Annotated in this window: 43 protein-coding genes, 1 tRNA gene and 1 pseudogene; 41 read left to right on the forward strand and 4 right to left on the reverse strand. The window is 44.5% G+C overall.

Annotated features, from left to right (window positions below):
• The first annotated feature begins 357 nt into the window (after positions 1 to 357).
• From G5B12_RS12130 to G5B12_RS12200, 16 genes and pseudogenes are all read left to right on the forward strand, one after another.
• Entirely contained in the window at positions 358 to 945 is a 588-nt protein-coding gene (locus G5B12_RS12130) for a hypothetical protein (protein WP_174088381.1), read from the forward strand.
• A gap of 9 nt (positions 946 to 954) precedes the next feature.
• On the forward strand, positions 955 to 1,662 hold the full coding sequence (locus tag G5B12_RS12135) for a LysM peptidoglycan-binding domain-containing protein (protein ID WP_174088383.1): 708 nt from the start codon (positions 955 to 957) through the stop codon (positions 1,660 to 1,662).
• On the forward strand, positions 1,659 to 3,557 hold the full coding sequence (locus G5B12_RS12140) for a CHAP domain-containing protein (protein ID WP_174088385.1): 1,899 nt from the start codon (positions 1,659 to 1,661) through the stop codon (positions 3,555 to 3,557). Before G5B12_RS12135 ends, G5B12_RS12140 begins: the two co-directional genes overlap by 4 nt.
• Positions 3,554 to 3,820, forward strand: a complete 267-nt coding sequence (locus tag G5B12_RS12145; protein ID WP_174088387.1) for a hypothetical protein — start codon at positions 3,554 to 3,556, stop codon at positions 3,818 to 3,820. Before G5B12_RS12140 ends, G5B12_RS12145 begins: the two co-directional genes overlap by 4 nt.
• Positions 3,817 to 4,221, forward strand: a complete 405-nt coding sequence (locus G5B12_RS12150; protein WP_129975719.1) for a DUF2634 domain-containing protein — start codon at positions 3,817 to 3,819, stop codon at positions 4,219 to 4,221. The genes G5B12_RS12145 and G5B12_RS12150 overlap by 4 nt, the downstream gene beginning before the upstream one ends.
• The gene (locus tag G5B12_RS12155; protein ID WP_174088389.1) at positions 4,214 to 5,284 is read left to right on the forward strand and encodes a baseplate J/gp47 family protein; all 1,071 of its coding nucleotides are present in this window, start codon (positions 4,214 to 4,216) and stop codon (positions 5,282 to 5,284) included. Before G5B12_RS12150 ends, G5B12_RS12155 begins: the two co-directional genes overlap by 8 nt.
• Positions 5,269 to 5,802 carry a putative phage tail protein gene (locus G5B12_RS12160; RefSeq protein ID WP_174088391.1) on the forward strand — a complete coding sequence of 178 codons (534 nt, stop codon included), beginning with the start codon at positions 5,269 to 5,271 and terminating at the stop codon, positions 5,800 to 5,802. Before G5B12_RS12155 ends, G5B12_RS12160 begins: the two co-directional genes overlap by 16 nt.
• Positions 5,799 to 8,300 carry an SGNH/GDSL hydrolase family protein gene (locus G5B12_RS18080; RefSeq protein WP_174088393.1) on the forward strand — a complete coding sequence of 834 codons (2,502 nt, stop codon included), beginning with the start codon at positions 5,799 to 5,801 and terminating at the stop codon, positions 8,298 to 8,300. Before G5B12_RS12160 ends, G5B12_RS18080 begins: the two co-directional genes overlap by 4 nt.
• A 110-nt stretch (positions 8,301 to 8,410) precedes the next feature.
• Positions 8,411 to 8,992, forward strand: a complete 582-nt coding sequence (locus G5B12_RS12170) for a TRADD-N-associated membrane domain-containing protein (protein WP_174088395.1) — start codon at positions 8,411 to 8,413, stop codon at positions 8,990 to 8,992.
• 195 nt (positions 8,993 to 9,187) lie between these two features.
• Positions 9,188 to 9,370: a hypothetical protein gene (locus G5B12_RS12175; protein WP_174088397.1), complete on the forward strand. Its 183-nt coding sequence runs from the start codon at positions 9,188 to 9,190 to the stop codon at positions 9,368 to 9,370.
• Positions 9,371 to 9,527: 157 nt separating this feature from the next.
• Positions 9,528 to 10,001, forward strand: a complete 474-nt coding sequence (locus G5B12_RS12180; protein ID WP_174088399.1) for a phage holin family protein — start codon at positions 9,528 to 9,530, stop codon at positions 9,999 to 10,001.
• Positions 10,002 to 10,042: 41 nt separating this feature from the next.
• Positions 10,043 to 10,534 (forward strand): annotated as a pseudogene (locus tag G5B12_RS18355) (glucosaminidase domain-containing protein); the annotation flags it as partial.
• Between the two features lie 30 nt (positions 10,535 to 10,564).
• Positions 10,565 to 11,458, forward strand: coding sequence for a peptidoglycan recognition protein family protein (locus tag G5B12_RS18360; protein ID WP_244096091.1), 894 nt, complete (start codon positions 10,565 to 10,567; stop codon positions 11,456 to 11,458).
• Positions 11,459 to 11,860: 402 nt separating this feature from the next.
• Entirely contained in the window at positions 11,861 to 11,983 is a 123-nt protein-coding gene (locus G5B12_RS17825; RefSeq protein WP_255493945.1) for a hypothetical protein, read from the forward strand.
• Between the two features lie 236 nt (positions 11,984 to 12,219).
• Complete coding sequence (locus G5B12_RS12195) at positions 12,220 to 12,513, forward strand: phage holin family protein (RefSeq protein WP_118062634.1); 294 nt, start codon at positions 12,220 to 12,222, stop codon at positions 12,511 to 12,513.
• Positions 12,514 to 12,554: 41 nt separating this feature from the next.
• Complete coding sequence (locus G5B12_RS12200) at positions 12,555 to 13,319, forward strand: peptidoglycan recognition protein family protein (protein ID WP_174088401.1); 765 nt, start codon at positions 12,555 to 12,557, stop codon at positions 13,317 to 13,319.
• A 174-nt stretch (positions 13,320 to 13,493) separates the two neighbouring features.
• Here G5B12_RS12200 and G5B12_RS12205 read toward each other — a convergent pair whose 3' ends face one another.
• Positions 13,494 to 14,777 (reverse strand): O-acetylhomoserine aminocarboxypropyltransferase/cysteine synthase family protein, encoded by a 1,284-nt coding sequence (locus tag G5B12_RS12205; RefSeq protein ID WP_021976272.1) that lies wholly within the window; start codon positions 14,775 to 14,777, stop codon positions 13,494 to 13,496.
• 525 nt (positions 14,778 to 15,302) lie between these two features.
• Between G5B12_RS12205 and G5B12_RS12210 the strand changes: the two genes are divergently transcribed.
• The 11 genes from G5B12_RS12210 to G5B12_RS12260 all read left to right on the forward strand — a co-directional run bounded on the left by G5B12_RS12210 (position 15,303) and on the right by G5B12_RS12260 (position 28,638).
• The gene (locus G5B12_RS12210; RefSeq protein WP_174088403.1) at positions 15,303 to 16,307 is read left to right on the forward strand and encodes a Gfo/Idh/MocA family protein; all 1,005 of its coding nucleotides are present in this window, start codon (positions 15,303 to 15,305) and stop codon (positions 16,305 to 16,307) included.
• A gap of 384 nt (positions 16,308 to 16,691) precedes the next feature.
• Entirely contained in the window at positions 16,692 to 17,525 is an 834-nt protein-coding gene (locus tag G5B12_RS12215) for a sugar phosphate isomerase/epimerase family protein (RefSeq protein ID WP_174088405.1), read from the forward strand.
• A gap of 45 nt (positions 17,526 to 17,570) precedes the next feature.
• Positions 17,571 to 19,676 carry a cytidylate kinase family protein gene (locus G5B12_RS12220; protein WP_174088407.1) on the forward strand — a complete coding sequence of 702 codons (2,106 nt, stop codon included), beginning with the start codon at positions 17,571 to 17,573 and terminating at the stop codon, positions 19,674 to 19,676.
• Positions 19,673 to 20,590 (forward strand): sugar phosphate isomerase/epimerase family protein, encoded by a 918-nt coding sequence (locus G5B12_RS12225; protein WP_118062629.1) that lies wholly within the window; start codon positions 19,673 to 19,675, stop codon positions 20,588 to 20,590. The genes G5B12_RS12220 and G5B12_RS12225 overlap by 4 nt, the downstream gene beginning before the upstream one ends.
• Positions 20,591 to 21,192: 602 nt before the next feature.
• Positions 21,193 to 22,092, forward strand: a complete 900-nt coding sequence (locus G5B12_RS12230) for a DUF3737 family protein (RefSeq protein WP_174088409.1) — start codon at positions 21,193 to 21,195, stop codon at positions 22,090 to 22,092.
• Between the two features lie 31 nt (positions 22,093 to 22,123).
• Positions 22,124 to 23,299 carry a MalY/PatB family protein gene (locus tag G5B12_RS12235; protein WP_118062627.1) on the forward strand — a complete coding sequence of 392 codons (1,176 nt, stop codon included), beginning with the start codon at positions 22,124 to 22,126 and terminating at the stop codon, positions 23,297 to 23,299.
• Between the two features lie 629 nt (positions 23,300 to 23,928).
• Entirely contained in the window at positions 23,929 to 24,834 is a 906-nt protein-coding gene (gene nadA / locus G5B12_RS12240; RefSeq protein ID WP_021976265.1) for a quinolinate synthase NadA, read from the forward strand.
• Between the two features lie 19 nt (positions 24,835 to 24,853).
• Positions 24,854 to 26,122: an FAD-binding protein gene (locus G5B12_RS12245; RefSeq protein ID WP_174088410.1), complete on the forward strand. Its 1,269-nt coding sequence runs from the start codon at positions 24,854 to 24,856 to the stop codon at positions 26,120 to 26,122.
• A 102-nt stretch (positions 26,123 to 26,224) separates the two neighbouring features.
• A complete protein-coding gene (nadC, locus tag G5B12_RS12250) occupies positions 26,225 to 27,079 on the forward strand; it encodes a carboxylating nicotinate-nucleotide diphosphorylase (RefSeq protein WP_021976263.1) in 855 nt (284 codons plus the stop codon).
• Between the two features lie 194 nt (positions 27,080 to 27,273).
• Positions 27,274 to 27,786 (forward strand): transcription repressor NadR, encoded by a 513-nt coding sequence (locus G5B12_RS12255; RefSeq protein WP_118062624.1) that lies wholly within the window; start codon positions 27,274 to 27,276, stop codon positions 27,784 to 27,786.
• Positions 27,787 to 27,987: 201 nt separating this feature from the next.
• The gene (locus G5B12_RS12260) at positions 27,988 to 28,638 is read left to right on the forward strand and encodes a trimeric intracellular cation channel family protein (RefSeq protein WP_174088412.1); all 651 of its coding nucleotides are present in this window, start codon (positions 27,988 to 27,990) and stop codon (positions 28,636 to 28,638) included.
• A gap of 117 nt (positions 28,639 to 28,755) precedes the next feature.
• Here G5B12_RS12260 and G5B12_RS12265 read toward each other — a convergent pair whose 3' ends face one another.
• Together G5B12_RS12265 and G5B12_RS12270 are read right to left on the reverse strand one after the other, a co-directional pair.
• Positions 28,756 to 30,480 (reverse strand): ammonium transporter, encoded by a 1,725-nt coding sequence (locus tag G5B12_RS12265; protein WP_174088413.1) that lies wholly within the window; start codon positions 30,478 to 30,480, stop codon positions 28,756 to 28,758.
• Positions 30,481 to 30,779: 299 nt separating this feature from the next.
• A complete protein-coding gene (locus G5B12_RS12270) occupies positions 30,780 to 32,882 on the reverse strand; it encodes a glutamine synthetase III family protein (protein WP_174088414.1) in 2,103 nt (700 codons plus the stop codon).
• Positions 32,883 to 33,257: 375 nt separating this feature from the next.
• Between G5B12_RS12270 and purF the strand changes: the two genes are divergently transcribed.
• The 14 genes from purF (at position 33,258) to G5B12_RS12340 (ending at position 52,084) form a co-directional block, all read left to right on the forward strand.
• Positions 33,258 to 34,652 carry an amidophosphoribosyltransferase gene (gene purF, locus G5B12_RS12275; protein ID WP_174088415.1) on the forward strand — a complete coding sequence of 465 codons (1,395 nt, stop codon included), beginning with the start codon at positions 33,258 to 33,260 and terminating at the stop codon, positions 34,650 to 34,652.
• Positions 34,653 to 34,934: 282 nt separating this feature from the next.
• A complete protein-coding gene (locus G5B12_RS12280) occupies positions 34,935 to 35,159 on the forward strand; it encodes an HPr family phosphocarrier protein (RefSeq protein WP_021977864.1) in 225 nt (74 codons plus the stop codon).
• Positions 35,160 to 35,508: 349 nt separating this feature from the next.
• Positions 35,509 to 37,137, forward strand: a complete 1,629-nt coding sequence (locus G5B12_RS12285; protein ID WP_021977863.1) for a CTP synthase — start codon at positions 35,509 to 35,511, stop codon at positions 37,135 to 37,137.
• On the forward strand, positions 37,134 to 41,687 hold the full coding sequence (gene gltB / locus G5B12_RS12290) for a glutamate synthase large subunit (RefSeq protein WP_174088416.1): 4,554 nt from the start codon (positions 37,134 to 37,136) through the stop codon (positions 41,685 to 41,687). Before G5B12_RS12285 ends, gltB begins: the two co-directional genes overlap by 4 nt.
• A 13-nt stretch (positions 41,688 to 41,700) precedes the next feature.
• Positions 41,701 to 43,188 (forward strand): glutamate synthase subunit beta, encoded by a 1,488-nt coding sequence (locus tag G5B12_RS12295; protein ID WP_118062617.1) that lies wholly within the window; start codon positions 41,701 to 41,703, stop codon positions 43,186 to 43,188.
• Positions 43,189 to 43,388: 200 nt separating this feature from the next.
• Positions 43,389 to 44,711: a type I glutamate--ammonia ligase gene (gene glnA / locus G5B12_RS12300; protein ID WP_118062616.1), complete on the forward strand. Its 1,323-nt coding sequence runs from the start codon at positions 43,389 to 43,391 to the stop codon at positions 44,709 to 44,711.
• Between the two features lie 38 nt (positions 44,712 to 44,749).
• Positions 44,750 to 45,304 (forward strand): ANTAR domain-containing response regulator, encoded by a 555-nt coding sequence (locus G5B12_RS12305; RefSeq protein ID WP_021977859.1) that lies wholly within the window; start codon positions 44,750 to 44,752, stop codon positions 45,302 to 45,304.
• A 155-nt stretch (positions 45,305 to 45,459) separates the two neighbouring features.
• Positions 45,460 to 46,791: an aspartate--tRNA(Asn) ligase gene (gene aspS, locus G5B12_RS12310; protein WP_021977858.1), complete on the forward strand. Its 1,332-nt coding sequence runs from the start codon at positions 45,460 to 45,462 to the stop codon at positions 46,789 to 46,791.
• A 14-nt stretch (positions 46,792 to 46,805) separates the two neighbouring features.
• A complete protein-coding gene (gene gatC, locus G5B12_RS12315; protein WP_021977857.1) occupies positions 46,806 to 47,099 on the forward strand; it encodes an Asp-tRNA(Asn)/Glu-tRNA(Gln) amidotransferase subunit GatC in 294 nt (97 codons plus the stop codon).
• Positions 47,100 to 47,114: 15 nt separating this feature from the next.
• On the forward strand, positions 47,115 to 48,587 hold the full coding sequence (gene gatA / locus G5B12_RS12320; RefSeq protein ID WP_174088417.1) for an Asp-tRNA(Asn)/Glu-tRNA(Gln) amidotransferase subunit GatA: 1,473 nt from the start codon (positions 47,115 to 47,117) through the stop codon (positions 48,585 to 48,587).
• Positions 48,584 to 50,023 (forward strand): Asp-tRNA(Asn)/Glu-tRNA(Gln) amidotransferase subunit GatB, encoded by a 1,440-nt coding sequence (gene gatB, locus G5B12_RS12325; RefSeq protein WP_174088418.1) that lies wholly within the window; start codon positions 48,584 to 48,586, stop codon positions 50,021 to 50,023. The genes gatA and gatB overlap by 4 nt, the downstream gene beginning before the upstream one ends.
• A gap of 7 nt (positions 50,024 to 50,030) precedes the next feature.
• Positions 50,031 to 51,254: an LL-diaminopimelate aminotransferase gene (locus tag G5B12_RS12330; protein WP_174088419.1), complete on the forward strand. Its 1,224-nt coding sequence runs from the start codon at positions 50,031 to 50,033 to the stop codon at positions 51,252 to 51,254.
• Positions 51,255 to 51,465: 211 nt separating this feature from the next.
• Positions 51,466 to 51,792: a cupin domain-containing protein gene (locus tag G5B12_RS12335; RefSeq protein WP_021977941.1), complete on the forward strand. Its 327-nt coding sequence runs from the start codon at positions 51,466 to 51,468 to the stop codon at positions 51,790 to 51,792.
• 207 nt (positions 51,793 to 51,999) lie between these two features.
• Positions 52,000 to 52,084: transfer RNA gene (locus tag G5B12_RS12340), tRNA-Leu, on the forward strand.
• A gap of 137 nt (positions 52,085 to 52,221) precedes the next feature.
• Here G5B12_RS12340 and G5B12_RS12345 read toward each other — a convergent pair.
• Entirely contained in the window at positions 52,222 to 56,190 is a 3,969-nt protein-coding gene (locus tag G5B12_RS12345; protein WP_174088420.1) for a fibronectin type III domain-containing protein, read from the reverse strand.
• Between the last annotated feature and the right edge of the window lie 270 nt (positions 56,191 to 56,460).

A 56,460-nucleotide genomic window follows, 5' to 3' on the forward strand; every position in this document is an offset into this window, starting at 1 on the left:
TAATAATTCCTGCATAAATAACACCCCTTTTTCTTTTATTTTACTAGAAAAGGGGTGTGTTCACAATTTATTTACTCATGCGTTTGTCGTGCTGGTGGATTTAAGGTTCTTGGTGCAGTTATGACCGGGCCAGCAGGAATTGCCATAGTAGCGATAGCTGCTGGAGCACTCCTGATTTATAAAAACTGGGACAAAATAAGTCCGCTGTTGGGAAAAACAGCCGCACGGTTTGAATCGTTCTGGAATACCGTACAGCCACAGCTTCAGCCGTTTTTAGGACTGTGTACAGAAATAGGCTCTTATCTGAAGAGTGGATTTATAAAAGCTGTACAATTTGTATTCTCAGAAGGATCGGATGTGATTGTAATATTCTTTGAAGGTGCAAGCCAGTATATAGACGGTTTTCTTGGCGTTCTTGAGGGAGTCACAACATTTATGAATGGAGTGTTCACTGGAAACTGGGAAAAAGCATGGAAAGGCTTACGAGATATTGTTTCCAATTCTTTTGGAATGCTGGAAGCTTTTGTAAAAACCCCGATGAATGCAGTCATTTCCATTGTAAATGGTGCGATCAGCAGGATTAATTCCATTCACTTCACGGTTCCGGATTGGGTACTTGGAATTGGTGGTAAAAGCTGGAAAGGGCTTAACATTCCGCAGATTCCAACTCTGTCAAAAGGAACCGATAACTGGCAGGGCGGCATTGTACAGATCAGTGAGAAAGGTGGAGAGATCGTTGACCTGCCAAGAGGTACAAGGGTATATCCACATGATGAATCTGTCCGAATGGCACGTTCCGAGAACAAAGGTACAGTAATTACCATAGCGAAACTGGCAGACAGCATTATTGTTCGTGAAGAAGCAGATATTGACCGGATCGCGGAGAGAATTGTGCAGAAAGTAAAGGAAACCAATGATAATCTTCCGCAGACAGCGGTAGCATAGTAGGCGTAAATGAGTAGTAAGATGGAAATATGGCTGAAATGCGGAAAAGATTCCATACAGCTTCCGATACTACCAGCATCCTATAACGTTACAAGGGATGCCGGACATGAAACCGTGAACGTCCAGAACCTTGGAGATGCCACGATCCTTGGAAAAAGAGGGCTCAGTTCCATAGAACTGGAGTCCTTTTTTCCAAATAAGGATTATTCATTTGCAGCATATAAGAAAAAGCAGAGTCCATGGGAATATGTGAAGAAAATACTTTCCTGGCAAGAAAAAACGCTCCGTCTGGTTGTTACCAAAACAAAGATCAATATGCAGGTGGTGATCAGCTCCTTCTCATACGGGGAGGAAGATGGAACTGGAGATATCAAATATAAGCTGTCTTTGATGGAATACCGGGCACCTAAGTACACAAAACCAAAAAAGAAAAAGACATCAAAGACTGCAGCTTCCACAACAAAAAAGAATATAAAACAGGGAACGAAACGGGAAAACTCCAAAACGAAAGCAAAGGTGCATATTGTTTTCGGAAATGACACCTTATGGAGTATTTCCAAGAAATATTATGGAACCGGATCATATGCGAACAAGATCTACGAAGCAAACAAGACCATTATTGAGCGGACTGCAGTAAAACATGGATTCCGCAGCAGTGCCAATAAGGGTGTAAACGGATGGTGGATCTTTGACGGAGAAAGGCTTGTGATACCATGAAACTAAAGTGGAAAGAGAATGATATAACCAAATACGTCACAAGCGTTACCTGGTCCGGAAGTGCACGACAGGCAGCCCGGACCGTTGCGTTTTCTGTAGCATACAGTCCGAATGATAAAAGTGTAGAGACACTGGACATCAAGCTTGGAGATAAGATCGTATTTTATCCGGATAGCAATCAGAAAGTGCATTTTGTCGGGGCAGTTACGGAAAGAAACAGGAGTTCAGATGCCGGGGAGCTGCAGTATACGGCAAAGGATCATATGATCCATCTGCTAAGATCCAACGGGACATACCGGTTCCGGAACAAAACGCCGGAAAAGATTACGGAAATGGTATGTAAGGATATCGGTATAAATGTCAGAAACCTTGCAAAGACTGGACTGGTGTTAAATAAGATGTTTTTCCAGGAAAGGCCATATTATGAAATTATTATGGCTGCATACACAAAAGTGCACAGGAAGAATAAAAAGCCGTACATTGCCCAGATGAACGGGGATACCCTGGAAGTGATCGAAAAGGGGAAGACGATCCCGGGATTTCACATTAAGCAGGGTGAACGGATCCTTGAATCGTCTTACAGCGAGAATACAGATGATATGGTAAACCGGGTATATGTATATAATTCCTCAAATAAGAAGATCGGGATCCTTACCAACACACGCTGGGCGAACATGTATGGAATATTCCAGAGCGCGATCACTGTGGATTCCGGTAATGGCAAGCAGGAAGCAATGAACGAGCTGAAAGGAATCAGTAAAAATGCAAGCCTGACATCAACAGGGGATTACCGTTGTGTTTCCGGCCTTGGGGTGATCATAGAAGATTCCAGGACAGGGTTAAAAGGGAGATTCTGGATTGAGAGTGATTCCCATGAATGGAAAAATGGCTCCTATACAATGAAGCTTGATCTGGAATTTAAGAATATCATGGACACACAGGAAGAGGATGAAGAAGAGACATCCTCAAGCTCGTCAGGTTCATCGGAGAGTTCTGCATTGGAAGATGTTCTGAACCAGGCAAGATCCTGGATCGGGATTGGAGAAAATCCACCTGGAAGCAATCATAACGAGATTACGGTTTTGTATGGAATGGATGCTGCCTGGTGCTGTATGTTTATCTGGGCCTGCTTCAAGAAGAGCGGCCATGCGGATCTGTTTATGGGTGGCGCAAAAGAAGCCTATTGCTTTAATGTCCGGGATTATTACCAGGCCCGTGGAAAGTGGGGCAGCACCCCAAAAAAAGGAGCTCTGGTAATCTATGGCGGACAGGGACATATCGGAATTGTTGAAAGCGTTAATAGTGATGGTGGATACACGAGCATTGAAGGCAATTATGGCGATGATGTGAAAAGAAGAGATTCCCATCAGAATGTCCTTGGATTCTGTTACATAGATTATCCGGTTACAAAATCGGCCGAAGGAAGCGATGAGGTGATAAGCGGAACAACCGTAGCGGTTCCGGGATCTGTAGCACAGACAGGGATCATAAAAGACTACACAAACTATTCCTATTTCTTTGGAAGATGGAAAAAGTACAGCACCCAGAAGACAATCGCAGATTTGTGGGGAAATAATGGGAAGCCAGGGAAGAACGGCATTGCAACCATCAATGGTTATTATCTGATAGCCCTCCGTCCGGTATTTGGTTCTGCAGGTGATGTTGTAAGCGTGGTTCTGGAAGATGGAGCACGTTTCAACGCGATCATAGCAGATGAAAAAGGTGATGATGCCGGGAACCAGTGGGGCCATGTGTATTCTGGTGCTGTGTCGATCGTGGAGTTTGAAAGCCTGGGAAATTCCGAGACAAATAATGGAGCGCAGCTTAATATCGGGCAATGGGTCGGAAAGAAAGTGACGGCGATCATTAACGGAGGGAGGTACAGCGGACTATGACTCCATATGAAGAACTGATTGAGCAGATGAGAAAGGCAGGACGTTTTTACAATCCTCAGGTGCCGGAGCTGGGGATAATGGGCCATGACGGGAGAGTAAAAATAGGATCTGGAATAATAAATAAAAGTGACTATTCAGTAAGCAGCAACCTGGCTGTTGAAGACGGGATCAATCATCTGGAAGAAGGGGATAAAGTCTTGTTGATGAAGATGAAGGATACTGAGGAATTTGTATTGATTGCAAAGGTGGTGGACCCGGTATGATGTTTCCATTTGCAGATACGGAATCCGATGATATTACGGAAGAGGAATACGTTCCGAAAGAATATGGAATTGATTTCAAAACAGGACAGCTGTCCGGGAAGATTGTGGAGGGCGTGGATGCCCTGATGGTATGGTGCTGGATCGCATTACATACGCCAAGGTACAGATATTATATCTATTCAGATGAATATGGACAGGAGTTTGAGGACCTGATCGGAAAACAGTATTCTGAAGGATATACGAATTCAGAGCTGGAAAGAATGACGGAGGAGTGTTTATGTGTAAATCCATATATAGAAGGGATCACAGATTTTGAATGTGTGAAAAAAGATGAAAAGATCATGCTGTCATTCAAACTTATAACAACACTGGGAGAACAGGAGGCGGAGATTTATGTTTGAGGATATGACATTTGAAAATATCATGGAAGCCATGATGAAGGAGATGCCGGACGATATCGATACATCAGAGGGAAGTCTTCTGTATAATGCCTGTGCAAAACAGGCGGTCCAGCTGGAAGAGACATATATGTTTATGTCCGGGATAGAAAAGAATATGTTTGCAGATACGGCGGATCTGGAACACCTTATCCGGATTGGAAATGACATCGGATGTTTCATAAATGAAGCTACCTATGCAGAATTTGAAGCACAGTTCAATTGTGCAGTTCCGGCCGGCAGCAGGTGGAATTGCGATGAGTACAACTATACAGTGTTCAATGTGATTGATGAAAACAAGCATATATACAGGCTCGGATGTGATACATCTGGAAGTGGCCCGAATACCCTTTTATCTGATCTGGACCCGATAACTTTTGTGGAAGGGTTTGAGTGGGGAAAGATACTGAAATGCAGGCTGCAGGGAAAAGACCAGGAGGATACCGAACTGTATCGGTCAAGAGTGCTGAACAGCTACAATTATCGAGGTTTTGCCGGGAACAGGGAGTATTACAAAGGTAGGATCAATGAAATGCCTGGTGTAAAGGCCTGTAAGTTGGAAAGAGTTTCAAAACCAGATGATCAGATCAAGGTAATGATTGCAGGAGATTCTTTCCGGACTCCTGATGAGGACGTTGTGAAAGAGGTGCAGAATACCGTTGATCCGGTGGTGACAAGCGGAGAAGGCGATGGAATTGCTCCAATCGGACACAGGGTAAAAGTGGTTGGTGCAGAGGAAGAGACCGTAAATATCAATACAGAAATTACATTTGAATCCGGATACGCCTATGAAGACATTAAGGAATATATCAATCAGGCCGTTGAAGAGTATTTCCTTGAAGTAAGGGAAAAATGGGAGAAGAATGATAATCTGGTTGTAAGGATTCTGCAGGTTGAGAGAGCAATCGTGGATGTGACAGGGGTAGAGGATGTTGCAGGAACAACCCTGAACGGAGCAGCCAAAAACTATACAGTTGGGAAAAACAAGCTTCCTGTGAAGGGGGAACTGACATGCACGTCAAAGTAAACTATCCGGATGCCGTGATGCAGATCAGGGAAATCAAGTGTTCTGTTAAAGCTGGGGATATTATTGGAGAAAAACTGGAGAATCATATCCAGGAACTGGATGATAATATCACGGTAAAAGAATCCAGGAAAAGTGGAATTGAAAGAAGAGAGCGGATATTAAATATCCAGCCTTCAAGCAGCAGTGATTTGGAAACACGAAAAATTGCCGTGATTGCAAGATGGTGTATCTCGACTATGTATACGGAAAGGATTCTTCAGAAAAGACTGCAGAGTATGCTTGGGGATGGATACAACCTGGAAGTGAACATACAGCAGAAAACAGTATCCGTTACTTTGCAGTTGAAACACTATAAAAACAGAAAAATAATCTGGGAAATGCTGGAGGGAATCGTACCACTGGACCAGATTATAGACGTTATCATTATTTATAACACATACCGTGCATATAAGCCTTTTACCTATAAAAAACTTAAGGCAAAAACATACGATCAGCTTCGAACGGAGGTAATACAGTGAAAAAAACAGAGAATTATGCAATGCCTTATCCGGAACAGGATGATTATTTCAATGTTGAAGATTTTCAGAATATGATGGTTTCTGTTGACAATCTCATGAAGAAATTATCAGATTCCGGAGCTCAGATAAGTAGCGATGCTGAACATTTATATAATCAGACAAAAGCTCAGATGGACAATATCCAGAAAAGAATGAATGCTTTTACGGCATTAAGAGATGGTTCAACAACCGGAGATGCAGAGCTGAAGGATATACGTGTTGCCTATGATGGAAAAGAATATGGAAACGCCGGAGAAGCGGTAAGGGAACAGGCTTCGGATATACATAAAGCTCTCTTTGGTGCAGGTGCTTCCATCTGGTCAAAGGCGAAATCAGAATCCACGAAATATGTTGCGGAAACCAAAGGAATTTGTATTTTAAATGAACGCTTTACGGCAGCAGGCGTGGTTGCCAAAATAAGCAGAGGTGCTTTTGCACAGAATGAAAGTACATTAAATTTGGACAGAGAATGTTCGGCTTATATTGTAGAATTTGAAAAAAATCCAGGAACCGTATACATGCCCAGTGCTGAAACCATAAAAATAGTAAGCACAACGAAAATAATATTTGAAGCAAACGGCAACGCACGCTGCTGGATCCCCGTAGAAAAAGGCCAATACTTTGCCGTAGACAGCACCGCCACTGCATACACAAGCGAAAGCAACCATGTGCCCTACATGCTCTACGATCAGACGAACAAAACCCTGGAATGCCGGGGCTTTGGCTCTGCCGGAAGCATAGAACCCGTAGATCCATATTCCCTCGCCCTGGAATATAAACTCGAATACGACATGGACGACACAGGTTTGGTGAAGCAGATTGATGCGAATAGGGAGGCTGCTGATTCGCTAAAGGAAGATTTAGCTGATATAGCAACATTTGTAAAACTTATTGATTTGGTAAAAGATAAGCCATTTGGATATTGCAATGGTGTTGATGATAAATCTTTTGTCGGTAATACCTTGAGCGGAACATTTGCAAGCGGAAATTTCGTGGAAATCGGAGCAGTATCAGACACCTATCTCAAAGCAGGAAAAAAATACAGAGTTGCATACAAAACGATAAGTGGTAGTGGATGCGTAATCAGAACAATGTCAGATTATAGCTTTAAAAAACTTATAATAACTGTTGGTGGAGCATATCCTTTAGATGGGTTTGTAGATGTCGACATAACAACGGATTCTAATATCTGTATCTCTAATGGAAATGGCGTTATTAACTGTGAATTGTATGTATACGATATTACAGACATATCAGAAGATGAACTGTCACTAATTGATTGGGAAAATCCAATACATAATATTTCTGTTGGCATTGTTTCAAATGCTATTGAAGCTGAACACTCAAAAACATCAGATAAGGCACTTGTTGCTGACAGAGTTTTGAGTGTTGATGTAAATGGACTAGTAAACTATTCAAGCAGAAATCTTTTAGACGTAAACAACTGTTCTGTCGGTCTGCTTTCGAGAGGAATTGTTGGCGAAAATAATGGTTATATAACTTCTAATTTTATGCCGGTTAATGACTTTGTTGCGTATTGTAATGAGGGTAAAACAGATATCCCAATTAACGCAATAGCGTTCTATACGGATGCAAAAGAAAATTCTTATATTCCCGATTCTCAGATTACAGTATGGAGTGGTGCTCCTAGTGGATATGCAAAATCAGATATGCCAGATGATGCTAAATACTTTAGAGTATCAGTTTATAAGGACTATATTACAGGTTCGGCTTACAAATATCAGATGTTTGAAAAAGGTACTGCTAAAACACATTGGCAAGCCTATTTCAATTCTTATAAATCGTCTGAAAATCAAGTTTTATTTGATAAGGTAATTGATACTCTCGGTGATAGCATAACAGAACAAAGAACGTGGCAAGGCTATGTGGCTGATGCTTTACATACTGGGGTAATCTATAATCATGGTATAGGTGGAACACGAATTAGCGGAAATGATAGTAATGCAATGTGGCAAGACTCTCGTATTAATGCTCTTAATGACGATATAGATTGTCTTTTGATTATGGGCGGTACTAATGACGGAGCACAAGGCGTTACTATTGGAGATATGAGTAGAGATAATGTGAATACCGATACTTTTGTAGGTGCTTACAATGTACTATTGAGTAAGGTATTCTACAAATACTATCGTCTTGGGAGCGGATACAGCGGTATCACACAGACATCAGAAGTAAATCCGATTCAGATTATGATTGCAACACCTATCTACTGCAACGATTCTAACTACGGTAATATGGATGAGATTGCTGAAGCGGTTCGTGGCGTTGCAAATCTATGGAGTATTCCTGTTGCAGATCAACACGCAAAAAGTGGTATTAATTCTGCGACATCATCTATTTATCTCTCTGATAATGTCCATCCTAATGATGAAGGCGGGAAAAAGGTTGCAAATGTATGGGTTAATGCGTTGAAATCAAATGCGGAATTAATTAACTAAAGAGGGGGCGCTAGTTGATTCAAAAACAAAACGGTAAACTATTGTCTTATAAAACTATTGGAAATTGATTCTTCTGGTTGTATAATATACATGAAAGAAGGGAAGGCTTAATGGATACATTTGAAATATTTGGTGCTATAACTACATTGACAGCTTCAGTTATATCAGCTGTGGTAGCATTTATAACAAAAAAAGCTTATGATAAAGCTGATGAAGAAAAAGAATATGTAGAAATCAAGAAAGCAATTGATGGAATTGAAATTAAATATGCAGATAATGATAATGTTCTTGAGCTTATGTTGAGGAATGTGAAGGAATTAAAAGAATACTATGTGATAAGTAAAGATCAGGCCAGGAAGTCTTTTTCGGCAGCACTTTTGATTTGCTTCTTAGGCTTCTTTATATATATGTTTGGCATAGCAGCGGTAGTTTTCTTCAAAAGGAATATTTCAGTAATATCCGTTATTGGAGGAACTGTTGTGGAAATAATTGCAGGATTATTTTTCTGGTTGTATAAAGAAGCCATAAATCAACTCAGTATTTATCACCAAAGATTGGGTTCAACGGAAAAATATTTAACAGTAATACAGATTATTAAAGAAATGCCAGAAGATAAAAAAACGGAGTCATTTCAGAATTTGATTGACGCAATTTTAAATGATAATCGAGAGATTATTTCTCATGAAAAATAAAATATCGGTAATGTTGGTAGAATATACTGACGTTACCGATGTTTTTTTGGTACAAAGGACATAAGGGGACGAGGAGGGCTTTGGTTAAGCAAAAGTTGAAATATGTTCTGCAGATCTATTGATTTCTTGAAAATAGAGAGATAAAATGAAACCAAATACAAGGAATGGCAGCAGTAAGAAAGGAAGGTTACGTTAATGACAAAACAGGAAATGTTAAAGGAAATGGACGAGAAGCACTGGGGACATGATTTGGATGAAAACTCTTCCTATGAAGATGTGAAAGAAGAGTATGAAGAAATGATAGAAGAAATTTCGGATGATTCAGACATGTTTCCGAACGTAAGAGATTATGATGCTGAAGATGAGGATGGAATCTGATTATAAAACACCACATGTGAAATATGTAATTTAGAGAGCTGAAAAGCTCTCTTTTTTAGAAGGAGAAGAATATGGAAATTAGAGCAGAGCCGAAAGGCTCTTATTTTTATACTTATTAAAATTGCGCCGGCGCAACACCGGAGAAAGGAAAAAAACAATGAAAGAAAACTATATTAAAGTATTTTTTACAGCAATTTTTGCACTGATCAGCTCCATCCTTGGCGTACTGACAGTGCCAGTTCTCCTGATGGTGGCCTGCAACGTCCTTGACTATGCCACCGGCCTTATGGCATCCACATACAGATCTGAGGACATCAACTCATATAAAAGTATCCGTGGAATTATGAAAAAGGTGTGTATGTGGCTTTTGGTAATCGTGGGAGCGATCATTGACCAGCTTCTTTTATATGCGACCCAGACTGCAGGTATCACATTACCATTTACATTCCTGGTAGCCTGTATTGTAGCAATCTGGATTATCTGCAACGAGATCATCAGCATTCTGGAGAATATCAAAGATATGGGAGTAACAATCCCGGCATTCCTGATTCCACTTGTAACACATGTAAAATCTCAGGTGGAAGATAAAGTAAATATCGATACAGAAAAAGAGGATTCAGAGGGCGAGTGATCGTCCTCTTTTCTTATCAGTAAAGGAGAAACAACATGCTAAAAATCATGGATAAATCCCAAGCAAGCATTGAACAGATGAGAACCTATATTAAGAAGGTTAATCCACAGGTACCGGATTCCGTAGTAAAAATGATTCCTTTATATATCACTGAAGGAACAGCCGAAGGAGTCCGCGGTGATATAGCTTTTGCCCAGTCCTGCTTGGAAACCGGAGACTTCACCTTTTCTAATTCTGCGGTGACACTCAATCAGAACAATTTTTGTGGCCTGGGTGTAACCAAAACGGGCATGAAAGGCAGTAGCTTCAAGACACCAGCGGAAGGCATTCGGGCACAGATCCAGCATCTGCAGGCTTATGCCTCTACAGACAAGCTGCAGAATCGTTGTGTAGATCCGCGTTACACATATGTCAACAGGGGCTGTGCAGAATATGTCGAGCATCTCGGCACGCATGAAAACCCGAAGGGCCAGGGCTGGGCATCCGGACAGAACTACGGCCAGAAGATCATCAACATTTTGAACAGCATATTATCAATTAAGACAGAGAAGGAGAATGATACTATGAATATCAATACAAGCTTTATCAGTAATAACAACAGCTATGCAGGTCAGACACCGGTGTATATTGTTATTCACAACACAGATAACTATGCACAGGGAGCAAATGCAAAAGCACACGCAAAAGCCCAGCACGATGGAAATTTTAAAGGCTATTCCGCTCATGTATTCGTTGATGATACAGAAGCATACCAGGCACTTCCGTATGATCGTGGTGCTTGGCATGTAGGAGTCAACTATGGCGGCCGCCTGTTTGGAACAGTCAATAACAGAAATGCAGTAGGAATCGAGATGTGTGTCCAGGAAGGATATAACTACGAGAAAGCATTTCAGAATACAGTCCAGATATGCAAGCAGATCATGAAGCAGCTGGGAATCCCGGCAGATAGAGTTGTGCAGCATTATGATGTATGCGCCAAGAACTGCCCGTCAGCAATCCGGGCCAAGTGTGACTGGAATCGTTTCAAGCAGCTGATCGGAGCCAAGACCACCACGGCAACAGTAGATAAATACTACCACACAAGAAAATCCTGGGCTGACAGTAAGAGCCAGATCGGAGCATATAAGAGTCTTGAAAATGCAAAGAAAGAATGGAAAGAAGGCTACACCATCTACGACTGGAACGGAAAAGCGGTGTATCCGGTGGAAAAGACAAGTGCAATAACACTGACAAAAGAAATTAAGGTTCAGCTTCCGGTTATTAAAAAAGGCAGCTCCGGAGCAGCAGTATCTTCCCTGCAGGCCGTGCTTGGTGTTGAAGTAGACGGTTCTTTCGGAAACGATACAGAAACATCTTTGAAAGTATTCCAGAAAAACGTTGCTATTACTGCAGATGGCTCATGCGGAACAGACACCTGGACAAAGGTGTTTGAGCACATGAAGGCCAACACAAAATAAGTATAAGAACAGGTAAGAATGAAGCGATAGCTAACAAATAGCTAACATCATGCGGAAAAAGCATGAAAATAAAGGAACAGCTGTTTCCGTACAGGAAGCTGCTGACGCTGGCAAATTCTAATATAAGCATAGCTTAAAATAGCGAAAAAGCCGTAAACTCAAGGGTTTGCGGCCTTTTTCTTTTTGCCTGGAAATAGAACAAAATATTCTCAAAAAGCCTGGAAAAACAGCAATAGCTAACATATATCTAACACGTAGCAATCACTCGCAGCTAATACTTTTAACCAAATCAAATAAGTCCCCTGCTTCAATTGCGAAAAGCAATAAGCAGTGGGTGGGGACTTGCTTGTATCAGGAAGAGTGCAAGCTCCTCCTGATAAACTGCGGAGCAGTTATTTGGTTATGAGCTACGTAGCGAAGCGGATTGCGAATATCCGCTTGACAATACAAAAAAGATACCGTAAGGTCATCAGTCTTGATGAGTTTACGGTATCCTTTTTGAAGTACAAAGCGGAATGGGAATGACCGCTTTGTATTACGATTGTATTAAAAAAAGGAAGGAGACCGGGAGTTTTAACGCTCCCGGTTAAAAGTATGAAAAAGAAAAAGTTGTTTAGCAGTTGCATTTACTTGCTTGCTGTTTACAGGTAATAATATATCGAAAAAATGTGAGCAAATCGTGATGCAATTTTGAAGAATCTGTGAAACAAATTTCGGAGCAGTTCATAAAATAAAACAAAGCTGCAAGGGGGAGAAGGTTTATGGAAGCGCTTGTGAATTATATTAAACCGGAACTGCTGATCACAGCAGTTGCTTTGTATTTTATGGGAATTGCGCTGAAGGAAGCCCAGGCTGTGAAGGATAAATATATTCCACTGATACTGGGAGGTGTGGGGATCCTTGTATGCGGGATCTATGTTTTTGCAACCTGTTCCTATAATACGGCACAGGATATCGCAATGGCTGTATTTACTTCCATGACGCAGGGAGTTCTGGTGGCGGGGCTTTCTACATATGTAAATCAGCTGATCAAACAGCTGGAAAAAGATGAATAGCTGCATAGAATAAAGAGAAGACAAAAAACAGGAAATTTTTTATGAATATCATAAGATTGATCAGCAAAAAGAATTGTTATATCGGCCAGAACCGGCCGGCATATATTGTAATCCATGAAACGGATAACTGGAGTAAGGGGGCAGATGCCAAAGCTCATGCCAATGCAATGAAGAATGGCAATCTGGCTGGTACCGTGCATTATTATGTAGATTCAAAATCCGTATATCAGACGTTGGACCACAGCGACGGGGCCTGGGCAGTAGGGGACGGAAAAGGAAAGTATGGAATCACGAACCGGAATTCTATCAATATCGAAATCTGTGTGAATCCGGAAACAGATTATTATACGGCGGTAGACAAGACAGAACAGCTGGCGGCTCTTTTGCTGAAACAGTACGGATGGGGGACAGACCGGCTGAAAAGACATTACGATGCGTCAAGAAAACACTGCCCGAGACGCCTCATGGATGAAGAAAAGTGGCCGGAATTTGTGAAAAAAACAGAATTATATATGAAAAACAAAAACTCACAAAATAAAAATGAAACAGCAGAAAGTAAAAGTACGAAAAAACCAGATACAACAGAGAAGCTGAATGTACAGCTTCCGATCATCAGAAAAAACAGTACCGGGTCTGCTGTTTCCATGTTACAGGCAATGCTGCAGGTAAAAGTGGACGGAATCTTTGGAACACAGACAGAAACTTCACTGAAAGCATTTCAGAAAAATGTAAAGATCGCAGTCGATGGAATCTGCGGAGCAGAAACCTGGAAGAAAGTGGCTGAACACATGAATGCAAACCGCTGAAGTATTATAAATGAACTCTGTTTTGAAAATATTGGGCAATGGATTTTAACCAACTAAAATAATTCCCAATAAATTTCCTGTGGGATTGAGAATATCCGCTTAACCCATTTTACAAAAAAGATCAAAGGGAAAATCCATCGATTATTTGATGGATTTTCCCTTAATGTTTTTTATTTACGCATTTTTCAGTGCCTGATCCAGATCTTTGATAATATCGTCCACGTTTTCAATACCAATGGAAAGGCGGATCATTCCAGGAGAAACTCCTGCTTCAACCAGCTGTTCATCGTTCATCTGGCGGTGGGTATGGCTGGCAGGATGAAGAACCATGGTAATGGAAGCAGCAACGTGTGTGGCGATGGTAGCAAGCTTCAGGCTGTCCATAAAGCGGACTGCTGCATCACGGCCGCCGGTCAGTTCAAAGGAGATAACACCACAGGTACGGCCGTCCTTCATATATTTCTGAGCCAGTGCATGATATTTATCATCCGGAAGTCCGGCATAATTTACGTGAGAAACTTTTTCGTGTGCATTTAGGTATTCGGCGATCTTCTGGGCGTTGGAGCAGTGACGCTCAACACGCAGCGGAAGTGTCTCCAGTCCAAGATTCAGAAGAAAACAGTTCATTGGAGACGGAATAGAACCCAGATCACGCATCAGCTGGGAAGTGGCCTTGGTGATGTAGGCTTTTTTGCCAAACTGTTTGGTGTAGATCACGCCGTGGTAGGATTCATCCGGCTCGGTCAGGCCGTGATACTTATGGCCGTAAGCATCCCAGTCAAAGTTGCCGCTGTCAACAATGGCGCCGCCTACCTGAACGGCATGTCCATCCATATATTTGGTGGTAGAGTGAGTGACGATATCTGCACCCCACTCGAACGGGCGGCAGTTTACCGGTGTGGCAAAGGTGTTATCCACAATAAGAGGCACGCCATTTTTGTGTGCAACCCGTGCAAATTTCTCAATGTCTAGGACAACCAGTGCTGGATTGGCGATGGTCTCCGCAAAGAGAACTTTTGTGTTCGGTTTAAATGCAGCAGCAATCTCTTCCTCTGTTGCGTCGGTATCAACAAAGGTACAGTCAATGCCAAGTTTTTTGAAAGTAACGGCAAGAAGATTAAAGGTTCCTCCGTAGATCGTAGAAGCAGCAACAACATGGTCACCCGCTTCGCAGATATTAAATACTGCATAGAAGTTGGCAGCCTGTCCGGAAGAAGTCAGGATTGCGGCAACACCACCTTCCAGATCTGCAATTTTTGCAGCAACGGCATCATTGGTCGGGTTCTGGAGACGGGTGTAAAAATATCCATCTGCTTTCAGATCAAATAACTGGCCCATTTCATCGGTGGTGTCATATTTGTAAGTGGTGCTCTGGCAGATTGGAAGCGCGCATGGCTCGCCTTTGGAAGGAGTGTATCCGGAATGGATACATTTGGTTTCTAAGCTGTAATCGTTCATATTTAAAAATCCTTTCTGTTGTGTTTTTGTATAGAAGTTTTGGATACAGATAAGAGAATATATTTATATACTTTATATAAAACTATATGTAATTATAACTCTTTGTGTGTGAAAATACAACAATATTCTCCATAAACCTTACCGGAGTATACGGGAAATAAAACATTGCGTTCTGGTGCACACATAAAAATGTTAGAAAATTAACAGATTAAAAAACAGAAAACGTACTGGAAACACACATCCAAAATGAATAGAAATCACGCATAAACGCTGTAAAATCAATAAAAACTTGTGAATAAAGTAACAAATCGTGAAAAACGCATAAAAACAAAATGGAAAATTTGTATAAAAAAGATATTGCGTTCACGTGCACAAAATGATAATATAACATCATCAAAAAGAACACGAAAACAGAAAACAATAAAAGGAGTCAAGCGGATATTCGCAATCCGCTTCGCTACTTGCTCATAACCGAATAACTGCTTCACAGTTGATTCGGTTAAAAAATGAACGGAGGAATTTAAAATGTTAAGAGTAGGAATTATCGGATGCGGCGGAATGGGAAGAGATCATATCAGAAGACTGACCGAGAAGATCCAGGGAGCAGAAGTAGTAGCTGTTTCAGATGTATTTGAGGAAAGTGCAAAGAAAGCAGCCGAGATCTGCGGCGCAAAAGTTTACACAGACAGCAGGGAACTGATCAACGCAGAGGACGTAGATGCAGTATTTATCGTATCTCCGGGCTTCGCACATGTAGATTCCCTTCTCCAGGCAATTGAAGCTGGCAAGAGGATTTTCTGTGAGAAACCATTATGTACCACTGCTGAGGACTGCCTGAAAGTAGTGAAAGCAGAGGAAGCAGCAGGCAAACATCTCATCCAGCTTGGATTTATGAGACGTTATGACAAAGGCTACCAGCAGATCAAGGAAGCCCTTGCAACCGGAGAGTACGGCGAGCCGCTGATTCTTCACTGTACACATAGAAACCCGGAAGTAGGAACCAATTATAATACTCCAATGGCTGTGCACGATACCGCAATCCATGAGATCGATGTTCTTCACTGGCTGGTAGATGACGAGTATGAATCTGCACAGGTTGTAATGCCAAGAGTAACCAAATATTCTCATTCCGAGCTGAAAGATCCGCAGATCATGATGCTCCGCACTAAAAAAGGTGTGTGTATCGATGTGGAAGTATTTGTAAACTGCAAGTTCGGATATGACATCAACTGTGAAGTAGTATGTGAGGACGGTGCACTGAAAATGGCACAGCCGGCTTATCCGTCTATCCGTAAAAACGCAGCTGTATCCAGTGCCATTGACACAGACTGTTTCGTAAGATTTAAAGATGCCTATGATAAAGAGGTTCAGGATTGGGTTGACAATGCAGAAGCAGGTGTGATCACAGGACCGAACGCATGGGATGGATACCTGGCAGCGATCACAGCAGACGCTCTTGTAAAAGCGCAGGAAACCGGACAGATCGAGAAGATCATTACAGCAGTTGAGAAACCGGAATTTTATAAATAATTTTACAGAACTCCACCTCATCAAGTGTGAGTTATCATACCAGCTTATTGTCGCAGGCTTTCCCAATGAGCCTGTGGCGGCATTCACCGGCAGAGTCCGATTCCGATACGGTTTTATCGAAACTGCAGCGGGAAATCTGCCGGTGAGAGTAACCAGAAAGATCAGGCTGAAAAGAAATGCCTGCATGCTGGCAAAGCGAAAATACGGACAACAAAAATACAAAATAGCACAAACACAAAGCAACAGAAAAATAAAAAAGAAAATAAGAATCGGTAAAGTCTGCATGATCCAACAGAAACAGGGGTGGTTCCCCTGTACGCAGAAAACAGGACATAGAAATCCAGACAGAGCACACCGGTTCCGGACATATGGAGGGTATCGAAGATGAAATTAGGATTTAATGAAGCAACTGCACTGGAATGTAAAGGACAGTCTCTTATGGCAGACCTGGAGATGTGTGAGAAATACGGATTTGATTACATTGAGATCCGTTTTGACTGCGTAAAAGACTATCTCAAAGAACATACACTGGAAGAACTGGCAGACTGGTTTAAGAATCATCATCTGAAACCATGGGCATACAACACCCTGATCTTCTTTAACCAGAGAGATGAGGCCGGGGAAAAAGAGATCGACGAAGAAGTTGATTTCATCCTGAAAGTTTCCAAAGCGATTGGAATGAAAATGCTGATCACAGTTCCAAGTTTTGATGTAAAAAACAAATCTGTCAGCGAGATCAAAGAAGAAGCAGTTGCACGTCTTTGCTACCTTTCTGACAAAGTGGGCGCAGATATGAAGATCTCCCTGGAGTTCTGTGGTGCACCGAACTGCTCCATCAACCAGTTTGGAACAGCATACGATGTAGTAAAAGCAGTAGACAGAGACAATGTTGGCGTTACCGTGGACACTTTCCATTTCCATGAGATGTGTTCCCGTCTGGAAGACCTGAAAGCAGCAGATGGCAAGAAGATTTTTGCATACCACTTAAATGACTGTGAGGATCTTCCACTTGGTTCCTGCGGAGACGACAAGAGACTCTGGCCGGGAGAAGGCGTGGTAGATCATGCAGGAATCGCGGCAGCACTGAAAGAGATCGGTTTTGACGGTGTATGCACCATCGAAGAGTTCCGTCCGGAGTACTATGCAATGAGCCACGAGGACAACGTGAAAAAAGCAGCAGAAGTTACCAGAGATTTTGTACAGAAATATTTCGGATAATTCATTCAGAAAGGTCCGACCTTAAACCGATAGGAGGTAGATACTATGGCTGGTAAGGGAATCCCCGAATTGTTGAATTATAAGCAGAAGGGTAAAGACTTGAATGAATTCATCAAGGTTCCGGTGTCAGAAAAACTTGCGTACTGTTTTGGCGATCCGGCGCTGACTCTGATGTATACCATGACAACAACTCTGCTGATCTATTTTTATACCAATGTTGTTGGAATTTCAGCAGGAGCTGTTGGAATGATCATGCTTTTGTCCCGCATTTTTGATGGATTTTCCGATGTGTTGATGGGAACCATTATCGACAGGACTCATTCCAAATATGGAAAAGCCAGGATCTGGATCTTAAGACTTGCGGTTCCCTATGCGCTGGCAGCGGTGCTTCTTTTTACCATGCCGCCGCTTGGAAACATGGGAAAGATCATCTATGCTTTTGTGACCTATAACATTATGAACACGGTTGTATACACTGCCATCAGCCAGCCGTTCCACGCACTGGGATCTCTGATGAGCCGTGACCGCCGTGAGCGTGATGTGATCTGTAACATCCGTATGGTATTGTCTATCACGGCAAGTATGATCATTACCGCGTTCACGCTGCCGCTGATCAATATCGTGGCAAATGTTACCGGCAACCAGCAGATGGCCTGGATCCTGGTAACAGCAGGTTATGCGATCATTTCCGTCGGCGTGCTTGTGAACACTTACATGGTCTGTACAGAGCGTGTTTCTGCGGCAAAACAGGAAAAAGAAGATATTCCTTTTGTGGAAGCTTTTAAAGCAACCGTTACCAACCGGTATTTCCTTATCGCCCTGGGGCTGATGATCTTTTATACTGCATATCAGATCATCATTGGAACGGACCTTACCTATTATTGTCAGTATGTAATTGGAAATGTAGACCTTGTTATGCCTCTTTCAGCAGCGGAGAAACTGGCAACTGTGGCAGGAATTGCCCTCCTGCCAAAGGTGCTTCCCCGCTATGGAAAAAGAAATCTCATCTGTGCAGGCTGCATCCTGGGTGTTGCGGGACAGCTTCTGTTCCTGATGAATATTACCAGTGTTTCTCTTGGTGTTGTGACCTGTATCATGAGAGGAATCGGAATCGCACCGTTCTATGGCGTGCAGTATTCTCTTCCAAGTGATGCCATTGAGTATGGCCAGTGGAAAACAGGCAAACGTGTGGAAGGTCTGATGTTCTCATCTATGAGCATGGGCCAGAAAGCCGGTTCCGGACTGACTTCCGCTATCATGGGTGGAATCCTTTCCGCTGCATATTTTGATGGCACCAAGGCAACCGCAGCAGAGCAGTCTGCAGAAGCTATCCGTGTGATCAAAGGTTTTTATCTGTATGTTCCGGTAGCAATCTGGGTAGTGATGTTTGTGATCGCGGCCTGCTATCAGCTGGATAAAGTCTATGACAAGATGATGCGGGAACTGATCCAGAGAGAATCCGGAGAAGGAAACGTTTCTGTACCGGGAGAGATCCAGTCCATGCCAGCACCGGCAGTTTCCGGAAACAGGATCAATGTAGCGATTGGAAGACTGTACGGCAGCAGCGGAAGAAAAATCGCGGAGGATGTTGCAAAAGCGCTGGACTGCAGGGTTTATGACCGTCAGATCATCTGTCTCATGGCAGAAAAATTCGGTATGGAAAAAGCAGATCTGGAAAGTGTAAGACAGTATCTGGATTCTTACAATTATGAAGATTCCGAGCTTACGTTTTCCCCGTACGGACATTCATCGGCAGGTGCGGCAGCAGATTATACAGGCGCCCAGATGTTTGAGGTGCAGAGCCAGATCATCCGTGAACTTTCAAAGAGGCGTCCTGGTGTATTCCTGGGAAGATGTGCCAACTATGTGCTTCGCGGAGAACCGCATACATACAGCTTTTTCGTGTATGCAGATGATGATTACCGGGAAAAAGAAGGCCGGGAATATTATAAAGGCCAGTCTCTTGACGAGCTGAAGAAGCGTGACCAGATCCGAAATGAATATTATGAAAGATTTACCGGAATCCGTAGAGACGATCCTCACTATTATGATATGGTGATCAATGTTTCCAAAACAGGAGCTGCTGGTGCGGCCGGTCTGATCCTGGATTATATCCGGAATAAAGAAGAAAAAGGAGGGAATGCATCATGAAGATCGCATTTGACGTAGATGTGCTTGCAAAACAGATGGATATCAACCGTATGGTCCATCAGGTTGCGGACTGGGGATATAAATATATCGAACAGTCCCCTCATCCGAGGATCAATCCGTTCTATAAACATCCGCTGTTTTCTAAAGAGTGTGAACAGGAATACAGACAGGCTTTGCGGGAAACCGGCGTGGAGATTTCTTCATTTATCGTCGTATACCGCTGGTCCGGCCCAACAGAGGAACAGAGACAGTTTGCGGTTGCCAACTGGAAGCGGATGATCCAGATCGCCGGAGATATGGGCGTGAAGGTTATCAACACGGAGCTTTCCGGTGATCCGAACCAGCAGGAGATCTGCAATGGTATGTGGTTTAAATCTATGGAGGAACTGCTTCCGCTGATCGAGCGTGAGGGTATCCGTGTGGAAATTCAGTCTCATCCTTATGATTTCTGCGAGCTGAATAATGAGACCTGTGATATGGTAAAATCTTTTCGGTCTCCGAACCTTGGTTATGTGTATTCTTCTCCTCATGGTTTCTTCTATGATGAGGGTAAAGGGGATGTACGGTCCATGCTGAAATATGCAGGAGATGAGCTGACTCATGTACTGTTTGCAGATACATTTAATCAGACTATGGACTGCCGGTATATTTTAAATCCGCCGTGGCTGAATGGCCGTGGAAAAGCGGATGTGACGGTACATCAGCATCTTGCTATGGGTGAGGGCGATGTGGATTTTGATGGTATTTTTGAAACCTTAAGAGATATGGATTTTGCGAATAAACAGCTGAGGGTGGATGCACCGAAGGCTGGTGGTGATAATATTGCCTGTGTTTCGATGTTTGGTTTTCCGGAGAAGATGGATAGGCAGGCACCGGAGGCTCGGGAGAGGATTGAACGGGAATTATTAAAATAGTGGTGGGGAAAAATCTGTCGTGCTGGGTGCGGCGGATTTTTTCTTTTTTGATTAGTAAAACGGACGCCCCGGGCAGCGGAATGGATCTGCGGCTGTTTCGGAGTCTAGTGCTGCTAAGCGTCTGAAAGATTGCTAAAAGCATTCAGAAAAATGCAGAACTCGCTGCGCTCAGACAGCTGACATTTTTCTGAATAACGCAATCTTCCAGGCGCTAAGCAGTACTACGGCTCCTGCAAAGGCCAGCAGATCCATTCCGCTGCCCGGGGCTGTGTGACGGTGTGGGCGGAGGTATAGGGTTGTTGAGGATGATAAGTTGAGTGGCTGCTCGGTGGGTGGTGGGCCGTCGGGCGCTTCGCTGGACGGCTGCAATGGCTTAGTTTGTATGTGAGATGATGTGTGGGGTATAATGATAACGATTGTTTATATGAAGAGGCGATGTCCGTCCCCCTAACGTCAGCTACCCGGAATTAAGTCTTATAATCAGGAAGTTACCTTTACATTTAACGTGATAATAACAATTAGATACTTGACCTAAAGTAAACTTTAGATGTTAAAATATAAAAAGTAACGTGTGAATGACAGGAATGTAGAGAGGATAGAAAATGAGTGTAGAGAATATAAAAACAGATAAAGAATTAAAGGGTGCGTATCTTACAGGGGAGCGGCCTTTGTTTCATGGGAAGAAGTTGCATATTGAACAGACGATTTTTAATGATGGGGAGTCTCCGCTTAAGGAGAGTCGGGATATTGTATTGGAGAACAGTTCGTTTCAATGGAAATATCCGCTCTGGTACAGCAAAAATATAGAGGCGAGGGATTGTACCTGGCTGGAGATGGCGCGTTCTGGGGTGTGGTATACGGATCATATCCGGATCGAGGATACGTTGATTGAGGCGCCGAAAAATTTCCGCCGCTGTCATGATGTGACTCTTGATAATGTGTATCTTGCCAATGCGGCAGAGACGTTCTGGAACTGTGAGGGTATAAAACTTGCACATGTACGGGCCAGGGGTGATTATTTTGGCATGAACAGCACAAATATCACCATCGATGATTTCAAACTTGTTGGCAACTATGCTTTTGATGGTGCAAAAAATATGGAAGTCCATAATGCCAGAATGTTGTCAAAAGATGCTTTCTGGAACAGCGAAAATGTTACGGTATATGATTCTGTGATTCATGGAGAGTATCTGGGCTGGAATTCAAAAAATCTCACATTTATCAACTGTACCATAGAAAGTCTGCAGGGACTGTGTTATATTGAAAATCTGAAAATGATCAATTGTACCCTTTTGAATACAACTCTGGCTTTTGAGTATTCGAAAGGGATCAATGCACAGATCAACGGCAGGATCAAAAGTGTCATGAATCCGTCAGAAGGCAGGATCCAGGCAGATGAGATTGAAACACTGATTCTGGATCCGGAAAAGATCGATCCGGCTGAAACCGAAATTATCTGTCCCACAGTTGGGGAAAAGCTGGATAAAGCGCCGGAAGCATAAAAGCTCTGACAGATACAGAAAGGAAAAAGAAATGAGCATATTTGACGAAAAAACAGACCGCCGTCATACTGGCTCCATGAAATGGGATGTAACAGAAAAAGAACTGCCCATGTGGGTGGCTGACATGGATTTTCAGACAGCTCCGCAGATAACAGAAGCCATTATAAAAAGAGCACAGCACGGAGTATTTGGCTATACCCTGATTGAAGATGAATGGTATGACGCCTATCAGAACTGGTGGAAAACACGCCATGAGTGGTCTATCGAAAAGGAATGGCTGATTTTCTGCACAGGTGTTGTACCTGCAATCTCCAGCATTGTGCGTAAGATGACAACCACAGCAGAAAAAGTCGTGGTCATGACTCCGGTATACAATATTTTCTTTAACTCCATCATCAACAACGGCCGGTTCATCCTGGAAAGCCCGCTGCATTACGAAAATGGTGCCTATGAAATTGATTTCGCAGACCTTGAGGAAAAACTTTCAGACCCACAGGCATCCCTGCTGATTCTCTGTAACCCGCACAACCCCATAGGAAAGATCTGGGACAGAGGAACACTGGCAAAGATTGGCGAATTATGTGCAAAACATCACGTACTGGTATTATCTGACGAGATCCACTGCGACCTGACAAAACCAGGAAAAGACTACGTACCTTTTGCTTCAGTATCTGAGACCTGCAGAGAAAACAGCATCACCTGCGTGGCACCTACAAAAACCTTTAACCTGGCAGGACTACAGACGGCAGCAGTGATCGTTCCAAACCCCGTACTGCGGCATCGGGTCAACCGCGGATTAAATACAGACGAAGTGGCAGAACCAAACGTATTTGCAGCTATCGCACCGGTAGCTGCCTTTAACCACGGAGCAGAATGGCTGGACAGCTTAAGAGAATATCTCTGGGAAAACAGACGATATGCAGAAGAATTTATCACAAAAGAAATAAAAGGAATCCACGCAGTCAGAGGAGAAGCCACATACCTGCTCTGGCTGGACTGCCGCGAAGTAACCGACGATGCAACCAGATTCTATGCCTTCATCCGCCAGCACAGCGGACTCTACGTATGCGACGGCAATGAGTATAAAAACGGACAAAGCTTCTTACGCGTAAACCTCGCCTGCCCTAAAGATACAGTAATAGACGGCCTCAATCGCCTGAAAGACAGCACCCAGGCATACCTGGAACAGAAAAATAAAACCGAATAAACAACCAAACAATTATTCAGAGCAAAGATACGAAACAGAAGCAAATTCCAATAACCCCATCTCACTGAAAAAATCAAGAGACCTGGAGCTTACAGTAATTTCAGGAATATATATTCCTGGTAATTATTGCAAACACCAGGTCTTTTTTATTCAAAAAAATGTTAATCACTAAATTTACCAGGTAAAAAAATATCAAGTAATTAATTAACCCAAAATAAATACACACACGAATTCATTTTATTTAAAATTTGAACACTCAGGGGATGGATGGCGAAGGGGTGGCGGGTGCTTTGCAGGGAACTTAGTAATTCTTGGGCCGTGGGAGACTGCGTTATTCCTGAAAATGCAGCTGTTTGAGCGAAGCGAGTTCTGCATATTTTCAGGAATGGTTTTAGCAGTCTTCCACAGCCCTAGAATTACTTGTTCCCGAAACCACCCACCACCCCTTCGCCATCCATCCCCGTCCGTCTGCAACCAATCCATCCATTCCCTCACAAAAACTTTACAATAAATCAAACAACTGTCTTGTCACATGTAAAGAACTATGGTATTATGTGTAAGATATTTTGAAAAAACCACAAAACAAAAGCAGGAATAAAAGAAAACCCCCTGCAGGAAAGGTGAAAATAATGACAGTAGCAGAAGAAATCCAGAAATTAAAAAAAGAAAAAGACGCCATCATCCTGGCGCACTACTACGTGCGCCCCGAAGTACAGGACGTAGCAGACTATATAGGAGACTCCTTTTACCTTAGCAAAATTGCAGCCAGCGCAAAAGAAAAAACCATCGTATTCTGCGGCGTAGGCTTCATGGGAGAAAGCGCCAAGATCTTAAGCCCCGACAAAACTGTACTCATGCCCGCAATGGACGCAGACTGCCCCATGGCACACATGGCAACTGAAGAAGGAATCCGAAAAGTAAGAGAAGAATACGACGACGTAGCAGTTGTCTGTTACATCAACTCCACAGCAGCCTTAAAAGAACTCTCCGATGTCTGCGTAACCTCCGCAAACGCCGTAAAGATCGTAAAAGCACTCCCAAATAAAAATATCTTCTTCATCCCGGACAGAAACCTGGCCCACTTTATCGCAGAACAGGTACCGGAAAAACACTTCATCTATAACGAAGGCTTCTGCATCGTTCACGAATTTATGGATCCCGAAGAAGTAAAAGAAGCAAAAGAAGCCCATCCGGAAGCACTTGTGCTGGCCCATCCGGAATGTCCTCAGACAGTCCTGAAACAGGCAGATTATATCGGAAGCACATCCGGGATCATCAAATACGCTCAGGACAGCAACAACAAAGAATTCATCATCTGCACAGAATGTGGCGTACAGTACAAACTGGAAACCACCTGCCCGGACAAAAAATTCTACTTCACAGAAACCGTACCAGTCTGCAAAAACATGAAAAAAGTATTTCTGGAAAAAGTGCTCCATGTTCTGAAAACCGGAGAAAATGAAGTCCATGTAACTGATGAAACAAGAGAAAAAGCAAAGAAACCGCTGGAGCGGATGCTGGAACTTGCAAAATAGAGACAGAGAGGCGAAAACAATGAAAATCAAGACAGACGTAGTAATCGTAGGAACAGGTGTTGCGGGAATGTTCAGCGCACTGAAACTCCCCAGAGACAAAAAAATCGTGATCATCACAAAAGAAGATATGCGAAGCAGCGATTCCTTCCTGGCACAGGGCGGGATCTGTGTACTCCGTGATGAAAATGATTATGACAGCTATTTTGAAGACACCATGAAAGCAGGACATTACGAAAACAGAAAAGAATCCGTAGACATTATGATCCGGGGATCCAGAGATGTAATCAATGACCTGGTAGGCTACGGTGTGGATTTTAAGATGGATGGAGATGATTTTGCCTATACAAGAGAAGGCGCGCATTCCAAACCGAGGATCCTTTATCATGAAGATATTACAGGAAAAGAAATCTCCGAAAAACTTCTGGGACAGGTTCTGAAACTTGAAAATGTAACCGTTCTGGAATATACTTCCATGCAGGATATCCTTGTAAAAAACGGCAAATGTATCGGATTGAAGGCAGTTTCTGCAGAAGCAAACAAAACACGTCTGGAAGCAATGGAAGCAGGAGAAAACGTAAAAATTCAGGAAGAAATTCAGCCAGGCGGAGAGCTTCCGGTAGAAATCTATGCGGAGGATACCATCCTTGCAAGCGGCGGAATCGGCGGAAGATATCAGCATTCCACCAACTATCCGCACCTTACCGGTGATGCCCTGGATATTGCGAAAAAACACAATGTACGTCTGGAACATCTGGACTATGTACAGATTCACCCTACGACATTATATTCCAAGAAACCTGGCCGCAGATTTCTGATCTCCGAGTCCGTTCGCGGAGAGGGTGCAGTGCTTTATAACAGCAAAAAAGAACGCTTTGTCAACGAACTGCTTCCAAGAGATGTGGTAACAAAGGCAATCCAGGAAGAGATGAAAAAAGAAGGAACCGACCATGTATGGCTTTCCATGGAAAACATTGACAAAGATACCATCCTTCATCATTTTCCACATATTTACGAAAGATGCCTGGAGGAAGGCTATGACGTAACAAAAGAATGCATCCCGGTAGTGCCGGCCCAGCATTATTTTATGGGAGGTATCTGGGTTGACGCTGACAGCAAGACCAGTATGGACCAGCTGTATGCAGTAGGTGAGACCAGCTGTAACGGTGTACATGGAGCCAACCGCCTGGCAAGTAATTCCCTGCTGGAAAGTCTTGTGTTTGCAAAGCGTGCCGCAAAAGCAATCTCCGCTGAAAAGAAAAGCGAGAAAAGTGCAGCAGGAGCTGCGTGAACGCAGATTGCAATGTAAAGTTCCGCATTATGAAAGATGGAAACAACCTTGATCTGAAGAACAGGGCTGCCATGATTATTGAGAAAGAGAAGGTACTGTATAATGAATAAGATCACAATGACACTCCAGGTAGACCACCTGATCCTGGAGGCTTTAAAAGAAGATATTTCAAGTGAAGACGTTACCACCAATTCCGTTATGAAAGAGGCGGTTCCGGGAGAAGTAGATCTGATCTGCAAAGAGGACGGAATCATTGCCGGACTGGAAATTTTCAGCCGTGTATTTACACTTCTGGATGCTGACACAAAAGTGGAATTATTCTGCAAAGACGGCGACGAAGTAAAAAAAGGCCAGAAGATGGGAAAAGTTACCGGTGATATCCGTGTGCTTCTCTCCGGGGAGCGTGTAGCCCTTAATTATCTTCAGAGAATGAGCGGAATTGCAACATACACGCATTCCGTAGCATCTCTTCTTGAGGGAACCGGCATCACACTTCTTGACACAAGAAAAACCACACCGAACATGCGTATTTTTGAAAAATATGCAGTACGTGTAGGCGGCGGCCAGAACCACAGATATAATCTTTCTGACGGAGTCCTTCTGAAAGATAACCACATCGGAGCAGCAGGAAGCGTTGCGAAAGCTGTAAAAATGGCACAGGAGTATGCGCCTTTTGTCCGTAAGATCGAAGTGGAAGTAGAGAGCCTTGCCCAGGTAAAAGAGGCAGTTGAAGCAGGCGCAGATATCATCATGCTTGATAATATGACTCCGGAAATGATGAAAGAAGCCGTACAGCTGATCGACGGAAGAGCAAAAACCGAGTGTTCCGGAAATGTTACAAAAGAAAATATTGCAAAGATCAGGGATGTTGGTGTAGACTATGTATCAAGTGGTGCATTAACACATTCTGCACCGATCCTTGATATTTCCCTGAAGAACCTTCATCCGCTTTTCTGAAGATCACGGAATTTTACAGAATACCGAGTGCTGTGACAGAAATACCCGGAACATCAGAAAAACAGAAGTACGTATTGTGCCGAACACAGAAACATAATTGACAGTATCTGAAACGGGTGGGGGATATCGCAGGAATGAGGAAAACAGATATCAGGACCAAAAGTACAGGCACAGCCAGGAAAGGGGAAGCTTAAATGACTGGTTCAGAACGCAGGACAGCGATCATGGATCAAATTAAAAACAGTGACCGGCCGGTCTCGGGAAGCGCTCTGGCCAAAACATTTCAGGTCAGTAGACAGGTGATCGTGCAGGATATTGCACTGATACGTGCAGAGGGGAATAATGTGATCTCCACCAACCGGGGATATATCCTCAACGCCCCGCATACAGTGAGCCGGATCTTTAAGGTGCATCATACAGATGCGGATCTGGAGAATGAACTCTGCGGAATTGTGGATCTTGGCGGAAAAGTGATTAACGTAATGGTCAATCACAGAGTTTACGGACACATCGAGGCAGAACTGAATATCGGCTCCAGGCGCCAGGTGGAGAATTTTATGGAGGACATTCGAAACGGTAAGTCCAGTCCTCTGAAGAATATTACATCGGATTACCATTACCATAAAGTAGAGGCAGAATCAGAAGAAATTCTGGATATGATCCAGGATATGCTGAAAAGACGAGGCTTTCTGATCGAAGCAGAATAATAGAAATCGGATACAAAAAGAAAAGATGTACAGAATAGGGAAATTCTGTTAGAATAAGAAAAGTGAAATGAAAGATAAGAGAAGGAATCCTGTGTGAACAGGGTTCCTTCTTGCGCCCTGTAAAAAAATGCACAGGTGGGGAAAACAGGCTGCAGATATGAGCCGGAGAAGGAACAGCAGCCGGATATGTATGGAGGGGAAATGGATTATCAGAGTTTATTTACATTTATTCTGGAAATGGCGGGAACGATTGCATTCGCTGCTTCCGGAGCAATGGTAGGAGCACAGAGAGGAATGGATATTTTCGGGATCTGCGTTCTGGGCGTGGTGACAGCCGTGGGAGGTGGAGCGACCAGAGATATTATTCTGGGAATCGTGCCGCCGGGGATGTTTCAGAATCCCATATATACCATTGTGGCAACGGTGACGTCCTGTATTGTATTTGCCATAATGTACTGGAAACAGGAACTGCTGGAGGGCGAGAACCGGATGGTCTATGATAAGATCATGCTGGTGATGGACTCCGTGGGTTTGGGTGTGTTTACAGTTATGGGAGTGGATAAAGGGATCACAGAAGGATATATGGGAAGGACGTTTTTCCTTGTGTTCCTTGGAACGGTTACGGGCGTTGGCGGCGGACTGATCCGTGATATGATGGCAGGCGTGCCGCCGTATATTTTTGTGCGTCATATTTATGCTTGCGCATCCATTGTAGGAGCCATTGCCTGCGTGTGGGTATACCGTCTGTGGGGAGGCGTCCCTGCTATGGTGATCGGAACTGTGGTGGTGATACTGGTCCGGTATCTGGCGGCTCATTACCGGTGGAACCTGCCGAGGCTTCGTAGAGAATAAGAGTAGTAATACAGGAAAAGATCCGGAACATTTGAAAGATAATGTTCCGGATCTTTTCTGGCTTTCATTTGGTTTATATTGCGTAGAAAGATTTTATATGTTTTTCTTATAAAAAGATCATGCGTCTGTATCCTGCAGAGCCAGGAAGCCTTCCTCGCCGGTACGGATCTTGACAACGTTTTCGATGTCGTAAACGAAGACTTTACCATCACCGATCTGGCCGGTATGAAGAACTGCTTTTGCAGTGTCAATAACTTTCTGAACCGGTACAAGGCTTACAACGATCTCGATCTTAACCTTCGGGCGGAGGTTCATGTCAACTTCAACACCACGATAGTAGGTTGGAGCACCTTTCTGAACACCACATCCCATAACGTTTGTAATTGTGATACCAGTTACCCCGATCTCGTTCATGGCCTGCATGAATTCGTCCAGCTTGTTCTGACGTGTGATGATAACAACTTTTGTCAGTTTGTGTACGCCGTCAGCAGGAATCTCAGGAACAGATTCAGCAGGAGCGGAAGGTGCGTGTTTGATAACCGGATCTTTTACGGAAGTTCCCATTGGAGCAGGAGCTTTTGTCATGGTATCCTGTACGAAGAATCCGTCGTATGCACTTGCAAGGCCATGCTCTTTCATATCCAGACCTGCGATCTCTTCCTCAGCGGAAACACGAAGTCCGATGGTGTGTTTGATCACCTGGAAGATAATTGTCATTGTAACAGCTACCCATGCGATGGTGATTGCCATACCAATGAACTGAACACCGAAGCCGTGGAAACCGCCGCCTGTGAGAAGTCCTTTCCATTCTGTACCTGCACCGTCGGAGAAAAGTCCTACAGCCAGTGTTCCGAAAGCACCGTTGAGGCCGTGTACACCAACAGCACCAACTGGATCATCAATTTTGAGAACTTTGTCAATAAACTCAATACCAAATACTACGATAAATCCGGAAATGATTCCGATGATAGCTGCAGAGGTAGGAGATACGGTATCACAGCCTGCTGTGATGGCTACTAGTCCTGCAAGGGAACCATTGAGGGACATGGAGACATCTGGTTTTTTGTAACGAATCCATGTGATCAGCATAACGGTTACCGTTGCAACAGCAGCGGCAAGGTTTGTTGTTACGAAGATTTTTCCTGCGCTTACGATGGCATCCCCTTCCATGCTGACGGTAGATGCACCGTTGAAACCGAACCAGCAGAACCAGAGGATAAATACACCAAGGGCACCTACGGTAAGGTTATGTCCGGGAATCGCTCTGGATTTACCGGATTTGGAATATTTTCCGATACGGGGTCCAAGGATGATGGCTCCAATAAGTGCTGCAACACCACCGACCATATGAACGGCACAGGAACCTGCGAAATCATGAAATCCCATCTGACTGATAAATCCGCCGCCCCAGATCCAGTGACCGGATACCGGATAAACAACGAGACTGATCAGAAGACTGTAGATACAGTAGGAGATGAACTTGGTACGTTCTGCCATGGCACCGGATACGATGGTGGCAGATGTTGCGCAGAATACAGTCTGGAAGATCAGGAATGCCCAGAATGGAACTCCGTCCGGAAGCATTGCGTTTCCGTAGTTTGCCTCTGAGGCGATTCCTCCGATCTTACCGAAGAACCCGTTTCCTGCACCGAACATGATACCGAAACCAACCAGCCAGAAGACCGGGGTACCGATACAGAAGTCCATCAGGTTTTTCATAATGATGTTACCTGCGTTTTTTGCTCTTGTGAATCCTGTTTCGACCATTGCGAATCCGGCCTGCATGAAGAAGACCAGTGCCGCACCGACGAGGACCCAGATTGTGTTTACTGAAGAATACATAGTAACACTCCCTTTCCCAATTTTTTTCTTCCTATTATATATAACGATATAACAGAGAATTTTCGGATACCGGACAAAAGAAAATTGACAGAAATTATCCAGTATCAATATAACGAAAAAGCGCGGGAGAGAAGAGTTTCTCTTTCGCGCCTTTACGAAACAAAATGAATATATTGTAAAACAGGGGATATCTGTATCGTGTGATTAATGGATGAGGAAATCGATAATGAATTATGAAGTAGAGTTCATAAGGGATATCCCCTGTATTTACCGTATGAAATTGTTTATCTGATCAAGTATCAGATGGAGAATAACAGCTCGTCGTATGTCGGATATGGAAGTAACTCATCCGGGATCAGAGCTTCTGCCTCATCTGCAGATTTTCTTAAAGTATCCATGTCTTCAAGAACAGTTTCCTGATAAGCTTTTGCGCAGGCAAGTACATCGTCGGAAGCGGCGAGAGCTTTTGCTGTGTCAGCTTTTAGTGTCTCCAGATCTTTAGTCATGGTGTCAGCAAGTGTGCTCAATTTGGAGATCAGAGCAGCTTCGCTTGCTACAGAAACATCAGCTACTACGGATTTCTTTACAGCAGCAGTGTCGGCAAGTTTTTCAACATATGTAAATACGGAAGGAATCACCTGTTTCTGGATTATCTCAGCAAGAGTGTTGGACTCGATGTTGATGGTCTTGTAGTAGTTCTCAAGCCAGATCTCATAACGGGAGAACAGTTCTTCCTTTGTAAAGATGCCGTGTTTTGTGAACAGCGCGATGTTTTTCTCATCAACGAAGTGAGGAAGAGCATCCGGAGTTGTCTTCAGGTTGTAGAGACCGCGTTTTTCAGCTTCTTCAACCCACTCGTCTGTATAACCGTTGCCGTTGAAGATGATACGTTTGTGATCCTCGATGGTTTTCTTGAGAAGTGCATGTACTGCGCTTTCCATTTCTTCTTCCGGAACATCTTTAAGAGCTGCGCTGAACTCGGAGAGAACTTCTGCAACGGCAGTGTTCAGTACGATGTTCGGGTTTGCAACGGATGCTGCGGAACCAAGCATACGGAATTCGAATTTGTTTCCGGTGAATGCAAACGGTGAAGTACGGTTTCTGTCGGTGGTATCTTTTGTGAAGTGTGGAAGTACTTTTGCACCGATATCCATCTGTACGGCATGCTTGTTGTTAAAGAAGGTATCATTCTCAATGGATTTGAGGATATCTGTCAGCTCATCTCCAAGGAAGATGGATACGATTGCTGGCGGTGCCTCGTTTGCTCCAAGACGGTGATCGTTTCCTGCACTTGCAACAGATACACGGAGAAGATCCGCATAATCGTCAACGGCTTTGATAACAGCTACCAGGAATACCAGGAACTGTGTATTCTCTGCCGGTGTTTTTCCAGGATCAAGAAGGTTTACACCTGTGTCTGTGCTCATGGACCAGTTGTTGTGTTTACCGCTTCCGTTGATTCCCTCAAATGGTTTCTCATGAAGGAGGCAAACCATGTTGTGCTTGTCGGCAACTTTTTTCATGATCTCCATGGTCAGCTGGTTGTGGTCAACTGCAACGTTTGTGGTATCAAATACAGGAGCCAGCTCATGCTGTGCAGGAGCAACTTCGTTATGTTTTGTTTTTGCCGGAATACCAAGTTTCCAGAGCTCTTCGTCAAGATCATGCATGTAAGCGGCAACACGTGGTTTCAGGGCTCCGAAGTAATGATCTTCCATTTCCTGTCCTTTTGGTGCGGAAGCTCCCAGAAGTGTACGTCCGCAGAAGATCAGGTCTTTTCTCTTCTTATAGAGATCTTTGTCAACCAGGAAGTATTCCTGCTCAGGTCCTACCGTTGTGTTGATATGACGGACATCTTTGTTTCCAAGGATGTGAAGGATACGAACCGCTTCTTTATTAAGAACATCCATGGAACGGAGAAGAGGAGTTTTCTTATCCAGTGCCTCTCCGCTGTAGGAGCAGAAAGCCGTTGGGATGTAAAGGGTTTTATCTTTGATGAATGCCGGTGAAGTAGGATCCCATGCTGTATATCCTCTTGCTTCGAAAGTGGCACGAAGTCCGCCTGACGGGAAGCTGGATGCGTCCGGCTCACCTTTTACCAGTTCTTTACCGGAGAAATCCATGATCACCTGTCCGTCTCCTGTTGGGGAGATGAAACTGTCATGCTTCTCGGCTGTTACGTTTGTCATCGGCTGGAACCAGTGTGTGTAATGGGTTGCACCGTTTTCAGTAGCCCATTCTTTCATTGCAACTGCTACGGAATTTGCAACATCCAGTTCCAGATGAGTTCCGTTTTCAATTGTTTTCTTTAATGCTTTGTACATGTCCTTTGGCAGTTTGCTGCGCATCACTTTGTCATTGAATACAAGGCTGCCATACATTTCCGGGATACTCTGTGCCATATAGGTACACTCCTTTCGATTTCACTCATTCATTATAATTTTTAATTATCTTATAAGGACCGCTGCCGGAAGATCCGGGTATAAAACGGACCGGAAAAACAAAAAAAGCGCTTCAGATACTTGTCGTATCCAAAGCGCCTTTGCTTTATGTGATGCAGTATACACCAAAATAAAATAATGTCAAGAGCTTTTTTGAAAAAATCTAAAAAATCGACCGGAAAGAGTGGAGTGTCGGAAAATGGGCAGGGTTGACAAATCTTGTCCTTTTATTATAATCTGATATCATAGTTATGCGGTCGAAAAGTCAGTAATTTGGAAAAGCTTTTTGGCCAACAACCAAGATGCACAATATGGAAAAAACAGATGGAGGGAAATATGTCAGGAGTAAAGGAAGAATGTGGCGTATTCGGGATTTATGATCTGGATGGAGGAAATATCGCACCATCTATTTATTATGGTCTTACCTCGCTGCAGCACAGAGGACAGGAGTCCTGCGGAATGGCCGTTTCAAGGACGGACGGAGAAAGAGGAAACGTACAGTTTCATAAAGATCTGGGACTGGTAAGCGAAGTTTTGCGAAAAGATGTTGTACATAATATGAATGGTGACATCGGAATCGGACATGTTCGTTATTCCACCACCGGAGAGTCTGTTGCAGAGAATGCGCAGCCGCTGGTACTTTCTTATATCAAGGGAAGTCTGGCGCTTGCACATAACGGAAATCTGGTTAATACAGAAGCTCTGAAATGGGAACTGATCCAGACCGGAGCGATCTTCCATACAACTACCGACTCTGAGGTTATTGCGTTCCATATTGCAAGGGAACGTGTTCATTCTGCTACAGTAGAAGAAGCAGTACATAAAACCGTAGAGAAGATCCGGGGAGGATATGCCCTTGTGATCATGAGTCCCCGGAAACTGATCGGAGCCCGTGACCCTTACGGACTGAAACCTCTCTGCCTTGGAAAAAGGGACAATGCTTATGTACTGGCGTCTGAGAGCTGTGCACTCACATCTGTAGGCGCGGAGTTTATCCGTGATATTGAACCTGGCGAGATTGTTACCATTACCAGGGATGGCGTGAAATCCAGCAAGCTGGACGTGCAGAAAAAACATGCTCACTGTGTCTTTGAATACATTTATTTTGCCAGACTGGACAGCACCATGGATGGAGTAAAGATCTATGACGCAAGAATCCGTGGAGGAAAATCCCTCGCAAAATCCTATCCGGTAGAAGCAGATCTGGTAACCGGTGTACCGGAATCCGGACTTCCGGCAGCCAAAGGTTATTCTGAGGAATCTGGAATTCCATTTGGTTTTGCGTTCTATAAGAACAGTTACATTGGAAGAACCTTTATCAAACCGACCCAGCAGGAGCGAGAGTCCAGTGTTCATCTGAAGCTGAGTGTTCTGGAATCTGTAGTAAAGGGAAAGAGGATTGTTCTGGTAGATGACTCTATTGTTCGTGGAACTACCATTGCAAACCTGATTCATATGCTGAAAGAGGCCGGAGCAAAAGAAGTCCATGTACGTATCAGCTCTCCGCCATTTTTACATCCCTGTTATTTCGGTACCGATGTGCCATCCAATGACCAGCTCATTGCAGCTCAGCACAGCACAGAGGAAATCCGCAAGATGATCGGTGCAGACTCCTTAGGCTACATGCAGATCGATTATCTGGAAGGCATGGCGGGCGGACTTCCGCTTTGCAAAGCATGTTTTGACGGCAATTATCCGATGGAGATACCGAAAGAAATCAAACAGGATTAAGGTCTGTGTGGAATTAATCTCACAGTGAACGTCGGTTGATTCGAAAATGAAAATATGAAAAATATACAATAAATAAGCAGAAAACCCGAATTTTGTTATATGAAATTCGGGTTTTTATAGGATAACCTTCCAAAATGATAAAAAACATCAACTTGACAAATTCGACAACATGAGACATAATGTGAGACAACCAGATGAGAAGTGACGAAAAAGAATCGCAGAGATCTGGCGTCACCGGTTTGCCGGTCTTTCTTAAGGCCGAGAGAAGAGAGGATGAAATTTATGTCTCAGAAAATCAGGTTAAACGAAACAGCAGATGTGAAAGAGTTTGTACAGGCTGCAAGCAAATGCGACTTTGATGTAGATATTTCATATAACAGAGTTATCATTGATGCAAAATCCATTCTTGGAATTCTCAGCATGGATCTGACCAAGGTCCTTACTGTAACCTGTCATGGGGAAGATCACGAGTTCAACCGTTTCCTTCAGAAGTTTGCGGTAGCGTGACAGGCGGGAAGCACAGAGGGAGATAAAGCGTAAAGAAAATAAAAAGAGAAAACAGACGTGACTGCAGAGAGAGGACATCATATGGGAGTCCCTGGCAGGCGTCTGTTTTTTTGTATCCACAGCATTATTTGCATCTGTATCACCATATCATAGGAAGAAATTCATCAGACTATATAGAAAAAATCTGTTATTGACAAATAAAAAAAAATAGTTTATAGTAAACCATATTTTATATGGAAGATAACTGACAAAGGCGTCAGGAACGGTACCGCAGGGGAATTCTCACCCCTTGGAACCTGTTCCGGACGCCTTTTTGTTGTGGAACACAAAATGGAGGAGGAAATCGAAGATGGCAGTAAAGTATGTTTTTGTAACAGGCGGAGTTGTTTCCGGACTGGGAAAAGGAATTACCGCAGCGTCCCTGGGACGCCTTCTGAAAGCAAGAGGGTATCAGGTGACCATGCAGAAGTTTGATCCTTACATTAATATTGACCCGGGAACTATGAACCCCATTCAGCATGGAGAGGTTTTTGTAACCGATGACGGTACAGAGACAGACCTTGACCTTGGACATTATGAGCGTTTCATTGATGAAAGCCTTGACAAGAATTCCAATGTGACAACCGGTAAGATTTACTGGTCTGTTCTTCAGAAAGAGCGTCACGGTGATTTTGGCGGAGGTACTGTACAGGTAATCCCGCATATCACCAACGAGATCAAGAGCCGTTTTTACAGAGCAAAAACAGCGGATGAGGACAGAATTGCCATCATCGAGGTAGGCGGTACAGTTGGTGATATTGAGAGTCAGCCGTTCCTGGAATCCATCCGTCAGTTCCAGCATGATGTGGGACATGACAATGCCATTCTTATTCATGTTACCCTGATCCCGTACCTTCGTGCTTCCGGAGAGATGAAGACCAAACCGACCCAGGCCAGCGTAAAAGAACTCCAGGGAATGGGAATCCAGCCGGATGTTCTGGTATGCAGAAGCGAGTATCCTCTGACTGATGATATCCGTGGAAAGATCGCCCTGTTCTGTAACGTACCGGTAAGCCACGTACTTCAGAACCTGGATGTAGAATATTTATATGAAGCTCCTCTTGCAATGGAAAGAGAAAAACTGGCAGATGTAGTACTGCAGAGCTTAAGACTTGAGAACCGTAAACCGGATCTTACAGACTGGGAGAATATGGTAGAAAATCTCCGCCACCCGGACAAAACCGTGAAGATCGCCATGGTTGGTAAGTACACACAGCTTCATGATGCATACTTAAGTGTTGTGGAAGCCCTGAAACATGGTGGAATCTCCTGCCGTGCAAAAGTTGATATCGTCTGGGTAGACTCTGAAGAGCTCAATGAGAAAAACCTGGATCAGACCCTTCATTCTGTAGATGGAATTCTGGTTCCGGGAGGATTCGGAAACCGTGGTACTGAAGGAATGATCCTTGCAGCACAGTATGCGAGAGTTCATAAGATCCCGTACCTTGGCATCTGCCTTGGAATGCAGATGGCTATTGTAGAATTTGCCCGCCACGTACTTGGATATGAAGATGCCAACAGCATTGAGCTGGCACCGGAGACCACGCATCCGGTCATTGCTCTGATGCCGGATCAGGAAGATGTGGAAGACCTTGGCGGAACCCTTCGTCTTGGAAGCTATCCGTGTGTGCTGGCCGAAGGCTCCAAATCCTATGAGCTTTTTGGAAAGAAAGAGATCCAGGAGCGTCACAGACATCGTTATGAGGTAAACAATGCATTCCGTAAAGAATTAAGTGAAAAAGGAATGTCCATCGTAGGAACTTCCCCGGATGCACATATCGTTGAGATGATCGAAATTGCCGGACATCCGTTCTTTGTAGGAACACAGGGACATCCGGAATTCAAGTCCAGACCGAACCATGCACATCCGCTGTTCCGTGGATTTGTGCAGGCGGCAGTTGACAAAAAGACGGCAGAAGAAGCTGCAATGAAAGGATGAGAAAAATGAGAGAAGTAGGAAATCAGCAGCAGGGCCTCTACCGCCCTGAATTCGAACATGATAACTGCGGTATCGGAGCCGTTGTTAATATAAAAGGAAAGAAAACACATGATACTGTTGCAAATGCTCTTAAGATCGTAGAGAATCTGGAGCATCGTGCAGGTAAAGATGCAGAAGGAAAAACCGGCGATGGCGTCGGTATCCTTCTCCAGATCTCCCATAAATTCTTCAAAAAAGTCTGTAAGAAAGAGGGCTTTGAGATCGGCGGCGAGAGAGAATATGGTGTAGCCCAGCTCTTTTTTCCACAGCATGAGATCAAACGTGCCCAGGCAAAGAAGATGTTCGAGATCATCGTGGAAAAAGAAGGCCTGGAGCTTCTTGGATGGCGTACAGTGCCGGTATTCCCGGAGGTTCTTGGACATAAGGCAAGAGAGTGTATGCCATGCATCATGCAGGCATTCATCAAGAAACCGGAAGATGTGGAAAAAGGCCTTGCCTTTGACCGTATGCTCTACATTGCCCGCCGTGAGTTTGAACAGAGTAATGACAATACTTACGTAGTTTCCATGAGCAGCCGTACCATTGTATACAAAGGTATGTTCCTGGTTGGACAGCTTCGTACATTCTTCGGAGATCTTCAGAGTCAGGATTATGAATCTGCTATTGCAGTGGTGCATTCCCGTTTCAGTACCAACACAAATCCAAGCTGGGAGAGAGCACATCCGAACCGTTTCATCGTACATAACGGTGAGATCAACACTATTCGCGGTAACGCAGATAAAATGCTTGCCCGCGAGGAAAACATGGATTCTCCGTATCTGAAAGACGAACTCCACAAAGTTCTCCCTGTAGTCAACCGTAATGGTTCTGACTCTGCGATGCTTGACAATACCCTGGAGTTCCTGGTTATGAGTGGAATGGATCTTCCTCTTGCAGTGATGATCACCATTCCGGAGCCGTGGGCAAACAATGATACCATTTCCCAGGAAAAACGTGATTTTTATCAGTATTATGCAACCATGATGGAGCCGTGGGACGGACCTGCATCCATCCTGTTCTCGGATGGTGATGTGATGGGAGCGGTTCTCGACCGTAACGGTCTCCGTCCATCCAGATATTATATTACTTCTGACGGATATATGATCCTTTCTTCCGAGGTTGGTGTTCTTCCGGTAGACGAGGAGAAGATCGTATTAAAAGAGCGTCTCCATCCTGGAAAAATGCTCCTGGTTGATACCGTTCAGGGCCGTGTCATCGATGATAATGAGCTGAAAGAGAAATATGCAAAGAAACAGCCATATGGAGAGTGGCTGGACAGCAACCTGGTACAGCTCCGTGATATCAAGATCCCGAACCAGAGAGTGATCGAGTACACGCCGGAGGAAAGAGCACGTCTGCAGAAAGCTTTTGGATATACCTATGAGCAGTATCGTACTTCCATTCGCAACATGGCATTAAATGGTTCAGAAAGCATCGGAGCTATGGGCCATGATACCCCGCTTGCAGTATTTTCCAAACAGCATTATCCACTGTTCGACTACTTCAAACAGCTGTTTGCACAGGTAACAAATCCGCCGATCGATGCCATCCGTGAGGAAATCGTTACTTCCACAAGTGTATACGTAGGAAAAGACGGAAACCTTCTTGTTCAGAATCCGGAGAACTGCCAGGTTCTTAAAATCAACAACCCGATCCTGACAAACACCGATATGCTGAAGATCAAGAACATGAAAAAGGACGGCTTCAAGGTTGTGACCATTTCTACTTTGTATTATAAGAGTACAAAACTGGAACGTGCCATTGACCGCCTGTTCGTAGAGGTTGATAAGGCTTTCCGTGAGGGCGCAAATATCCTGGTCCTTTCTGACCGTGGCGTAGATGAGAACCATATGCCGATCCCGTCTCTTCTTGCTGTTTCCGCAGTGCATCAGCACCTTGTAAAAACAAAGAAGAGTACATCCCTTGCGCTGATCCTGGAGTCCGGTGAACCGAGAGAAGTACATCATTTCGCAACACTTCTTGGTTATGGCGCAAGTGCTGTCAATCCATACCTGGCACTGGATACCATCCATGAACTCATCGATACCCATATGCTGGACAAAGATTACTATGCAGCGGTTGATGATTACAATCATGCGGTTATCAGCGGTATCGTAAAGATCGCTTCCAAGATGGGTATTTCCACCATCCAGTCCTATCAGGGATCTCAGATCTTTGAGGCAATCGGAATTTCCCAGGATGTGATCGACCGCTACTTTACAGGAACAGTAAGCCGTGTAGGCGGAATCACACTGGAAGATATCGAGGATAACGTAGAAAAACTCCACTCTGAGGCATTTGACCCGCTGGGACTTGCCACAGACCTTACTTTAGACAGCGTAGGTGCTCACAAGATGAGAAGTCAGGGCGAGGAGCACAGATACAATCCACGTACCATCCATCTTCTTCAGCAGTCCACAAAGCAGGGCAGCTATGAGATGTTCAAAGAGTATACAAAACTGGTAGACGAAGAAGGCCATGGAAACCTAAGAGGACTTCTGGACTTCAAGTTTGCAAAAGAACCTCTTCCCATCGATCAGGTTGAGAGTGTTGACGACATTGTAAAACGATTTAAGACAGGTGCCATGTCCTACGGTTCCATTTCCCAGGAAGCACATGAGACACTGGCCATCGCCATGAACCATCTCCATGGAAAATCCAATACCGGTGAGGGTGGAGAGAGTGATGAGCGTCTGGATTCCGCAGGAACAGACAATGACCGTTGCTCCGCTATCAAACAGGTAGCCAGCGGACGTTTCGGTGTTACCAGCCGTTATCTGGTATCTGCAAGAGAAATTCAGATCAAGATGGCACAGGGTGCAAAACCTGGTGAAGGCGGACATCTTCCAGCAAAGAAGGTTTATCCGTGGATTGCAAAAACCCGTCATTCCACACCGGGAGTCAGCCTGATCTCTCCGCCGCCACACCACGATATCTACTCCATCGAGGATCTGGCAGAGCTGATCTATGACCTGAAAAATGCAAACAAGTATGCAGATATTTCCGTAAAACTGGTTTCCGAGGCTGGTGTTGGTACGGTCGCTGCCGGTGTTGCAAAAGCCGGAGCACAGACCGTTCTGATCTCCGGATACGACGGAGGTACCGGAGCGGCACCGAGAAGCTCCATCCACAATGCAGGACTTCCGTGGGAACTGGGACTTGCAGAGACACATCAGACACTGATCATGAACGGACTTCGTAACCGTGTACGTATCGAGACAGACGGTAAGCTGATGAGCGGCCGTGACGTTGCTATCGCAGCACTTCTCGGTGCAGAGGAATTCGGTTTTGCAACTGCTCCCCTTGTAACCATGGGCTGCGTGATGATGAGAGTCTGCAATCTGGATACCTGCCCGGTTGGTGTGGCTACCCAGAATCCGGAACTTCGTAAGAGATTCCGCGGAAAACCGGAGTATGTGGAGAACTTCATGAGATTTATCGCACAGGAGCTGAGAGAGTACATGGCACGCCTGGGTGTTGCAACCATTGACGAGATGGTAGGCCGTACAGATCTTCTTACCGTTTCTGACAGCGTACAGGAGCCGCACAAGGGCAAAGTTGACTTAAGCGCCATCCTGAACAATCCATATGCAGGAAAAGGTAAAGTTACGTTTGATCCGAAAGCGGTATACAATTTCAACCTTGAGAAAACTCTGGATGAAAAAGTTCTGGTTAAGAAATGTGCACCGGCAATCCAGAAAGGTGAGAAAGTTTCCGTTGATGTAAATGTTACCAACACAGACCGTGCATTCGGTACCATCCTTGGATCTGAGATCACGAGAAACCATAAAGAGGGCCTTCCGGAAGATACTGTAACTGTAAACTGTACAGGTGCAGGCGGACAGAGCTTCGGTGCATTTATCCCGAAAGGACTGACACTGAAACTTACCGGCGACAGCAATGACTACTTCGGAAAAGGACTTTCCGGTGGCAAGCTGATCGTTAAAGTACCGGAGAAGGCCGGATACAAGGCAGAGGATAACATCATCGTCGGAAACGTGGCTCTCTATGGCGCAACCAGCGGAACTGCATTTATCAACGGTGTTGCAGGTGAGCGTTTTGCAGTTCGTAATTCCGGTGCAGTGGCAGTAGTTGAGGGTGTTGGTGAGCATGGATGCGAGTACATGACCGGTGGCCGTGTGGTAGTTCTCGGAAAAACCGGAAAGAACTTCGCGGCAGGTATGAGCGGCGGTATCGCTTATGTTCTTGATGTGGACAACGTTCTTTACAAGAACCTTAACAAAGCAATGATCTCCATTGAAAAAGTGGATAATAAATATGATAAAAAAGAGCTTCGTGATCTCATCGAGGCTCATGTGGAAGCAACAGGCTCCGAGATCGGTAAGAAGGTGCTGGCTGATTTTGATTCCTATCTGCCTCACTTCAAAAAACTCATTCCGGATGAGTACAAGAGAATGATCACATTAAGTGCAAAGCTGGAAGAAAAAGGTCTGACCAGCCAGCAGGCACAGATGGAAGCATTCTATGAGAGCATCGGCGTGAAACATTAAGGAGGATGAGGAAATGGGAAAGCCAACTGGATTTTTAGATTATGAAAGAGAAACGGCAAAAGTTCTGCCGCCAAAAGAACGTATTCAGAATTTCAACGAATTTCGTATTCCGTTAAATAAAGAAAAACAGAAACTTCAGGGAGCACGCTGCATGGCCTGCGGCGTTCCCTTCTGCCAGGCAGGTATGATGATCGGCGGAATGGCTTCCGGCTGCCCGCTTCACAACCTGGTTCCTGAGACAAACGATCTTGTATACACAGGAAACTGGAAACAGGCATTTCTTCGTCTGAACAAGACCCACAGTTTTCCGGAGTTTACTTCAAGAGTATGCCCGGCACTCTGTGAAGCTGCCTGTACCTGCAACCTGAACGGAGATCCGGTCAGCACAAAGGAAAATGAGAAAGCCATTATCGAGACTGCCTATGCAGAAGGCTGGGTAAAACCACAGATCCCGCCTGTCCGCACAGGAAAGACAATCGCAGTCATCGGAAGCGGCCCTTCCGGACTGGCAGCAGCACAGCAGCTGAACCGCCGTGGTCACAGCGTAACCGTATTTGAAAGAAACGACCGTATTGGAGGACTTCTCCGCTATGGTATCCCGAATATGAAACTGGAGAAAAAAGTCATCGACCGCAGACTGAAACTGATGGAAGAGGAAGGCGTGAAGTTTGTCACCAACATCAACGTTGGTGTGGACATTACCGCGGAGCAGCTTCTGAAAGATTATGACCGTGTCCTTCTCTGCTGCGGAGCTTCCCATCCGAGAGATATCAAGGTTCCAGGAAGAGATGCAAAAGGAATCTACTTTGCAGTGGATTTCCTGAAACAGGTAACAAAAAGCCTTCTGGATACCGATTTTGCAAAATTCCCATATGAGCTTGCAAAAGGCAAACATGTTCTGGTCATCGGCGGTGGTGATACCGGAAATGACTGTGTGGGAACTTCCATCCGTCTTGGTGCAAAATCCGTAACACAGCTTGAGATGATGCCAAAGCCTCCGGTAACAAGAACACCGTCCAACCCGTGGCCGGAGTGGCCGAAGGTTTTGAAAACCGATTACGGCCAGGAAGAGGCTATTGCAGTATTTGGTCATGACCCGCGAATCTATCAGACAACCGTTACCGAATTTATCAAAGATAAAAAAGGAAATGTCTGCAAGGCAAAGATTGTCAAACTGAAAAGCGTAAAAGACGAAAAGACCGGAAGATTCAACATGGTTCCTATCGAGGGCAGCGAGGAAGTGATTCCTGCAGATGTGGTACTGATTGCAGCAGGTTTCCTCGGAAGCGAGAAATATGTAACCGATGCTTTCCATGTAGCACTGACACCAAGAACCAACGTGGAGACAAAACCGGAGCAGTACGCAACAAGCGTAGACCGTGTATTCACAGCAGGCGATATGCACCGTGGACAGTCACTTGTCGTATGGGCGATCCACGAGGGACGTGAGGCTGCGAAGGCAGTGGATGAATCTCTGATGAGTTATTCATATTTACAGTAAAAAAGTTAAAAATACCAGGGGCAAAGTTCTTTTTGCCCCTAATTTCCTTTAAAAAAAAGTTGACAAAGAATTGACCGATTGCTATAATTACGTCCATGAACAAGGGTGTTCTTCAGGAGCGAAAGCTCTCTGAAGTGCACCCTTTTTCTATTTTTTAGGGTAATTATTTTGTGTGATGAGGAAATAAAGGAGAGAATACTATGGGGAATTATACCAGAGAAGAGATTCTTGCAATGGCAGAGGAGGAAGACGTAGAGTTCATCCGCCTCCAGTTTACAGATATGTTTGGAACTCTGAAAAATATTGCGATCACAGCAAGAGAGCTTCCAAGAGCCCTGGATAACCAGTGCGTTGTATATGGCTCTCATATTGCGGGCATTGTGGGAGAAAAGGAGCCAGATCTTATCCTGTATCCGGATTACGATACTTTTTCAATTCTCCCATGGCGTCCTCAGCAGGGAAAGGTTGCAAGACTGATCTGTGATATGCGCCGTGCAGACGGATCTGAGCATGAGATGAGCTCCAGATACATTCTGAAAAAAACAGCGCAGGCAGCAGAAGAGGCAGGATACACCTGCTATGTTGACCCGGAATGCGAGTTTTTCCTGTTTCATATTGATGATAACGGAATGCCTACAACAGTTTCTCACGAAAAAGCCGGATATCTGGATGTAAGTCCGGTGGATCTGGGTGAAAATGCAAGACGTGATATGGTACTGACTCTTGAGGATATGGGATTTGAGGTGGAATCCTCTCATCATGAGACAGCACCTGCACAGCATGAGATCGCCCTTCATTACGGGGAAGCACGTGAGATGGCAGACGCAGTTATGACCTTTAAGATGGCTGTAAGGACCGTAGCCAAACGTCATGGACTTCATGCGACATTTATGCCGAAACCAAGACGGGAAGTAAATGGTTCCGCCATGCATATCCATTTTTCGCTGTTTAAAAATGGAAGAAATATTTTTGTGGATCCGGATGATCCGTCCAAATTAAGTAATGAGGCATGCTATTTTATCGGAGGTCTTCTGGCACACAGCCGGGAGATGGCACTTATCACAAATCCGCTGGTAAACTCTTACAAGCGCCTTGTGCCTGGATTCGATGCACCGACAGAACTGACCTGGACGAGAAACAATCAGAATTCACTGGTAAGGATCCCGAGAGTCAATGGCAATGATACCAGGATCGAGCTTCGAAGCCCGGATGCTGCATCCAACCCATACCTTGTTTTTGCGGTATGCCTGGCAGCGGGCCTGGATGGAATCCAGAAGAAGATCTATCCGACAAAAGCTTCTGACCGTTCTCTTTCCGAGTCGGACCAGAAGGAACAGGGTATCGAGAATTTACCGGAGAACTTGCGGGAAGCGATCACACTGTTTGAAGAAAGTGACTGGATGAAAGAGATCCTTGGAGAAGATTTCTGCAAACAGTACGCGCAGGCCAAAAGAAAAGAATGGCTGCGTTATTCCCAGGAGATTTCCGACTGGGAGATCGAGGAGTATCTGTATCGAATCTGATGATTGAGGCATAATGGGACGAAAGAGAGTGGCGGCTTATGAACACGAGTATCGTGATTGCATTACCGAAAATAGAAGATGCAAAAAAGATCCGCACAGTCCTTAACCGATATGGATTCACGGTGGCGGCGGTATGCAATTCGGGTGCAAATGCCCTTGCCAGTATCTCGGAACTTGATGGCGGCGTCCTGCTTTGTGGCTATCATCTTCAGGATATGTATTACCGTGATCTTCTGGACTATATGCCGGATTATTTTGAAATGCTGCTTATGGCTTCGCAGGGAGTGATCAGTGAAGCACCACCTTCCGTTTTGTGTGTGGGAATGCCTCTGAAAGCCGGAGATCTGGTAAATACGGTAAGCATGATCCTTTCCCAGATCGAAAGGCGCTGGAAAAAAGATAAGAAAAAACCGAAGCAGCGTTCATGGAAAGAGCAGAATTATATTTCAAATGCAAAGATGCTTTTAATGGAAAGAAATCATCTGAGTGAGGAGGATGCATACCGTTATATTCAGAAATGCAGTATGGATTCCGGAACCAATATGGTGGAGACAGCCCAGATGGTTCTGATGCTTTTATATGATTCTGTATAAAAGAAAAATATAAAAGAAAAATACACCAGAAAAAGCAGAATTTGACAGAAAAAAGTGGCAGAGCGGGTTCGTAAGACCCGCTTATCAAAATACAGGCGCAAAGAAAAAAGGCTGAATGCCGAATGTTTTTTGCACCGGAATTGGAGGATGAGGGAATGGAATTTATGGATGGAATCTGTAAGACTAGAGAATGTGCCTGGGACGTGCTTCTTTCTGAAAGCATGAAAGACCAGGAAGCGACAGTGGAAGGAGCAATACACAGCATCCGTAATATGGGTGATGTGGCATTTGTGATACTTCGAAAAAAAGAGGGACTTTTTCAGACAGTATATGAGAACGACAAAACAAATGTTTCCATTCATGATCTGAAAGAGGCAATGTGTGTCCGCCTCACAGGAACTCTTCATGAGGAAGAAAGAGCTCCTCACGGAAGAGAGCTTCGCATCAGCCATGTGGAGATCCTTTCCTCACCGGCAGAACCACTTCCCCTGGCAATCGACAAATGGAAACTGAACACTTCCCTGGAGGCAAAACTGAACTATCGTCCCATCGCTCTGCGTAACGTGCAGGAGCGTGCAAAATTCAAGATCCAGGAAGCGCTGGTGCGTGCATTCCGTGATTATCTCTACGAAAAAGGATTTACCGAGATCCACACACCAAAGATCGGAGCTAGAGGTGCAGAGGGTGGCGCAAACCTGTTCAAGCTGAGCTACTTCCACAAACCGGCCGTCCTGGCACAGAGCCCACAGTTTTACAAACAGATGATGGTAGGTGTTTTTGACCGCGTATTTGAGACCGGTCCTGTATTCCGTGCAGAGAAACATAACACCAAACGTCATCTGAATGAATATACAAGCCTTGATTTTGAGATGGGCTATATCAACGGATTTGAAGATATCATGGAAATGGAAACCGGATTTCTTCAGTATGCAGTCGAGCTTCTGAAGAAAGACTACGCTCATGAACTTTCCATTCTGAAAGTGGAACTTCCGAAAGTAGACAAGATCCCGGCTGTACGTTTTGACAAAGCAAAAGAGCTGGTGGCTGAGAAATATAAACGTAAGATCCGCAACCCGTACGATCTGGAGCCGGAAGAAGAGGCGCTGATCGGAAGATATTTTAAAGAAGAATACGATGCGGATTTTGTTTTTGTCACACATTATCCGTCCAAGAAACGTCCGTTCTACGCAATGGATGATCCGGCAGATGAGAAATTTACATTAAGTTTTGACCTTCTGTTCAAAGGACTTGAGGTCACCACAGGCGGACAGCGTATCCATGATTATCAGATGCTGAAAGACAAGATCGCAGCCCGTGGCATGGACGAGGAAGGTATGGAGCAGTACCTGGATACTTTCAAACATGGAATGCCGCCTCACGGAGGACTTGGAATCGGACTGGAACGTCTTACCATGCAGATCCTGGGAGAGGAAAACGTTCGTGAGACCTGCCTGTTCCCACGTGATATGAACAGACTTGAGCCGTAATAAGGAGAAAAAAGATGGCAAAGATAATCGATGATGAAACAATGGAAAATGTCTGCATCCTGGCGAAGCTTTCCCTGACAGAGGATGAGAAGGAAAAGGCAAAAGAGGATATGCAGAAGATGCTGGACTATGTAGATAAGTTAGACGAACTTGACACTTCTTCCGTAGAGCCTATGTCCCATATTTTTGAGGATGAAAACGTATTCCGTGAAGACGTTGTGACAAACGGCGACAACCATGAGGCAATGCTTGCCAATGCGCCGAAGCAGAAAGAAGATCAGTATCAGGTTCCGAAAACAATTGGATAAGACAGGAGACAGGACATGGATTTGGGAAAATTAACCGCATTACAGCTTGCGGAAAAGATCAAACAGCATCAGATAAGCGTCCTGGACGGTGTGAAATACGTATTTGATCAGATCGAGGCAAAAGAGGACAAAGTCCACGCTTATCTTGATACCTATAAAAAAGAAGCCTATGCAAGAGCAAAAGAAGTACAGAAAGGCATTGAGGACGGAACTTATACCGGACCTCTTGCCGGTGTACCCATCGCTATCAAGGATAATATCTGCATCAAGGGAAAAACAACCACCTGTGCATCAAAGATCCTTGAGAATTTTGTGCCACAGTACAATGCCGAGGTCATTGACCGCCTGGAAAAAGCAGGCCTTGTGATCATCGGAAAAACAAACATGGATGAGTTTGCCATGGGAAGTACCACGGAGACATCAGCCTATGGTGTTACCAGAAACCCCTGGGATCTGGAACATGTTCCCGGCGGTTCTTCCGGCGGCTCCTGTGCTGCCGTGGCAGCAGGGGAAACATATCTGGCACTGGGCTCGGATACCGGCGGTTCCATCCGTCAGCCAAGCTCCTACTGTGGAGTAACGGGAATCAAACCTACCTACGGAACCGTATCCCGTTACGGTCTGGTTGCCTACGCTTCGTCTCTGGACCAGATCGGACCGGTAGGAAAAGACGTTGCGGACTGTGCGGCACTTCTTGAGATCATTGCCGGACACGATGCAAAAGACAGTACCTCCATGAAGAGAGAGAATCTTGATTTCTCTTCTTCCATGACAGACAAGATTGTTGGAATGAAATTTGGTGTGCCGAAGGAATATTTTTCCGAGGGACTGAACCCTGAGGTAAAAGAGGCATTTATGAATACTCTGAAAAGCCTTACCGAAATGGGCGCGGTAGTGGAATTTTTCTCTATGAAAACAACAGAATATATGATCCCTGCCTACTACATCATTGCCAGCGCAGAGGCCAGCTCAAACCTGGAGCGTTTTGATGGCGTGAAGTATGGTTTCCGCGCAAAAGAGTACGAGGGGCTTCATGACATGTACAAAAAGACAAGAACCGAAGGCTTTGGCGAAGAGGTAAAACGTCGTATCATGCTGGGCTCCTTTGTGTTAAGCTCCGGCTATTACGATGCGTATTATCTGAAAGCGCTTCGCACAAAAGCCCTCATCAAAAAAGAATTCGACGAGGCCTTTTCCAAATATGATGTCCTACTTGCTCCGGCATCTCCGTTTACTGCACCGAAGCTGGGAGAGAGCCTGAAAGACCCGCTTGCCATGTATCTTGGCGATATTTACACGGTAGCAGTAAACCTGTGCGGACTTCCCGGAATCACAGTTCCGTGTGGAAAAGACGCAGCAGGACTTCCGATCGGAATCCAGATGATCGGTGACTGCTTCAAAGAAAACAATCTGTTCCGCGCGGCACACGCATATGAGAAAAAACGCGGCGATTTCGGAACAGCAATGGAAGGGGGAGAAAAGGCATGAAACAGTATGAGACAGTCATAGGACTTGAGGTGCATGTGGAGCTTGCCACAAAAACAAAGATCTTCTGCGGATGCTCCACAGAGTTCGGAGGTGCACCAAATACACATACCTGCCCGGTCTGCACCGGTATGCCGGGATCTCTTCCGGTCCTCAATAAAAAAGTGGTAGAGTTTGCCATCAAGGCAGGTCTTGCGGCAAATTGCCATATCCATCAGTACTGCAAGTTTGACCGTAAGAACTATTTTTACCCGGATAATCCTCAGAACTACCAGATCTCTCAGCTGTATCTGCCAATCTGCTATGACGGAGCCGTTGAGATCGAGACTTCCGCAGGCAAAAAGACCGTACGTATCCACGAGATGCATATGGAGGAGGATGCAGGTAAGCTGATTCATGATGAGTGGGAAGACTGCTCCCTGGTTGACTACAACCGAAGCGGGGTACCGCTGATCGAGATCGTATCCGAGCCGGATATGAGAAGCTCCGAGGAGGTTATCGCATATCTGGAAAAACTTCGTTGTACCATGCAGTATCTTGGAGTTTCTGACTGCAAACTTCAGGAAGGTTCTATGCGTGCCGATGTCAACCTTTCTGTCCGTGAGGTGGGAAGTGAGACCTTCGGAACAAGAACCGAGATGAAGAACCTGAACTCCTTTAAAGCTATTGCAAGAGCCATCGAGGGTGAGAGAGAGCGTCAGATCGAGCTCTTGGAGGAAGGCAGAGCTGTTGTTCAGGAGACAAGAAGATGGGACGATAACAAAGAATCCTCCCACGCTATGCGTTCCAAAGAGGATGCCAAGGATTACCGTTATTTCCCGGACCCGGATCTTCCGCCGATCCATATCTCCGATGCATGGATCGAGGAGCTGCGTGCTTCCATTCCGGAGCTGCGTGAAGCCAAGATGGAACGTTATCAGAAAGAGTACGAGCTTCCGGCTTACGATGCGGGAATCCTTACGGAATCCAGACATCTGGCAGGACTTTTTGAGGAGACAGCCGTTCTTCTGGGAAATCCGAAAAAAGCAGCCAACTGGTTTATGGTGGAAGTTCTACGCCTGACAAAGGACAAAGGTCTTGATCCGGAAAAAGTAAACTTTACACCGAAGCATCTGGCAGATCTTCTTTCCATGGTGGAGAAAAAAGAGGTCAGCGCACAGAATGCCAAAAAAGTGTTTGAAAAAGTATTTGACGAGGATATTGATCCGGTTGTATATATAGAAGAGAATGGTCTTAAGATCGTAGAAGATACAGGTCTTCTCACCGAAACTGTGAAAAAGATCGTAGATGCCAATCCTGGACCGCTGGCTGAACTTCTGGGCGGCAAGGACAAGGTTATGGGATTTTTCGTAGGACAGCTGATGAGAGAGCTGAAAGGCAAGGTAAATCCTGACAGCGTCAGAAAAGCACTGGCAGAGGAAATTGAGAGAAGGAGATAAAAGCATTATGGTTACAGTAAATAAGAATTATTTAAAACTTCCGGGAAGCTATCTGTTTTCCAATATCGCGAAGAAGGTAAAAGCATACAAGGAGGCCAATCCGGAATCCAAAGATTCCGTGATCAGCCTTGGAATCGGCGATGTGACACAGCCGCTTGCACCGGCGATCATCGATGCCCTTCATAAATCTGTAGATGAGATGGCTCATGCGGAGACTTTCCATGGATATGCACCGGATCTTGGATATGAGTTCTTAAGAAGTGCCATTGCAAAAAATGATTATCAGTCCAGAGGATGCGACATCAGCGCAGATGAGATTTTTGTTTCCGACGGAGCTAAGAGTGATTCCGGAAACATCCAGGAGATATTCGGACTGGATAACAAGGTTGCAGTTTGTGACCCGGTTTATCCTGTATACGTAGATACCAACGTTATGGCCGGACGTACAGGTCTTTATAACAAAGAGCGTGAGAACTTTGACGGTGTGATCTACATGCCATGTAAAGAGGATAACGGTTTCCTTCCGGAGATCCCGGCAGATGAAGTACCGGATCTTATTTATCTCTGCTTCCCGAACAACCCGACCGGTGGTGCCATCACAAAGGCTGCTCTTCAGGAGTGGGTTGATTACGCAAACAAAAACGGCTGCGTGATCATCTATGACGCAGCATATGAGGCATATATTTCCGAGGAAGATGTTCCGCACAGCATTTATGAGTGTGAGGGTGCGAGAACCTGTGCTATCGAGCTTCGAAGCTTTTCCAAGAATGCAGGTTTCACAGGCGTTCGTCTTGGTTTTACTGTAGTTCCGAAGGAACTGGTACGTGACGGCGTAGAGATTCACAGCCTCTGGGCAAGACGTCACGGAACCAAGTTCAATGGTGCTCCGTATATCGTGCAGAGAGCAGGCGAGGCTGTTTACTCTCCGGAGGGAAAAGCACAGCTGAAAGAACAGATCGCTTACTACATGCGTAATGCAAAGACAATCCTCGACGGACTTTCCGCAGCAGGATTTTCCGTATCCGGTGGAAAAAATGCGCCATACATCTGGCTGAAAACACCAGATCAGATGACTTCCTGGGAGTTCTTCGACTATCTCCTTGAGAAAGCACACATCGTAGGAACACCAGGTTCAGGCTTTGGTGCACATGGTGAGGGATACTTCCGTCTGACTGCATTCGGAAGCTATGAGAATACACTGGAAGCAATTGAGAGAATTAAAAATCTGTAATACAGGTGTAAATTGCGAGGCAGGTCTTTGTAAAAGGTCTGCTTCGTTTTCGTTTATAAGAATTTTTTTGAGCAAATTCAGGAAATTGGCAATGAGGATTGCGAAAATTTATCATATCGTTTATAATTGTACAGGAAGTGAAACGCAGAACACAAAGAGGCTGTGTTTATGAAATTCACAAATTTACGCAATCACGAAAGGGGATTTTATCATGGGTATCAGAAGAGTAGAAAATATGTGCGGCGGTAAAGGCCATGTGATCATCAAAGACATTCTTGAGGGAGACGAGCTGAAAGGAAAATGCGGACTTTACGCACAGGTTACTATCGAGAAGGGATGTTCCCTTGGATACCATGAGCATCATGGAGAGACAGAAACCTACTATATCTTAAGCGGTGAAGGCGAGTATGATGATAACGGTGTGAAACGTCCGGTAAAGGCCGGTGATATCACCATTACACCAGACGGAAAAGGTCATGGCCTTGCAAATACAGGAGAGACAGATCTTGTATTTATGGCACTGATCATTTTTGACTGATCATAAAACAAAAACAGAATAACAGGACAGAAAGGGCCGTACTGCATGATTATGCGGATGGCTCTTTTTGAATGAAAAGTTTAAATTGTATAAATAAAAAATATTTTTTGATTTTTTTAGAAAAAAGTGTTGACATAGGAAGGATGCTTTGCTATACTATCACTTGTCGCGAGGGAGAAGATAAAGAATTCCACAGAAATGCGATATGCGGAAGTGTCGGAACTGGCAGACGAGCAAGACTAAGGATCTTGTGAGCATTGCGCTCGTGTGGGTTCAAGTCCCATCTTCCGCATTTTTTATTTTGTGAGGACTGTGAGAGATCATGGTTCTTTTTTTGTAAATAAAAGCAAGTGTAAAAAAGCTGAATCACAAAACCGGAAGATAAAGGAACCGGTTTGTGATTCAGCTTTTTTTGTTAATGGATATTGTTTATTTTACTTTGACAGAAGAAGTTTTGCTCCAGGTGGAGTAGTAATTCTTTTTGCTGACCGTTTTGTATGTGCGGATACGGATGTAGTATTTTTTGCCACCGGACAATTTCTTCAGCACGGTAGATTTGGAACTGCTTTTGGCGGTAATTGTTTTGGCGCTTTTGAAGCTGCTTGAAGTGCTGTACTGAATCTGATAAGCGGTAACAGATTTTACCGGTTTCCAGGATATATTTGCCTGGCCTTTTGCAGTGGACTTCAGAGAAACACTGCTGACAGTCAGTGGACGTACTGTGATCAGGATCTTTGCAGATGCAGCTTTATAATTTACGCCCTGTGCAGCCTGAATGGTAACAGTGGCCTGTCCGGGGCTTACCGGAATGATACTGGTACCGGAAATTTTTACGATCTTGCTGTTGGAAGACTTGCAGGTGATCTTCCCGTCCGTCTTCTTGCTCTTGATGACCGCGGTTTTGCTGCTGCTCTGAGTCAGGGTAAGTGCTGTGGCTTTTGCTGTGAGTACGGCTTTTGCGCGGGCAATCTGGAAACTGGCAGTTTTTGTTCCTGTGTAACTGCCTTTTCCAGTGATCACGACGGAAGCAGTACCGGCATTTATGTTATTACGGTAGGAAACTGTGTAATCTGTGCCGGGAACCAGTTCTTTTCCGGAAGAAGTTACTGTGATCTTCGGCTTTTTTTCTGTACCGCTGTAGGTAAAGGATGAACTGGAAAGCTGAATCTCACATTTACTGAGATTTCTGGCAGTGATCTGGAAAGATTTTGTTACAGTACCGGAATAATTACCTTTTCCTGTGATGGTGACGGAAGCAGTACCGATGTTGGTGTTGTTATCATAAGAAACGGTGTAGTCAGTTCCTTTTTTTAACTGCTTTTTATTGACAGTTACTGTGACGTCCGGTTTCTTTTCGGTTCCATCGTAAGTAAATGAGGAAGCGGAAAGAGCAAGTTCGGCTTTCTCCAGGCTGGCGGCACTGATAGTGAAATTTTTCGTAACAGAACCGGAATAGTTACCTTTTCCTGTGACGGTAACCGTGGCAGAACCTGCGTTGGTATTGTTTACGAAGGAAACCGTATAATCGCTGTTGGCAGTCAGCTGTCTGTTTCCGGTTTTTACAGTAACGGATGGCTTTTTCTCAGTGCCGTCATAGGTGAAGGAATCGGCAGAAAGATCTACGCTGGATCTGCTCAGGTCAGCAGGCTGGATCTGGAAAGCTTTTTCAACAGAACCGGAGAATCTACCTTTTCCTGTGATGGTAACTGTAGCGGAACCTGCGTTGGTGTTGGCATGATAATACAAGGTGTAATCCTGCCCCTGTGTTAAAGTATTGCCGTTACATGTTACAGTGACGGCCGGTTTTTTCTCAGTGCCGTCAAAAACCAGCGATTCATTGGAAACGGTAATATCGCAGTTGCTGATCCGGCCATAGGTGATAGAAAAGGATGTTGTAAAATATCCGTAATAATTTCCGATGCCGCTGATACCGGCACGTGCATTTCCCAGAGTTGTATTATTTTGATATTCTACAGTGAAATCCCTGCCTTCAACCAAATCAACACCATTTTTAGAGATGGTTACTTTCGGTTCCTGAGGCTTACCGTCGTAGATACAGGAAGAAGGAGTAAGGGTACAGGTGGTGCCGTTTGAGTAGATAGGGGCTTTGTCAATGGTGTATTCCTTTGTTACACTGCCGGCGTATTTTCCGATTCCTGTGAAGGTCATGGTAAAAGTACCGGCGTTAACAGTATCTCCGCTGGTTGTAATGGTATAGTCAACGTCTTTTTGGAGAGTAAGGCCGGAACGGTATATGGTTATAGTCGGTGTTTTGTCTGTTCCGTTATAAGATCCGATATAGCCGCGGGAAATGGTGAATACATCCTCGCTTAACAGGTCTACATATAATTCAGAGGTAAATACAGCATCCGGATTATATTTGGACTGAACGGTAAGTGTGATCTTGCCTGACTTTTTGGGGGTGAGGACTGCAGTTTGATTGGAAGTCTGGTTTACAGAAATAACACTTTCATCTGAGCTGGAAATAATGCAGTCATACAGAAAGTCAGAATCACTGCCGAAATCATTAGGAAACCAGCTGGAAGCGGTGATCCTATAACTAAGTTCCTTAGTCAGAAATTCGCTCTTTTTCATAGCGGAGAAACTGGAATTGGAAGGAGCAATGCTTGCAGTGACCTGTGAGGGAACAACAGCTTTGGAAGAAGTACCGCAGACACGGCAGGTCTTGTCAACCTGATAGTTCTCAATGGTTGTGCCGTAAACATATTTATGTCCGTTTTCCACTCGCGTTGCATGGTTGGAAGAGAGATCCGACAGATTGATCTCATAAAAAGTATTATGGCTGTCTTTCCATGCGTACCAGATCAGTTTTCCGTTTATAACAGAAGGTGCACAGTCGGAAAGATTTCCGGCCATTTTGTATGTAGAGCCAGCCTGCTGGCCGGTTCCGTCAATGGCAGTATAATAAACATAACCCTGACTGGACCAGAGAAGCACGAAGCTGTTGCTGCCGGTTTTTACAAGATGCGGTGTAGCGGCGCTGTCAGAAGTGCCTGCATAGTCGGAAAAATACCGCACAACAGGTGTTCCTCCGGATTTTGAAACAGAGGAGACAAATACATTTCTGGAATGATTGTCAGCATCATAATTGCCTGCGACCAGATAGGAACTGTCGGAATATTCAAAACCGCCAAGGGATGCGCCGGTATAGTTGTTGCCGGATGATCCGGGGAAAGTCATAAGGTCAAATTCCTTGCAGGCATAGGAACTGGAACTCCAGGAATATTGCGGGACAAAAGATCCGCTGCTGATATCCGTGGGATACTGAAGAACCGTAATAGCACGGGGATAAGCATCACCGTGATCACAGCCCAGAAGAGTTCCGTTATCGATCTGGATGAACTGGTTAAAGGAATGGCTGACATATCCGAACTCAGAATTCTGGATTCCTGTAAGCTGATCCACAACAGACATGGTGGAGGTATCTACAGAAAAAGTTACGTTAGCCTGATGCCCTCCGTACATTTCATGGCAAGTGCGGATAAAAAGATAATTTCCGTAAGAAGCCATACGTGCGGAACCTGCGTCAAAGGGATAGGTGGTATTTGCACCGAAAAGGCTGCAGGAACCTTGGGATTTCCAGTCTTTGGAGTATTTGCTCACCCGGTAAACTTCTTTCGTATTATCTTTTTCGGTGTTGTTTGCGCCGGTAAGGATATAATAGTTGTCGTTGGTTTCGTAGAAAGCGCCGAATACAGGCAGTGGAAGATCGAGAGTCATCGTTTTCTTAAAGTTGTATCCGGAATCATAGTATTCAATCAGAAGCTTACCGTCAAGGGCACCACTTTGAACCCGCATGAGAGATCCGTCTGGGCTTGTTGTAAGATAGGATTCGACAGGAGAAGACCAGACACTGTAGTTCTGGTTTTCAAGGTTGCTTCCTTTATAAATGGTGCAGGTTGTATTTAATGAGTTCGATACCGGAATATCTGCTTCGATGACGGAACTGCTTTTTGCCATCTGGGCTTCTACGGAACCGTCCAGAATACCGGCTTGTACCCCACCTTCTTCTCCGGATGAAAAATCGTCTGTTCCATCGGAATCGGAAAAAGTCTCTTCTTCATTTCCGGCATTAAATTCCTCTTCCAAAGAAGAAGCATCGGAAGCGTCTGATGTGCTGCCGCTATTAGAATCTTTCGGTGATTGCAAAAGATCCTCAGAGGATTCCTCCTGTGTATCGATGCCGGTGGAATCGGCAGGATCAGAGTTTTCTTCGGAAGAGAGATCTTCGGAGATCTCAGAAGAAGGTTCTGCTTCCACGTTGTCATCCGCAGAAAAAGCGTCTGAATAAAAATCAGCTGCATTTACCGGAGCAGAAGTGCCCAGTATACATGCAGAAAGAAAAATGGATAGTAGTTGTGCTTTTTTGTTTTTCATAGGTACCTCCTTTTTATATGGTTTTACATATAAACCTGGCAATATTTTACTACAAAAAAAGAAAAAATGGTCAATTATTGTTGAAAAAAGAAGAAAAAGAGACAGAATCATAAGTTGAGAAAAAAATAAAAAAAAGTGTTGACATATAGGAACCACTTTGTTATACTATCACTTGTCGCGAGGGAGAAAATAAAAAATCCCAAGGAAATGCGGTCATGCGGAAGTGTCGGAACTGGCAGACGAGCAAGACTAAGGATCTTGTGAGCATTG

It is taken from the genome of Blautia sp. MSK.20.85 (assembly GCF_013317245.1).
Lineage (GTDB): Bacteria > Bacillota > Clostridia > Lachnospirales > Lachnospiraceae > Blautia_A.

Excerpts from the sequence above, each read along its gene's own strand:
- G5B12_RS12135 (WP_174088383.1), top strand. The coding sequence starts at position 955 with ATGAGTAGTAAGATGGAAATATGGCTGAAATGCGGAAAAGATTCCATA.
- G5B12_RS12140 (WP_174088385.1), top strand. The coding sequence starts at position 1,659 with ATGAAACTAAAGTGGAAAGAGAATGATATAACCAAATACGTCACAAGC.
- G5B12_RS12145 (WP_174088387.1), top strand. The coding sequence starts at position 3,554 with ATGACTCCATATGAAGAACTGATTGAGCAGATGAGAAAGGCAGGACGT.
- G5B12_RS12150 (WP_129975719.1), top strand. The coding sequence starts at position 3,817 with ATGATGTTTCCATTTGCAGATACGGAATCCGATGATATTACGGAAGAG.
- G5B12_RS12155 (WP_174088389.1), top strand. The coding sequence starts at position 4,214 with ATGTTTGAGGATATGACATTTGAAAATATCATGGAAGCCATGATGAAG.
- G5B12_RS12160 (WP_174088391.1), top strand. The coding sequence starts at position 5,269 with ATGCACGTCAAAGTAAACTATCCGGATGCCGTGATGCAGATCAGGGAA.
- G5B12_RS12170 (WP_174088395.1), top strand. The coding sequence starts at position 8,411 with ATGGATACATTTGAAATATTTGGTGCTATAACTACATTGACAGCTTCA.
- G5B12_RS12175 (WP_174088397.1), top strand. The coding sequence starts at position 9,188 with ATGACAAAACAGGAAATGTTAAAGGAAATGGACGAGAAGCACTGGGGA.
- G5B12_RS12180 (WP_174088399.1), top strand. The coding sequence starts at position 9,528 with ATGAAAGAAAACTATATTAAAGTATTTTTTACAGCAATTTTTGCACTG.
- G5B12_RS18360 (WP_244096091.1), top strand. The coding sequence starts at position 10,565 with ATGAATATCAATACAAGCTTTATCAGTAATAACAACAGCTATGCAGGT.
- G5B12_RS17825 (WP_255493945.1), top strand. The coding sequence starts at position 11,861 with ATGAGCTACGTAGCGAAGCGGATTGCGAATATCCGCTTGACAATACAA.
- G5B12_RS12195 (WP_118062634.1), top strand. The coding sequence starts at position 12,220 with ATGGAAGCGCTTGTGAATTATATTAAACCGGAACTGCTGATCACAGCA.
- G5B12_RS12200 (WP_174088401.1), top strand. The coding sequence starts at position 12,555 with ATGAATATCATAAGATTGATCAGCAAAAAGAATTGTTATATCGGCCAG.
- G5B12_RS12205 (WP_021976272.1), bottom strand. The coding sequence starts at position 14,777 with ATGAACGATTACAGCTTAGAAACCAAATGTATCCATTCCGGATACACT.
- G5B12_RS12210 (WP_174088403.1), top strand. The coding sequence starts at position 15,303 with ATGTTAAGAGTAGGAATTATCGGATGCGGCGGAATGGGAAGAGATCAT.
- G5B12_RS12215 (WP_174088405.1), top strand. The coding sequence starts at position 16,692 with ATGAAATTAGGATTTAATGAAGCAACTGCACTGGAATGTAAAGGACAG.
- G5B12_RS12220 (WP_174088407.1), top strand. The coding sequence starts at position 17,571 with ATGGCTGGTAAGGGAATCCCCGAATTGTTGAATTATAAGCAGAAGGGT.
- G5B12_RS12225 (WP_118062629.1), top strand. The coding sequence starts at position 19,673 with ATGAAGATCGCATTTGACGTAGATGTGCTTGCAAAACAGATGGATATC.
- G5B12_RS12230 (WP_174088409.1), top strand. The coding sequence starts at position 21,193 with ATGAGTGTAGAGAATATAAAAACAGATAAAGAATTAAAGGGTGCGTAT.
- G5B12_RS12235 (WP_118062627.1), top strand. The coding sequence starts at position 22,124 with ATGAGCATATTTGACGAAAAAACAGACCGCCGTCATACTGGCTCCATG.
- nadA (WP_021976265.1), top strand. The coding sequence starts at position 23,929 with ATGACAGTAGCAGAAGAAATCCAGAAATTAAAAAAAGAAAAAGACGCC.
- G5B12_RS12245 (WP_174088410.1), top strand. The coding sequence starts at position 24,854 with ATGAAAATCAAGACAGACGTAGTAATCGTAGGAACAGGTGTTGCGGGA.
- nadC (WP_021976263.1), top strand. The coding sequence starts at position 26,225 with ATGAATAAGATCACAATGACACTCCAGGTAGACCACCTGATCCTGGAG.
- G5B12_RS12255 (WP_118062624.1), top strand. The coding sequence starts at position 27,274 with ATGACTGGTTCAGAACGCAGGACAGCGATCATGGATCAAATTAAAAAC.
- G5B12_RS12260 (WP_174088412.1), top strand. The coding sequence starts at position 27,988 with ATGGATTATCAGAGTTTATTTACATTTATTCTGGAAATGGCGGGAACG.
- G5B12_RS12265 (WP_174088413.1), bottom strand. The coding sequence starts at position 30,480 with ATGTATTCTTCAGTAAACACAATCTGGGTCCTCGTCGGTGCGGCACTG.
- G5B12_RS12270 (WP_174088414.1), bottom strand. The coding sequence starts at position 32,882 with ATGGCACAGAGTATCCCGGAAATGTATGGCAGCCTTGTATTCAATGAC.
- purF (WP_174088415.1), top strand. The coding sequence starts at position 33,258 with ATGTCAGGAGTAAAGGAAGAATGTGGCGTATTCGGGATTTATGATCTG.
- G5B12_RS12280 (WP_021977864.1), top strand. The coding sequence starts at position 34,935 with ATGTCTCAGAAAATCAGGTTAAACGAAACAGCAGATGTGAAAGAGTTT.
- G5B12_RS12285 (WP_021977863.1), top strand. The coding sequence starts at position 35,509 with ATGGCAGTAAAGTATGTTTTTGTAACAGGCGGAGTTGTTTCCGGACTG.
- gltB (WP_174088416.1), top strand. The coding sequence starts at position 37,134 with ATGAGAAAAATGAGAGAAGTAGGAAATCAGCAGCAGGGCCTCTACCGC.
- G5B12_RS12295 (WP_118062617.1), top strand. The coding sequence starts at position 41,701 with ATGGGAAAGCCAACTGGATTTTTAGATTATGAAAGAGAAACGGCAAAA.
- glnA (WP_118062616.1), top strand. The coding sequence starts at position 43,389 with ATGGGGAATTATACCAGAGAAGAGATTCTTGCAATGGCAGAGGAGGAA.
- G5B12_RS12305 (WP_021977859.1), top strand. The coding sequence starts at position 44,750 with ATGAACACGAGTATCGTGATTGCATTACCGAAAATAGAAGATGCAAAA.
- aspS (WP_021977858.1), top strand. The coding sequence starts at position 45,460 with ATGGAATTTATGGATGGAATCTGTAAGACTAGAGAATGTGCCTGGGAC.
- gatC (WP_021977857.1), top strand. The coding sequence starts at position 46,806 with ATGGCAAAGATAATCGATGATGAAACAATGGAAAATGTCTGCATCCTG.
- gatA (WP_174088417.1), top strand. The coding sequence starts at position 47,115 with ATGGATTTGGGAAAATTAACCGCATTACAGCTTGCGGAAAAGATCAAA.
- gatB (WP_174088418.1), top strand. The coding sequence starts at position 48,584 with ATGAAACAGTATGAGACAGTCATAGGACTTGAGGTGCATGTGGAGCTT.
- G5B12_RS12330 (WP_174088419.1), top strand. The coding sequence starts at position 50,031 with ATGGTTACAGTAAATAAGAATTATTTAAAACTTCCGGGAAGCTATCTG.
- G5B12_RS12335 (WP_021977941.1), top strand. The coding sequence starts at position 51,466 with ATGGGTATCAGAAGAGTAGAAAATATGTGCGGCGGTAAAGGCCATGTG.
- G5B12_RS12345 (WP_174088420.1), bottom strand. The coding sequence starts at position 56,190 with ATGAAAAACAAAAAAGCACAACTACTATCCATTTTTCTTTCTGCATGT.